The sequence below is a fragment of the Stenotrophomonas nitritireducens genome (genome assembly GCF_001700965.1).
GTDB lineage: Bacteria > Pseudomonadota > Gammaproteobacteria > Xanthomonadales > Xanthomonadaceae > Stenotrophomonas > Stenotrophomonas nitritireducens_A.
The window spans coordinates 1,554,203-1,611,325 of sequence record NZ_CP016756.1; the positions used below are offsets into that span (position 1 = coordinate 1,554,203).

Genomic DNA, 57,123 nt, shown 5'->3' on the forward strand with positions numbered 1-57,123 from the left:
CCCATGCCAATGGCGTATTCGCCATTGGCCAGGCGCTGCACGGCGTGGGTACGGGTGGGGCTGTCGATGATGAAGTCATCGCCCTGCACTGCGCCGTCGCGCACCAGCCAGGCGGCCACGCAGCGCGCGCCGTTGCCGCATTGCTGCGAGGTGGAGCCGTCGGAGTTCCATATACGGTAGGAAGCCACGGCGCCTTCGCTGCGCGGCGGCTCGATGGTCAGGATCTGGTCGCAGCCGACGCCACGATGGCGGTCGGCCAGTTGGGCGGCCTGGGCGGCATCCGGCGGGGCGCTGCCATCACGCAGGTCCAACACCACGAAATCATTGCCGGCGCCATGCATCTTGCTGAACTGCAGGCGCCCTGTTGCCGACTTACTCATTGACGCCATCACCACCGGTTGCATCGTCCAGGGCCTTGTCGGCCTTCTTGTCGGCAGCCGGATCGGCCTTGTCGGGCGCAGGCGCGGCAGCGGGCTGCTCCTCCGGGATGACTTCCTGTTCCTCGATCGGCACCGGCTTCTGCGGCATCACCAAGGGGCCTTTGTTGCCGCAGGCGCTGAGGGCCAGCAGCAGGAAGGCCGCCGGGATGAGAATCAGAAAACGGGACGTCTTGTTCATGCCCCGGAGTATAGCCACTGGACCATGAAGTCCGAACCGCAGGCGTGCGCTGTTCAGCGTTCGCCCGGCGGCAGGGGCCGCAGCCACAGCCACAGGCAGACGCAGGCCATGATGGTGATGGAGGTCCATTTCACCCAGGCCAGCGGCACGCACCACAGGGTGATCAGGGCGCAGGCCAGCATGGTCAGGCTGGCCATCCACTTGCCCTTGCGGCTTACCGCGCCGTGCGCCTGCCAGTCGCGGATGGCCGGGCCGAAGCGCGGGTGGTCCAGTAGCCAGCGGTGCAGCCGCTCGGAGCCATGCGAGGCCGCCCAGGCCGAAATCAGCACGAATACGGTGGTGGGCAGGCCGGGCACAAAAATGCCGACGATGCCCACTCCCAGGCTTACATAGGCCAGCAGCCACCACGCCCAGCGCAGGCGCGGCGGGCGTGGTTGGGGCGGTGGCGGTGTCTCAGGCATGCCCACAACCCTGCTGCATCAATCGGCCAGGCCCAGCTGCCACAGCACGAAGGCGAAGGACTCGGCCTGTTCCTTGTAACGCTGGAAGCGGCCGGACTTGCCGCCATGGCCGGCTTCCATATTGGTGCGGAACACGATGGGCGCGGTGCCGGTATTGACGTCACGCAGCTTGGCTACCCACTTGGCCGGTTCCCAGTACTGCACCTGCGAATCCCACAGACCGGTACCTACGAACAGCGACGGGTAAGCCTGGGCGGTGACGTTGTCGTACGGCGAGTACTTGAGCATGTAGTCGTAGTACGGCTTCTGCTCCGGGTTGCCCCACTCGTCGTACTCGTTGGTGGTCAGCGGGATGCTGGCATCGAGCATGGTGGTCACCACGTCGACGAACGGCACCTGCGCCACCATCACCCGGTAATCGCCCGGCGCCTGGTTGGCCACGGCGCCCATCAACAGGCCGCCAGCGCTGCCGCCGGAAGCGGCCACGCGATCCTTGGCGGCGTAGCCCTGCGCCACCAGAGCGCGGGTCACGTCGACGAAATCATTGAAGGTGTTCTGCTTGTGCAGCAGCTTGCCGTTGTCATACCAGCTGCGGCCCATTTCCTCGCCACCGCGGATATGCGCGATGGCGTAGACCACGCCGCGGTCCAGCAGGCTCACCACGCTCTGGTTGAAGCCCGGGTCCATCGACATGCCATAGCTGCCGTAGGCGTACTGGTACAGGGCGGCGGTGCCGTCCTTCTTGAAGCCCTTCTTGTAGACCAGCGACACCGGAATGCGGGCGCCATCGCGGGCGGTGACCCAGACGCGCTCGGTTTCGTATTTGCTGGGGTCATAGCCGATCACCGGCTGCTGCTTGAGCAGGCGGCGCTCGCCGGTCTTGACGTTGAGTTCGTAGGTGGTGGCCGGGGTGGTCAGCGAGGTATAGGTGTAGCGCAGCCACTCGGTCTCGGGTTCGGCATTGATCGACAGGCCCATCGAATAGGCCGGCTCATCGGCCTTGACGAACTCGCTGCGGCCGTCGGCAAACAGCAGGCGCACGCGCTCCAGCGCTTCGGCGCGCTCGGCGATGGCGGTATAGCCGTCGAACAGTTCGAAGCCTTCGATCAGCACCTGCGGATCGTGCTTGACCCAATCCGTCCACTGCTTGCGGCTGGTGGCGCCGTCCGGGGCGGTGACCAGCTTGAAGTTGGTGGCGCCATCGGCATTGGTGCGGATCACCCATTGGCCGTTGTAGTGGTCGGCGTCGTATTCCACATCGCGCTCGCGCTTTGCCAGCACGGTGAACTCACCCGGGTTGGCGGCCGAGGTGTAACGCAGCTCGGAAGACACAGTGCTGTCCACGCCGATGGTGATGAAACGGTCGTCGCGGGTACGGCCGATGCCCATGTAGAAGCTGTCGTCCTTCTCCTCGTAGACCAGCACGTCGGCGCTGACCGGGGTACCCAGCACATGCTTCTTGACGCGTACGGTGAGCAGGGTTTCCGGGTCGTTCTCGACGTAGAACAGGGTGCGGTTGTCATCGGCCCAGACCACGTTAGCCGACACGCCTTCGATCACGTCATCCAGCACCTTGCCGGTGCCCAGGTCCTTGAAGCGGATGGTGTACTGGCGGCGGCCAACGGCGTCTTCGGCCCAGGCCAGCAGCTGGTTGTCGCGGCTGATGTCCATGTCGTCGATGCCGAAGTAGCCCTTGCCTTCGGCCAGCACGTTCAGATCCAGCAGAACTTCTTCCGGCGCCTGCATGTCGCCCTTGCGGCGGGCGTGGATGGGGTAATCCTTGCCGGTTTCGTAGCGGGTGTAATACCAGTAGCCACGCTCGCGGTACGGCACGCTGGCGTCGTCCTGCTTGATGCGGCCGACGATCTCGGCGTAGAGCTTGTCCTGCAGCGGCTTCAACGGCGCCATCAGCGCGTCGGTATAGGCGTTCTCGGCGTTGAGGTAGGCCAGCATCGCCGGCTCCTTGCGCTCGTCGTCACGCAGCCAGTAGTAGTCGTCCTCGCGCTGTGCACCGAACGGTGCGGTCACCGTGTGCGGGCGCTTTTCAACATCCGGCGGGGTGGGCTGGGAAGCGGCGGCGGTATTGATCATCAGGCTTGCAACCAACAGGCAAAGAAAGGGTTTCATCAGGTTCGCTCCGGAACAGCGGTGGTGCATCCAGTGCAACAGCGCACAGTGTGCCACGCCCGGTGCTTGCGTCGTTGCCATCAACGCCGCCTATCATGCAGGCATGAACACGCCCCACGCCCCGCAAGCCCCCTATAGCCGCCGCAGTCAGGAGATCGCGCCCTTCCACGTCATGTCGCTGCTGGCCCGTGCCAACGCGCTGGAGCAGCAGGGCCACGACGTGATCCACCTGGAGATCGGCGAACCCGATTTCACCACCGCCGAGCCCATCATCCGTGCCGGCCAGGCTGCCTTGGCGGCCGGCCATACCCGCTATACCGCCGCACGCGGCCTGCCCGCCCTGCGCCAGGCCATCGCCGGTTTCTACGGCCAGCGCTACAACCTGGACATCGACCCGGAACGCATCCTGGTAACTCCCGGCGGCTCGGGCGCCCTGCTGCTGGCCTCCAGCCTGCTGGTGGACCCGGGCAAGCACTGGCTGCTGGCCGACCCCGGCTACCCCTGCAATCGGCATTTCCTGCGCTTGGTTGAGGGCGCGGCACAGCTGGTGCCGGTGGGGCCGGACAGTGGCTACCAGCTGACCCCGGAATCGATTGCGGCCAACTGGAATGCCGCCAGCGTCGGTGCCTTGGTGGCCTCGCCCGCCAACCCGACCGGCACCACGCTGGATGCTGGGCAGTTGGCGGGCTTGTCGGCGGCGCTGAAGGAGCGCGGCGGGCACCTGGTGGTGGATGAGATCTACCACGGCCTGACCTATGGCTTCGATGCACCCAGCGTGCTGGAAGTGGATGACGAAGCCTTCGTGCTGAACAGCTTCTCCAAGTACTTCGGCATGACCGGCTGGCGCCTGGGCTGGCTGGTGGCACCGCCGCGTGCAGTACCGGAGTTGGAAAAGCTTGCGCAGAACCTGTACATCAGCGCGCCCTCGATCGCGCAGCATGCGGCGTTGGCGTGTTTCGAGCCGGAGACGATTGCGATCTTCGAGCAGCGCCGCGAGCAGTTCCGGCAGCGCCGGGATTATCTGTTGCCGGCCTTGCGCGAGCTGGGCTTCCGCATTGATGTGGAGCCGCAGGGCGCGTTCTACCTGTACTGCGATGTGAGTGCGTTCACCGATGACGCGCAGGCATTTTGTGCGCATTTTCTGGAAACCGAGCATGTGGCGTTTACGCCCGGCTTGGATTTTGGCAACTACCGTGCCAACCAGCATGTGCGGATTGCGTATACGCAGGATGTTGGGCGTTTGCAGGAGGCGGTGAAGCGGATTGGGCGGGGGTTGGAGTGTTGGGGGCGCATTGCTGAAAGCTAAAAAGTTGGAAGCTGGGAGCTGGGAGCTGGGAGCTGAAAACTAAAACTTAAAAGCTAAAGCTAAAAGCTGAAAGCACCCCTCCCCAACCCTCCCCTTCGCCTTTGGCGAAAGGGAGGGAGCTGAAACAACGGCGCAAGCGGCAAGCCAAGCTCGGCAATCGCTTTGCTTGTCGCTCCCTCCCTTTCGCCAAAGGCGAAGGGGAGGGTTGGGGAGGGGTACTTTGGCTTTGGCTTTGGCTTTGATCTTCGCTTGGGTTGTCCCTTCTCCCGCTTGCGGGGGAAGGTGCCCGGAGGGCGGATGGGGGGAGGCTTTTGAGCTTTTGAGCTTCGGAAGCAATTGCCTCAGTTCACCATCAGTACTTCGCCGTGCCCTCACCCCAACCCCTCTCCCGCAGGCGGGAGAGGGGCTTAAGCAAAAAAGCAAAAACAAACGCCACCTTTCGGTGGCGTTTGTTTTGCATCACTTCAAAGCAAGATCACTTCAAAGCAAAAAGCATTTCAAAGAAAACACTTCAAAACGTAAGCAACCTCAAACCAAGCATCACTTCTTGCTCAGCTGCTCCCACAGGAAGCTGTACGCCAGCGCCGACATATGCGCGGCCTGCGCATTGTTTGCCGCACCACCGTGCCCGCCTTCGATGTTCTCGTAGTAGGTCACGTCCTTGCCTGCGTCGATCATCTTGGCCGCCATCTTGCGGGCGTGGCCCGGGTGGACGCGGTCATCGCGGGTGGAGGTGGTGAACAGCACCGGCGGGTAATTCTTGGCCGGGTCGAACAGGTGGTATGGCGAGAAGGTCTTGATGAATTCCCAATCGGCCGTGTCCGGGTTGCCGTACTCGGCCATCCACGAGGCACCGGCCAGCAGATGGCTGTAGCGCTTCATGTCCAGCAGCGGAACCTGCACCACCACCGCACCAAACAGCTCCGGGTACTGGGTCAGCATGTTGCCGGTCAGCAGACCGCCATTGCTGCCACCCTGCACGCCCAGGTGCTTGGCCGAGGTGATGTTGCGGCTGACCAGATCCTGCGCCACCGCGGCCATGTCCTCATACGCCTTGTGGCGGTTCTGCTTCAACGCCGCCTGGTGCCAGCGCGGGCCGTACTCGCCACCGCCACGGATATTGGCCACGACATACACGCCGCCCTTGTCCAGCCAGGCGCGGCCCATGCCGCCGGAATAATTCGGGGTCAGCGAGATCTCAAAGCCACCGTAGCCGTACAGCAGGGTCGGGTTGGAACCGTCCAGTTTCATGGCCTTGTCGTGCACCACGAAGTACGGCACGCGGGTGCCATCCTTGCTGGTGGCAAAGTGCTGCTCGATCACCTTGTCGCTGGCATCGAAGAACGCCGGCATGGTCTTGAGCACTTCCGGCTGCCTGCCGATTTCGGCCAAGGCCAGCGTGGTCGGGGTCAGGTAGTCGGTGACGGTCATCCACACCGCGTCGCTTTCGTCCGGGTCCACCGCGCCAACGCCAATCGTGCCGAACGCCGGTGCACCGGTGAAGTCGCTGGAAACCCAGCCATCCTTGCCGTGGGTCAGCACTTTCAGGCGATTCTTGACGTCGTCCAGCACGTTCAACACCACGTGCGACTTGGTCCAGGTGACGCCGGCCAGCGAGGTGGTCTCGGTCGGCGCGAACAGCACGTCGAACTCGCGCTTGCCGGCCATGAAGTCATCAAACCTGGTCGCCAGCAGCGAACCGGCGGCGTAGGTTTTGCCACCCACGGTCCACGGCTCACGCAGTTCCAGGGTCAACCATTCGCGGCGCACGCCCTTCTCGGCCGAATTGGGCGCGTCGACCTTGGTCAACTTGCCATCGGCGCCGATCACGAACAGCTCGTTGTTGTAGAAGGCAATGGTGCGGCTGACGAAGTTGCGCTCGAAGCCCGGCGTGTCGTCGTGCATCGCCGCGATGTACATGTCTTCCGGCTTGCCTTCATACACCGGGGTAGCGGCGGTGATCGGGGTGCCGCGCTGCCAGCGCTTGACCACGCGCGGGTAACCGGAAGTGGTCATCGAGCCCGGGCCGAAGTCGGTGAAGACGAACACGTTGTCCTGGTCGATCCAGCCCAGGCCGCCCTTGGCCTCGGCACGGAAGAAGCCGTCCTTGATCCAATCCTTCTTGGAGACGTCGAACTCGCGGGTGACATCGGCGTCAGCGCCGCCGCGCGACAGCGCGATCAGGCAGCGGTTGTATTCCGGGCGCAGGCAGTTGGCGCCATGCCATACCCAGTTCTCACCCTCGGCCTTGTTCAGCGCGTCCAGGTCCAGCACGGTTTCCCACAGCGGCTCGGCCTTGCGGTATTCCACCAGCGTGGTACGGCGCCACACGCCGCGCTCGTGCTGCTTGTCCTTCCAGAAGTTGTAGTAGTAGTCGCCAATCTTCTCCACGCCCGGGATCTTGGCGTCCGAATCCAGCACCTCGCGGATGCCGGCCTCCATCGCCTTGAACTGCGGGGTCACGGCCAGGCGGCCTTCGGACTTGGCGTTCTGCTCCTTCACCCAGCCCAGCTGTTTGTCGCCTGTGACGTCTTCCAGCCAGGCGTACTTGTCCTGGGAATCGTCAGCGGCCATGGCGGCCCCGGCCAGGCCGGAAGAAAGCAGACCCGCCACAAGGCAGGCGGAGGTGAGTCGAGACATGTTGGCTCCATGCGGTCATAAGCCGCGAACGCTAGCACAGGCCCTGCCCCGCCCCCACGTGTCGAAGGTCAGGCCGCCTGTGGCAGGCGACGCCGCGCCGGGCGGCGGCCACGGGTGGCCTGCGGGCCGCGCCGGCGCGGTTTGGCGTGGCGGTTCCGCCAAGCTGCCGGTAGGCGAAAGCGGTACAGCGCCCACCACGCGCTCAGCGGCATGCCCACCAGCCACAGCGGCAGCCAGCCTATCCATTGGCTGTGGCCGCGTGCCGCCGGCCACACCAGCACCAGCGCCAGCCCGGCCAGTGCGGCCTGCCTGACGCAGCGCAGCACCTGCGGATCGGGCGCTTCGTGCAAGTTAAGACGGGATGACGATGCGAGCGGCTTGGTCATGACGTTCTCCGGCAACATGGCTGTGTTGGAGTGCATCCTCGGTGGCCGCCATCTCACAGACTGCGACCTGCCATTGACGCGCCCATCGCTGCCCGTCGAACATGCTGCCCTGACCTTCACTGGTGCCCTGCCCGTAATGCGACCAATTCCCGTCTTCCTGTCCGCCGTGTTGTTGAGTGTTGCCCTGCCGCTGCTCCCGGCCCACGCGCAGGAGGCCGCCCCGTCGGCAACGACGGTGGAGGGAATTGCCGAAGGACCGATCGACCTGCAGCGCTTCATGGGCCGCTGGTACGTGATCGGCCGGGTGCCGAATTTCGTCGAGCGCGGCCACGTGGCCAGCGTCAACACCTATACTTTGCGCGACGACGACAAGGTTTCCATCCGCTACCAGTTCCGCGAAGGCTTTGCCGAGCCGGAAGAGGAAATCGAAATCCGCGCCAAGGTCGACGAAGACAGTGGCAACCGCCGCTGGCGTACCTGGTTCTATCGGATTGTGCCGACCCACACCCGCATCCTGGAAGTAGCCCCGGATTATTCCTGGGCGCTGATTGGCTACCCGGGCCGCGAGATGGCGTGGATCTTCGCCCGCGAGCCGGACATGGACAACGCCACCTACCGCCAGCTGGCCACCCGACTGCGCGACAAGTACGACGTCAACACCGACAAGCTCAAGCGCGTGCCGCAGCACCCACAGCAGGTGGACAAGCTCGGCTTTGAAGTGCCGAACAAGAAGTAAAAGGCTACTCAGGTAGTGCCGAGCCATGCTCGGCAGGGGCTTTACCAGCGACACGTCGGCTATGCAATCTGCAGGAGCGGCGTAAGCCGCGAAGCCGATGTTCCAGCAGCCGGCGAACAGCCAACCCCTCCCCAGCCCTCCCCTACGCCTGCGGCGCAAGGGAGGGAGCGTAGTGCCGAGCCATGCTCGGCAGGGGGCTTTCCCAGCGCCCCCTCAGTCTTTTGATATGTGGGAGCGGCATAAGCCGCGAAGCTGGCGAAAAACGACGCCTACACAGCCTAAAACCAGAGCCTCCCCCCATCCGCCCTGCGGGCACCTTCCCCCGCAAGCGGGAGAAGGGACAAGGTTTGCCGCAATCCCACGGTTTTCTGCAATCTCAAGGCTCGTTGCAATCTCAAGATTCGCTGCAGTCTCAGCGCACAGGTAACGCGACTGTCGAGCATCGCCCGGCACTAGGCCCCCCTTGCGCCGAAGGCGTAGGGGAGGGCTGGCTGTTCGCTGCCTGCTGGAACGCCGGCTTCGCGGCTGATGCCGCTCCTACAGATTCCATAACCGATGCGGTGCTGGGAGAGCCTCTGCCGAGCATGCCTCGGCACTACAGCTGCGGGCTATCTGCCAGGCTACAACTGCGGGCTATCCGCCCGGCTTGGCGGTCTCTATCACCACGCCCATCTGCTTGCCGGCCTCGGCCAGCCTGACCTTCTTGCCGTCGCTGCGGGCGATCAGATAGTCAGCCGATACCCAACCGCTCTTGCCGTCGGCGCGCACGTTGCACCACTGCAGGTCGGCCAGGCAGCGCTGCACTTCCACGGTGGTCCCCACAGGCAGCACCGCCAAGCGCTCGGCACGCTGGTCGGGGGCGCTGCGCAGGTTCAAGCCGTTGCTGACCTGGGCGGCGGGCTCATTGATGTGCGGTTGGAACCACAACACCGCGCCGATGATGGCCGCGCAGGCTGCGACGCGGGTGATTAGCCGGGGCATGTCGTCAAGGTCGGAGAATGCGTAGCGCAAGCTTGATCCTCATCGCCCCGGCTGACCAGCCCCGGCCGTGGCCGGTGTTCAGGCAGCCATGCCGTTGTGCCGCAACAAGGCGTCAATCTGCGGTTCACGCCCACGGAAGGCGCGGAAGTTCTCAGCCGCGCTGCGACTGCCGCCGCGCGACAACACCTCTTCACGGAAACGGGCGCCGGTCTCGGCCACCGCGTCCGGCGCTTCCTCGAAGGCGGCGTAGGCGTCGGCACTGAGCACTTCGGCCCACTTGTAGCTGTAGTAACCGGCTGCATAGCCGCCGGCAAAGATGTGGCTGAACTGGTTGGCAAAGCGGTTCCAGGCCGGCGGGATGTTCACCGCCACCTCGTCACGCACGCGCTCCAGCAGTTGCAGCACGCTATCCTGTTCAGGCTGGTACTGGCTGTGCAGCAGCATGTCGAACAGGCCGAACTCCAGCTGGCGCACGGTGAACATGCCGCTCTGGAAGTTCTTGGCCGCCAGCATCTTGTCGAACAGTTCACGCGGCAACGGCGCGCCGGTGTCCACATGTGCGGTCATCGCCTGCACCTGTTCCCACTCCCAGCAGAAGTTCTCCATGAACTGGCTTGGCAGCTCCACTGCATCCCATTCCACGCCGTTGATGCCGGCAACCGCGAGTTCGCCAATGCGGGTCAACAACTGGTGCAGCCCGTGCCCCATTTCATGGAAGACGGTGGTGACTTCGTCATGGCTGAAGGTGGCCGGCTTGCCATCAGCGCCACGGCCGAAATTGCAGACCAGGTAGACCAGCGGCGTCTGCACACCGGCAGCGGTGACACGGCGGTTGCGGCAATCGTCCATCCACGCACCGCCGCGCTTGCCTTCGCGCGCGTACAGGTCCATGTAGAACTGGCCCACCAGCGCACCATCGGCGCCCACGAGGCGATAGAAGCGCACGTCTTCGTGCCAGACCGGCGCGCTGTCCTGCTCGACCTTGAGGCCGTACAGGCGCTCGATCACGCCGAACAGGCCAGCCAGCACCTTGGGCTCAGTGAAGTACTGCTTCACTTCCTGCTCGGAATAGCTGTAACGCGCCTGCTTGAGCTTCTCGGCCACATAGGCCAGGTCCCAGGCCTGCAGCGCGTCCATGCCCAGTTCGTCATGGGCGAAGGCTTCCAGCTCGGCGCGGTCGCGCTGCGCATAGGGCTTGGCGCGTGCGGCCAGATCACGCAGGAAGCCCACCACCTGCGGCGCATCGCTGGCCATCTTGGTGGCGATGGAATACTCGGCGTAGTTGTCGAAGCCCAGCAATGCGGCCAATTCGGCGCGCACCGCGAGGATGCGATCGATATTGCCGGTGTTGTCCAGCGCAGGCTCGCCGAACTCCGAAGCGCGCACGGCATGGGCGCGATACAGCTGCTCGCGCAGCGCGCGGTTGTCGGCGTAGGTCTGCACCGGCAGGTAGCACGGCATCTGCAGGGTCAATTTGTAACCCTCGCGGCCATCCTTCTGCGCGGCGGCGCGGGCAGTGGCAATCACATCATCCGGCAGGCCCCGCAGCTCATCGGCTCCCTCCACGTACAGGGCAAAGGCATCCCCGGCATCGAGTACGTTCTGCGAGAACCGGGCCTGCAGCCCGGACAGTTCTTCCTGCAGTTCGGCAAACCGCGCCTTGCCGGCATCATCGAGTTCGGCACCACCCAGGCGGAAATCGCGCAATGCGTTTTCCAGCGCCTTGCGCTGTGCGTCGTCGTAGCTGGCGGCTTCCGTTGCGGCGGCCAAGGCCTTGTATTGCGCGTACAGCGCCGGGTTCTGCGCAACGGAACTGCCGAACCGGCTTATCCGGGCAAGGTTGGCGTTGTAGGCCTCGCGCAGTTCGGGGGTGTTGACCACAGCCTGCAGGTGCGACACCTGGCCCCAGGCCCGGTACAGCCGCTCGGTAGCGTCATCCAGCGGCACCACGAATGCCTCCCAGCTCACCGGCGCCACGGTTTCGGCGGCCTTCACCGCGGCTTCGGCCTCGGCCAGCAGCACATCGATGGCCGGGGTGACGTGTTCGGCGCGGATCGCGTCGAAACGCGGCAGGCCGGAGAAATCGAGCAGGGGATTGGGGGTATTCACGGCATTCCTTCAAACAGGTCCGGCTACGCCGGTATCAACCTTGATATGGCGACGCTTCCAGCCAGGCACAAGGCAGGTCCGGCATGCCCTGCCCGGCCACGGCGGTGGCCACCACCGCATCGGCGCTGGCTACCTCGATGCCCTGCCGGGTGTACCAGTCCGGGTTGTAATAGCTGTGCGCGTAGCGCTCGCCGGCGTCGCACAGGATGCTGACGATGGAGCCATCACGCCCGGTCTGGCGCATCTGCTGGGCGGCGTACAGCACGCCCATGAAATTGGTGCCGGTGGAGCCGCCAACGCGACGCCCCAAGGTGGCGCTGACATGACGCATCGCCGCCAGGCTCAGCGCATCACTCACCTTGACCATCGCATCCACGCAGGTGGGGATGAAGCTGCGCTCGACGCGCGGGCGACCGATGCCTTCCACGCGCGAGCCGCCTTCGCAGGTCATCGTTCGCCAATCGCGGCCTTCCAACGCGGCGCAGTAGCCGTCATAGAAGACCGACACTTCCGGATCGGCGCAGAGGATGCGGGTATCGTGCCGGCGATAGCTGACGTAGCGGCCCAAGGTTGCGGCGGTGCCGCCGGTACCGGGGCTGCAGACGATCCATTCCGGCACTGGATGCGGCTCTTCGGCCATCTGCTTGAAGATGGACTCGGCGATGTTGTTGTTGGCACGCCAGTCGGTGGCGCGCTCGGCGTAGGTGAACTGGTCCATGAAGTGGCCGCCGGTTTCGCGCGCCAACCGCTCGGATTCGCAGTTCAGGTCACAGGCGCGCTGCACAAGATGGCAGCGGCCGCCATGGAACTCGATGGCGGCGATTTTTTCCGGCGAGGTCGTAGCGGGAATCACCGCGATGAACGGCAGGCCCAGCAGCCGCGCGAAATAGGCCTCGGACACAGCGGTGGAACCGCTGGAGGCCTCGATCACCGGGCGGCCCTCGCGCAGCCAACCATTGGCCAGCGCATACAGAAACAGGGAACGCGCCAGACGGTGCTTGAGGCTGCCGGTCGGATGGCTGGATTCATCCTTCAGATACACGTCGATGCCGGGGAAACCGGGCAGATCGACGGGAATCAGATGGGTATCAGCCGAACGGTTGTAGTCGGCTTCAATCTTGTGGATGGCCGCCGCCACCCAAGCACGCTGGGACATGGATCGCCACTTCAATTGAGGGTGAAAGCTGGAGGGGATTCTACTTGCTTGGCTTGCCGGGGGATTGGCAATAGCTACTGCCAGAGCCAGAGCCAGCGCCTTACCCCTCCCCAGCCCTCCCCTGCGCCTGCGGCGCAAGGGAGGGGGCGATTGCGGCCTCCCCGATAAGTTGGCCGACGCCGGCGCTTCTGCCTCCTCCCTTGCGCCGCAGGCGCAGGGGAGGATTGAGGAGGGGTGCTTTGGCTTTGAAAACAGAAACAGAACCCGCTCCACCCACGCCCGCCTGCATACCCGCTTTCCCGGATCATTCAGCCCAGCCCCTGCTCAGGAATGTTATGGTTCAGCCTCGCTTCCAACCGCAAAGCCCGTGCCGCGCATCCTGTTGCCCCTGTTGCTGTGCCTGACCCTGATCGCTGGTGCGGTCGGTTCGGTGTGGTCTGCGACGGCGATGGCCATGCCGATGCAGGCGATGGCGATGACGATGGAAGCCGGCGACAGTGCACACGACTGCTGCCACCAGGAAGAACCCAACCTGCAATGCGAGGCCGGCGACGCCGACAAGGCGCCTTCGCCCTGCGGCAGCGGCGACCACTGCGACTGCAAACAGCATTGCAACATGCTGCCCAGCGTTGCGATGACGCGGCTTGCACCCATGCACCATGCCTTGGCACCGTTCCCGGAACTACCGTCCCGCGACGACGTGGCCCCCGGCCAGCTCAACCGCCCTCCCATCGCCTGACCCCGGCGCCTATGCGCCCTGCAGATACCTGTGCCACGGACTTTGCCTTGGCGCATCCTTGATCTGTTCAGGACATGCAGCACCGCATCATGATGCGGCTGCATGACCGGGAGTTACCCATGTCATCTGATTTTCTTTCCGATTCGCGCTCGGCGCTGTCGCGACGTCGTTTCGTGCAGGGCCTGGCCATTGGCGGCGTCGTCGCCGGTGCCGGCCTGGCCCGCATTCCCCAGGCGTTCGCCGCCGGCAGCGCCATGGCAGTGCCGCCGGTGGAGCTGCGCGGCACCGAGTTGAGCCTTGCCATCGGCCGTTCGGCGGTGAACCTGACCGGCCGTACCCGCCCCGCCATCACCGTCAACGGCTCCTTGCCGGCACCGATCCTGCGCCTGCGCGAGGGCGACACCGTCAACCTGCGCGTGGCCAATACGCTCACCGACGAAATGACCTCCATCCACTGGCACGGCATCCTGCTGCCGGCCAACATGGACGGCGTGCCGGGCCTGAGCTACAACGGCATCGCGCCGGGTGAGGCCTATCAATACCGGTTCCAGCTCAAGCAGTCCGGCACGTACTGGTACCACAGCCATTCGCTGTTCCAGGAACAGGCCGGCCTTTACGGCGCGCTGATCATCGATCCGCTGGCACCACCGCCGTATCACTTCGACCGCGAACACGTGGTGCTGCTCTCGGACTGGACCGACATGGATCCGAATGCGCTGTTCCGGCGCATGAAGAAGATGCCGATGCACGACAACACCTACCAGCGCACGGTAGGTGACTTCATGCGTGATGCCCGCAAGGACGGCCTGCGCGAGACGCTCAGCGACCGTGGCATGTGGGGCCGGATGCGGATGACGCCGTCCGACCTGTCCGACATCAATGCCCACACCTATACCTATCTGATGAACGGCACCGCGCCGGCCGGCAACTGGACCGGTCTGTTCCGCAACGGTGAGAAGGTGCTGCTGCGCTTCATCAATGGCTCGGCGATGACCTACTTCGATGTCCGCATTCCCGGCCTGAAGATGACCGTGGTGGCCGCCGACGGCCAGTACATCCATCCGGTCAGCATCGACGAGTTCCGCATCGCCCCGGCCGAAACCTTCGACGTGATCGTCGAGCCGACCGGCCAGGATGCCTTCACCCTGTTCGCCCAGGACATGGGCCGCACCGGCTATGCCTGCGGCACCCTGGCCACGCGCCAGGGCCTGCAGGCGCCGATTCCGCAGATCGATCCGCGCCCGCTGCTGACCATGAGCGATATGGGCCATGACATGGGCGGCCACGGCGGCCATGCGGCCGGTGCCGAAGGCGGTTGCGGTGCCAACATGGGCGCCAAGGGCATGGAAGGTGGCTGTGGCGCCGCGATGGGCCACGATGCACATGCAGGCCACGGCGCGGCGGCTGGCGACAAGTCGCCAAAGCACAAGCCCAGCGAAGCGGGCAATCCACTGATCGACATGCAGACCGCAGCCACCGAGCCCAAGCTGGACGACCCCGGCATCGGCCTGCGTGACAACGGCCGCAAGGTGCTCACCTACGGTGCGATGCATTCGCTGTTCGAAGACCCGGATGGACGCGAGCCCAGCCGCGAGGTCGAACTGCATCTCACCGGCCATATGGAAAAGTTCGCCTGGAATTTCGACGGCATTCCGTTTGCCGGCGCCGAACCGATTCGCCTGAACTACGGCGAGCGCATGCGCATCGTGCTGGTCAACGACACCATGATGCAGCACCCGATCCATCTGCACGGCGTGTGGAGTGACGTGGAAAACGCCAATGGGCAGTTCCAGCTGCGCAAGCACACCGTGGACATGCCACCGGGCACGCGCCGCAGCTTCCGCGTACGCGCCGATGCACTGGGCCGCTGGGCCTTCCACTGCCACCTGCTGTACCACATGGAAGCGGGCATGATGCGCGAAGTGAGGATCGACGCATGAAGACCTTCTCTCACTCACTGCTGTTCATCGCCCTGGTCGCCAGCGGCAACGCGTTCGCGCAGGATCCGCATGCGGGCCACAGCGTGGAAGCAGCCAAGCCGGCAGTTGATCCACATGCCGGGCACAACATGCCCAAGGCCAAACCGGCCGATCCGCATGCCGCACACCAGGGCCATGGCGAAAAGACCAAGGCTGCTGATCCACATGCGGGCCATGCCATGCCCAAGGCCGAAGATCATTCCAGCCACGGCGCAGCCCCAGACCCGCACGCGGGGCATGCAATGCCGGCCGATCCGCATGCCGGTCACAACATGCAGGGCAGCAGTGCCAGCACCACGCCGCGCGAACCGATCCCGACGCCGACCAAGCAGGACTTCGACGATGCCTTCCCGGTGTTGAAGCCGCATGCAATGGAGCACGCCCCCTCGTTCAACAGCCTGGTGGTGTTCGACCACCTGGAAGGCTGGGACAACGCGCATGGCAGCGGCCAGGCCTGGGGCATCGATTCCTGGTTCGGCAATGACATCAACCGCCTGTGGATCCGCAGCGAAGGCGAACGCAGCGACAACGCGCTTGGCGATTGGTCGGTGGACGCGCTGTACGGGCATTCGATCTCGCCCTGGTGGGATGTGGTGGCCGGTGTACGGCAGGACAACAACCGTGAATCGCCAGACCTGACCCGCGCCGGATTTGGTCTGCAGGGCATGTCGCCGTACAAGTTCGAGGTGTCGGCGATGGCCTACATCGGCGGCCCACGCAAGGCCGAGCTGGCCTTCGAGGTCGAGTACGACGTGCTGCTGACCAACCGCCTGATACTGCAGCCGGTGGTGGAAGCCAGCATCGTTGCCGATGACGACCCGCGCCGCGGCGTGGGCAAGGGCTTGAGCAGCGTGGAGGCAGGCCTGCGCCTGCGCTACGAGATCACCCGCAAATTCGCACCGTATGTGGGCTTCGTGCACGAGCGCGCGTTCGGCGATACCGCCGACATGCACCGTGCCGCCGGCGAAGACGTGGGCGAATCGCGCTGGGTTGCCGGCGTGCGCTTCTGGTTCTGATGTCCGGGACTGGCGCCGCATGCCGGCGCCAGTCCTGCTTCCCAATTCAAGGAACAGCTTCGATGAAAATCAAGTTTCAAGCCGTACTGATCGGCGCGATCACGCTTGCCCCGATTTCCATCGCGCATGCCCAACATGCCGGCCATGACCATCACGCGCCGGCCGCCAAGCCCGCCGCCACCGCGCCCCAGGCCGATGCGGCTGCAAGCTTCAAGCGTTTCGATGCCAACAAGGACGGCTTCATCAGCCGCGAGGAACTGCCTACCGGCCACCCGCTGCTGCCGCACTTCGGCATGAGCGATGGCAACCGTGACGGCAAGCTCGACGCCAAGGAATTCGAACGCGGCCTGTCGATGCTGTGAACCCCTTGCCGCACCGGAACTGCTCCGGTGCGGCGATCAGTCTAGGAATCAAACCCATGAAAATCCGTTCAAAGCCGATGTTCTCGCTGCTGGTGCTGGCTGCCGGCACGTTGTTGATCAGCGCCTGCAATGCCAGCCCGTCAACTGCGGCCACGGCTACTGCCGCGGCACCTGCTGCTGTAGCTGCAAAAGCTGTTGAAGCTGCTCCGGCCACCAAGGCCCTGCCGCTGGTGGTTGTACACAAGGACCCGAACTGCGGCTGCTGTGGCGGCTGGGCCGAGCATATCCAGGCGGCAGGCTTCCCAGTGCAGCTCAACGACACCGCCGACCTGGCCGCGGTCAAGCAGAAGCTGGGGATTGGCGACGGCATGATGGCCTGCCATACCTCGGAGATCGACGGCTATGTGGTGGAAGGCCATGTACCGGTGGAAGACATCAAGAAGCTGCTGGCCGAACGCCCGCAGGCGCGCGGGCTGGTATTGCCGGGCATGCCGGTCGGCACACCGGGCATGGAATCGCCGGACGGCTACCGCCAGGCCTTCACGGTTGCGTTGCTGGGCAATGATGGTTCGTTGAGCGAGTTCTCGAAGCACGAGTGACCCGCGTAAGCCGCAGCAATGATCGAAATAGAGCCCCTCTCCCGTTCACGGGAGAGGGGTTGGGGTGAGGGGAAGCTTCTAGCTAGGCCAAGTCAAAAGCCCCCCTCATCCGCCCTTCGGGCACCTTCTCCCGCAAGCGGGAGAAGGGAATGCTTGAAGCAAAGATCCAAGCGAGAGCCGAAGCAACAGCCAAAGCCAAAGCCGAAGCAAGAGCTAAAGCAACAGCCAAAGCAAGAACCATAGCTAGAGCCATAGCGAAAGCAAGAGAAACAGCCAAAGCCAACAACCACGGCAGCTGCCTGAGCAACTGCCGCGGCTCCGTTACAGCAAGCGTCCCTCAAATCTTGAAATCATCAAACGCAACCCGCTCATCGGCAACACCCAACTTGCGCAGCAGCTGCCGGGTCGCCGCCAACATCGCCGGCGGGCCACACAGGTAGAACTCGCATCCCGCCAGATCCGGATGCTGCTTCAACAGATCCTCATGCATCGCCTCATGCACGCGACGTGCATCACTGCCCTGCCCTGACCACACCGGATGCCAACTGAAGTTGGCATGCTCATGCGCCAGCTCCTGCATCTGCTCGACATAAGGACAGTCGCGTTCGCCACGGGCACCGTACCAATAGTGGATACGTTCTCCGCCACCTTCATCCAACCGCTGCTGGATCAGCGCACGCAGTGGTGCCATGCCTGCACCAGCCCCGATGAAGATCTTCTCGCGCTCGCTGCCACTGAGTGCGAAATCGCCGAACGGACCGCTGTAACGCACGCGATCACCTTCGCGCAGCGTGTAGGCATAGCTTGAACCCTTGCCTGGCGGATGTTTGCGGTTCTCCTGCCAGCCGGGGCTGAAACGCACCAGCAATACCAGGCCGCCGTCTGCATTCGACACCGGCGTGGCCAGCGAATAGGAACGGCGCACCGCCGCCTTGTTCTGCAAGGTCGCGGGCAGTGACAAGGCCTTCCAGTCCTCCTCGTGCTCGGCCGGATACCACACCGCATCACGCCGCAGATCGTACTCCGGCACATGCAGCTGCAGATAGCAGCCCGGCTGGAAGTTCGCATCGGCCGCCTGCTCTGGGCGCAGATGGATCTCGCGCAGGAACGGCGTCACTGCGACCACCTTCTCCACTATTGCCCACTGCTCGGTCCACAGGCTGGCACCGCCGGCCACTTCGATTTCGATGTCCTCATCCACCTGCAGATTGCAGGCCAAGCGGCATCCCACCTTGCGCTTGGCTTCAGGCACATGCGCGCGGTCGGCCGCCGTTGCCTTGCCCGCACCGGTGCGCACGCGCACCTCGCACAGGCCACAACTCTGGCCGCCACCGCAGTTGGAAGGCAGCTGGATGCCTTCACGGGCAAGTGCCACATAAACGCTGTCGCCGCTGGCAACTTCGACCGTGCGCAGGTGCGCCCCGCCCGGCGCATACACCATCAACTGCCGGCGCGAGCGCCAACGACGCGGGATGAACTCCTGCAGGTGAAAACTTGCGATCAACAACCACACACCGGTCAACGCCAGCCACAGGCCGCCAATGCCCATGCCCACCACCAGCGGATTGTTGAAGTTGACGCGGCTGCTGTAATCCATGATGTGCAGCATCCAGAAGATATCGAACAGCCGCCAGGTGGCATTGCGGTGTTCCATCACCTGCCCGCTGTGCGCGGACACATAGATGCTGGTGTCCTGTGCATCGCTGAAGTCCACGCGCCATACCGGGTCGGGATTCGCGCGCGTTTCCAGGGTCTTCTGCAGGTATTGCGGCGCTGCTGCGACACCCTCACCGGCATATGCGGCCTGTGCCACTTTTGCCGCTACCGCCGCATCGATGGCAATGCGCTTGCCGTCGCGTGCATCGATCACCTCGGTGCCTTCCGGCGATTGCAGGCGGTACACCGGCTGTTGCAGCAGCCAGCCGCTGTCCAGCGTTGCTGCCTCGCCCTTTGCCGCAGCCAGCGCCACGCTCGGGGATACCGCCGTAGACGGCCAGGCCGGGTTGACCACCGCCTCAGCGCGCTGGGCGCTGCCTTCGATCTTTTCCGGGTCGAGCAGGCTCATCATCAAGCCACTGCCCAGCCACACCAGAAACTGCAGGCCGACAATCAGGCCCACCCACTTGTGCAGGGTACGCATCCAGGGCGTCATGCGTTCCTCCGCTTGCCGAAGCTGTAGAACAGCAGCCAGATGCCGCTGAGGGCGAAGCCCAGTCCGATCACCGAAGCCACCCGCAACAAGGTGTTGTTGACGTCGCTGCGGTTCTCGTAATCCATGATGTGCAGCATCCATACGAAGTCAAACACACGCCACAGGTCGTGCCGGCGCGCCAGCAACTCGCCGCTGTCCGGCGACAGATACAGCGTGGTATCGCCGCGACCGCTGAAATGCACGGCCCACATCGGCACCGGGCGGGTCTTCACTTCCGACGGTGCGCGGGTGATCCATTCCACCCGTTCCACTTCGCCGTCACCTTGATAGAGGGACTGCGCCAGTGCGATGGCCTGCTCGCGGTCCATCGCTGGCAGCCGCTCGCCGCTGGCGGCATCCACCAGATATTTCTGCTTGCCCTGGCGGATTTCATAGACCTCGCGCTCCAGCACATGCTTGAGCCGGAACGAGTCCATCTGCGGGTAGCGCGTGGCCAGCACATCGGCGCCGACCCGCGCGGCCTGCGCCGGCAGCGGTGTGCCATGCACGTGGGCAAGGTGGTCGCCATGGATCACGTCCAGCGGCACCACGGTCATGTAGACGCCGCTGAGCATCCACAGCAGCGCCTGCACACCGATCACCAGGCCGATCCATTTGTGGGCACGGCGTGCCCAGAATGCGGGTTTCATCAACATCGTCCTCGTTCAATGACGCGCCCCGCCGCAGCTGCGACGGGGCGCATCCAGTCACCAGCGGTAGCCGATGCGTGCGTACCAGCGGCGACCCAGCAGGTCGTAGGTCATCGTATCGGTGTTGGCATCGGTATAGCTCTGGATGAACGGCGGCTTCTTGTCGAAGACATTGTCCAGGCCCAGCGATACGTCCAGCGCCTTGCTCACCGCGTACTTCAGCTGCAGGTTGTGGTAGAACACCGACGGTGCGTGATCACCGATATCACCGCGCGCGGCATTGATGTCATCGGCACGCCCGATGTACTGCGTGCTCCAGGTACCCGACCACTTGTCGCGCGATGCATTCATCGATACCAAGCCGCGCCACTTGGCATAGCTGCCACGGCCACCGGTGATCTTGCCCGCGTACTCGATCAGGTCCGCGCCGTCATACGGGCGCACGTCGTAGCGCTGCAGGTAGGACACATCCGCACTGACGCTGGCATCAAAGCCTGCCGCCTTGAATTCGTACAAGGCGCCGACGTCGTAACCGGTGACGTGTTCGTTGGCAGCATTGACCGGCTGCGAGGACAGGAAATCCACTTCGCCGGTGCGCGGGTTGCGGGTGAAGTTGCTGGCGTCGCAGAACGGATGTGCCAGCCCCGGCGTGTTGTAGCAGATGGCCAGCTTGGTGGAGCCGTCGATGCGCTGGATCGCGTGCTTGATGCGGATGTTGTAGTAGTCCAGCGTCAAGGTCAGGCCGGTCAGGAACTCCGGTGTCCACACCACGCCTGCGGTGAACGAGGTGGCGTCTTCCGGCTTCAGATCGGCATTGCCGCCGGAGGTGGTGAGGATGGTATTGCCCGGCTGCACATAGCCGGCCGGCACGCCGTAAGCCTGGCAGTTGTCACGCACCGTGGAGCCCGCCGGCAACGCCGACCAGTTGCTGCACGGATCGGTGGTGGTCAGGTTGCCTTCGGCCACGCCGCCAAACAGCTCGGGGATGTTCGGGATGCGGAACGCGGTGGCATAGGTGCTGCGCACTTTCAGCGCCGAATTGACCTGCCAGTCCAGGCCGACCTTGTAGTTGTAGTCGCGGCCGAACAGATCGTAGTCCGAAGCGCGGCCGGCGAGATTCAGGTACAGCGAATCGGCGATGACATTGTCCTGCAGCAGCGGGATTGCCAGCTCGGCAAAGACTTCCTTGGCGGTGTATTCACCGGCAATCGGGTCCTGCTGGTTGGTATTGCCGATGCCGAGCACGGTCAACGGATCGGGATTGCGCCAACCGCGTTCCTTGCGCACTTCCACGCCAGCGGCGAAGCCTACCCAACCGGCTGGCAGTTCGAAAATCTGCCCGCTCAGGTTGGCGGTGAAACTCTTCTGCTCGTTGCCGCCGGTATCGCGCGAGGTGTAGAGGATGTAATCAAGCACCTCGCGGCTCAGGTCGCCATAGCCCAGGTAGTCGCCGCAGGGAATCGCTGCGCCCGGCACCGGGCTGCAGATGCGCCGGTCCAGGGTCTGCTCGACACGATCAAGATTGGCCACATTGTCCGAGCCATCAACGCCGGTGTTGCGGCCCCAGTTCAAGGCCGCCGACCAATCCCAGCCGGTACCGAAATGCCCCTTCACACCCACCAGGCCACGGAAGGTATTCACCTCCTGCGAGAAATGGCGCGGGCCGGCTTCTTCCAGGCGCCGGCGCTGCAGCAGCAGATCCTGCCCGGTCGGATTGGTCGGGTGATCGGCAGCGATGTTGATCGGCCGGTACACGCCCAATCCACCCGGTGCGGCGAGCTGATCGGATTGGCGGTTGGTATACATCAGCTCGGTGAACACGCTGGTGTTCTCGCTGAGCTGGCTGTCACCGAACACGCTCATGCTGATCCGCTTGATGGGATTGACCGCGTTGAGCGTGGGATTGCCGTTGTAGTTGTGCTTGGCGGCCGAGTACGGCTCGTAGAAATCGCCGTTGCCGCCCAGCACCTGGTTGAAATTGACCCGGCGGCCATCGGCCAGCAGCGCGCGGCCACCCACCGTGGTGGAGCTGCCCGAGCACACCAGCTTGCCGTCCACTTCGGCCAGGCCGCAGGGTGCGCGCGAGCCCATGTTGACCGTGCCGCCTTCGGCATAGTTGATGCCGGCCATCAGCGAGCCACGCTCACTGGTAACGCCCCAGGCCAGGTCGACGGCGGTTTCGTCGCCATCGCCACGCGTGGTCTGGCCGTAGCGCACCGCAGCCTCGGCACCGTCAAAACCTTGTTTGGTGATGATGTTGACCACACCGGCCACCGCATCGGCGCCGTAGATGGCCGAAGCGCCATCCTTGAGCACTTCCACGCGCTCGATCAGCGATACCGGAATCATGTTCAGATCGACCGAGCTGTTGGCGCCGGTGCCGCCGTTGACGATGCGGCGGCCATTGAGCAGCACCAAGGTGCGGTTGATACCGAGTCCGCGCAGGTTGACCTGGGTGGTGCCGTAGCCGTTCTCGGCCCAGTAGGCATTGCTCTGGCTGCCGGCGAAACCGGCCGAGGCCGGCAGGCGCTGCAACAAGGTGTCAACCGAAGTGGCACCGGAGCGTTCAATGGCCTGTGCATCGATCACGCTGACCGGGCCAACACCGGACAACTGCGCGCGCTTGATATGGCTGCCGGTGACCTGCACGGCGTCCAGCGTGCGGGCGGCTTCATTCGGGGACTGCGCGTCCTGCGCATTGGCGGTGTGGACGGCGGTGGCACACAACAGTGCGCCAATGGCCGCAGCCAAGGCTTGGGGCTTCAAATACATGTTCTCTCTCGCTGGGATTTTGTCTCGGGGCGATAGCCGCGGTCGCGGGCGCGAGCACGGTTCACTGCAACGTCGTGGTGACGCGAGAACAACCGCTCAGACGATAGGAGGTCGGAAGACCCGGGACAGCCTGCCAAATGGCAGTTCAAGCGCCTGCAGCGGCGTATCGGCCGAGACCGGCGGGTGCGCACCGGCAAACAACAGCGCCGTCGCGGGGGGATAGATGGTGAACACGCACAGGCATTCGCAGCCCACGCTGTCGGCGCAGCTGCAGTCGTCGGCATGGCTGGCAGCCGACTTGCCGGCATGGTCTTGGTGGCCGCCAGCGGCCTTGGCGGCCAGCGGCAACGAGGTACGTGCTGATGAATCCGCCTGCACCGGATCACAACTGGCGGTGGCTGCACGGGCAATGCCAGCGGATGCCGGAGCCTCCCCCGCATGCAGCACCATGCGCGTGCTCGCCCATGCGCCGAGCACGCCTTCAACGGCGAGCACCAGCATCATCAGCAGCGGCAGCCATACGCGGTAGGACATGAAGATCCGAACAATTCCGTATTTGTATATACATACAATGAATAACGCGACCAGCCAAACCTTGTCAACCGCCGCAGCCAACGCAATGCCCCCGTGCTTGCCGGCATTGCGGCCCACACGCGCCGCAAGCCTTGCGCCAGCGACACTGTCGCCCCACAGCAGGCAATGCATGTGCGCTTCATCAAAACCGGGGGAACAACGACTATCCTGCGACGCAGCATAGCCAGCGCGCGCACAGCCGCCTAGCCATCGCAGGTATGCCGGTGATGTTTTTTTGTATCGACGCATGCAAGCTGCGGTAGCGATTTCACATGCAACTTTTTGCATCGGCAATGCACTGCGCCAGCGGCAAATCGCACCTCCCCCATTCATCGCAACAGGATCACCTCAATGAGTCTTCAAACCCTTGCGCAACAGCCCGGCGTCGCCGCACAGGTGCCGGCCGAAACCAACGGCTTCGTGTTCAACCACACCATGCTGCGGGTCAAGGACATCCGCGCCTCGCTGGATTTCTATACGCGGGTGCTGGGCTTCCAGCTGATCGACCAGCGTGATTTCGCCGAGGCGCAATTCAGCCTGTACTTCCTGGCCTACGTGCCGGCCGGCGTGCAGGTGCCGCAGGATGATGCCGAGCGCCGCCTGTGGATGGCCGGCATTCCCGGCGTGCTGGAACTCACCCACAACCACGGCACCGAGAACCAGGACGGCCCGGTCTACCACGACGGCAACAGCGACCCGCGCGGCTTCGGCCACATCTGCGTATCGGTGCCGGACATCGAGACCGCCTGCGCACGCTTCGAGGCATTGAACGTGCCGTTCCAGAAGCGCCTGACCGATGGCCGGATGAAAAACCTGGCCTTCATCAAGGACCCGGATGGCTACTGGGTGGAGATCATTTCCAATACCGTGCGGCCGTAAGTCAGCGCTGCCCCGATCAAGAAAAACGCCGGCATGTCCGGCGTTTTTTTTAGCGCTTCATTGTGGGAGCGGCGTAAGCCGCGAAGCTGACCTTATTGGCACAAACGTCGTCTGCAACGCTTGAGATGTACGTGCTTCGCGGCTTACGCCGCTCCCACAAACGTATGCCGCGTGGTCTGTTCCCCCTGCGTGCCGGACACCGGTAAAGATCCCGCCCCTGCGCGCGCCCGCTCCCACGGGTAACGCCGCGCCCTGCTTGCGTACAGGACGAGTCGTACTGGAGCGAGGCGCGAAGGCAAAGAAAAGCCCGGCTCAAGGCCGGGCTTCGAGCAACGTCGGGGAGAGAGGACCGGGCTGCTGGGGTTGATTATCCGCAGCGTCGGTTACGCTCCCGTGACAAGCAATCACTCCACGGTGACGCTCTTGGCCAGGTTGCGCGGCTTGTCCACATCGGTGCCGCGTGCCAGGGCAGTGTGATACGCCAGCATCTGCACCGGGATGGTGTGCACGATGGGGCTTAGCACGCCGGCATGGCGTGGGGTACGGATCACATGCACGCCTTCTGAGGCAGTGAAATTGCTGTCCTGGTCGGTGAACACGAACAGTTCGCCACCACGCGCACGCACTTCCTGCATGTTGGATTTCACCTTCTCCAGCAGGCTGTCGTTGGGGGCGATGACCACCACCGGCATCTCCGCATCCACCAGCGCCAGCGGGCCGTGCTTGAGCTCACCGGCCGGATAGGCCTCGGCGTGGATATAGGAGATTTCCTTGAGCTTGAGCGCGCCTTCCAGGGCAATCGGATAATGCAGGCCACGGCCCAGGAACAGCGCATTGGACTTGCCGGCGAAACGTTCGGCCCAGGCGATGATCTGCGGCTCCAGGTTCAACGCATGCTGCACGCTGCCCGGCAGATGCCGCAGCTGTTCCAGATAGCCACTTTCCTGCTCCGCATCGACCTTGCCATGCAGCTTGCCCAGCACCACGGTCAGCTGGAACAGCGCGGCCAGCTGGGTGGTGAAGGCCTTGGTCGATGCCACGCCGATCTCGGCGCCGGCACGGGTGTAGCAGACCAGTTCGCTGGCGCGCGGGATCGCGCTTTCCGGCACGTTGCAGATCGACAGCGTATGCAGGTGACCGAGCGACTTGGCGTATTTGAGCGCTTCCATCGTGTCCAAGGTTTCACCGGACTGGGAGATGGTGACGATCAGATGCTTGGGATTGGCGTAGGCGGCGCGGTAGCGGTACTCGCTGGCGATTTCCACGCTGCACGGCAGGCCGGCGATGGCTTCGATCCAATAGCGTGCAGTCAGGCCAGCGTAGTAGCTGGTGCCGCAGGCCAGGATCTGCACGCCCTCGATGTCCTTGAACACCGCTTCGGCGTTCTTGCCGAACAGCGTTGCCGGGAAACCACCAGCATCAATCGCGGCTTCGACGGTGTCGGCCAGCGCGCGCGGCTGTTCGTGGATTTCCTTCTGCATGAAGTGGCGATACGGGCCCAGCTCCAGCGAGGCCAACGACACATCCGACATGCGCTGCTCGCGCTGCGCCGGGGCGTTGTTGGCATCGAATACGCGCACGCCGTGGCGGGTCAGCTCGGCGGTGTCCCCTTCTTCCAGGAACATCACCCGGCGGGTGGCCTGCAGGACCGCCGACACGTCGGAGGCGACGAAGTTCTCGCCCTCGCCCAGCCCCACCAGCAGCGGGCAACCCATGCGTGCCACCACCATGCGCTCGGGCTCGTTTTCGCTGATCACCGCCAATGCGTAGGCGCCGGTCAATTCCTTGACCGTGCGCTGCAGGGCGCTGAGCAGGTCGTCCTGATCGGCCTTGAGGTGATGATGGATCAGGTGCGCTATCACCTCGGTATCGGTCTGCGATTCGAACACATAACCCAGCGCCAGCAGCTTCTCGCGCTGCTCCTCGTGGTTCTCGATGATGCCGTTGTGCACCAGCGCCACGCCCTGGCTGATATGCGGATGGGCATTGGACTCGGTGACACCGCCATGCGTCGCCCAGCGGGTATGGCCGATGCCCAGCACCGAATGGAACTGCTCGGCGATGGCCGCCCCTTCCATTTCGGCAACGCGGCCGGTGCGCCGCACGCGGCGGATGTGCTCGGCGTCGAGCACGGCAATGCCGGAGGAATCGTAGCCGCGGTATTCCAGCCGCTTGAGTCCTTCAATCAGTACCGGAACCACATCGCGACCAGCGATCGCTCCCACAATGCCGCACATAGCCTATCCATTGGTGATTACGAACGGACATTCTAAGTCAGCCGGATAGGACAACCAGCGGACACACCGGGACAAACGTGCCCGGACACTGTCCGCGCGAGCGTCCGCGGACACCCGGACACTCACAACACTGAATATTTTCCAAATAAATTCAATACCTTGGAGTTGGCACGCGATCTGCTTAATGAATAACAAACCCAGCAGCGAAGCCAACGATGATCCGCGACACCTCCGCCCAGGACCAGGTAAGTACCCAGCGCCCACAACCCGTATGGCGCCGCTACATGTGGCCTGCGCTGATCACCGTGGTGGTGGTGGCCGGCATCGGTTACGTCATCAGCAACTGGCTGGGCGCCAGCCGCTCGTTCGACGGTGCCCGCCTGCGCATCGCCGAGGTCAAGCGCGGTGACCTGGTCCGCGACATCGCCGCCGATGGCCGCGTCATCGCCGCCAACAGCCCAGTGCTGTATGCCATCTCCTCCGGCACGGTGACCCTCAAGGTCGTTGCCGGTGACGTGGTCAAGCAGGGCCAGGAACTGGCGGTGATCGACAGCCCGGAACTGCGCAGCAAGCTGGCCCAGGAGCAGGCCACTTTGGCAGGCCTGGAAGCCGAAGCCAGCCGTGCCGCGCTGGACGCCACGCTGGCCCGCGCCACCGGCGCCAAGCTGTCCGACCAGGCCGGCCTGCTGCGAATCGCCGCCCAGCGCGACCTGGACCGCTACCAGCGCGGCTACGACGGCGGCGCGGTACCACAGGTGGATCTGGCCAAGGCCCAGGACGAACTGAAAAAGGCCGACATCGAGCTGCAGCACGCCCACCAGGACGCCAGCCTGCAGAGCCAGGGCGCGGCCCTGGATGCCCGCAACAAGCGCCTGCTGGCCGACCGCCAGGAAGCGGTGGTTGCCGAGGTCAAGCGACAGGTCGATGCACTGACCCTGCGCGCACCGTTCGATGGCCAGGTCGGCCAGGTGCAGGCCACCCAGCACACCCAGGTTGCCACCAATGCGCCGATCCTCGGTGTGGTCGACCTGTCGCGCTTCGAAATTGAAATCAAGGTGCCGGAAAGCTTCGCCCGTGACCTGGCGATCGGCATGCCGGCCCAGCTGACCAGTGGCTCGGGCCAGCCGTTCCCGGGCGAAATCGCTGCGGTGTCGCCGGAAGTGGTGAGCGGCGAAGTGGTCGCCCGGCTGCGCTTCTCCGACAAGCAGCCGCCCGGCCTGCGCCAGAGCCAGCGCATGAGCGCACGCATCCTGCTCGATACCCGCAACAACGTGCTCAAGGTCGAGCGCGGCCCGTTCATCGAACAATCCGGCGGCCGCTACGCCTATGTGGTGAGCGGCGGCACCGCGGTGCGCCGCCCGATCCAGACCGGCGTCAGCAGCCTGGGTGAAGTTGAAATCGTCTCCGGCCTGCAGCCGGGCGAAAAGATCGTTGTCTCCGGTGCGGATCTGTTCGGCGACATCGAACGCGTATCGATCAATTGAGTGAAGGCGCGGGATGGGAGGCGGAATTCGTGAGTGAAAACAGATGCAGGTGTCCGGGTTGTCGTGAGCCCTGGCACCCATGCTGAAACGCTCCCGTTCCGCGCCCCATCGCCCTGCCTTGGCTGCCGATTCAACCGCCGTCGCAAGTCCCTGTTCCGCGCTCCAATTCCACATTCCCCGTCGCTGAAAGGAAAACCCATGCTCCAGATGCAATCCGTCTCCAAGGTCTTCCGTACCGAACAGGTTGAAACCCATGCGCTGCGTTCGCTGGACCTGCACGTGCGCGAAGGCGAGTTTGTCGCGGTCACCGGCCCCTCGGGCTCGGGCAAGACCACCTTCCTCAACATCGCCGGCCTGCTGGAAACCTTCACCAGCGGCCAGTATCTGCTCGATGGCCAGGACGTCAGTCACCTCGGCGATGACGCCCGCTCGCGTCTGCGCAACCAGAAGATCGGCTTCATCTTCCAGGGCTTCAACCTGATCCCCGACCTCAACCTGTTCGACAATGTCGATGTGCCGCTGCGCTACCGCGGCATGCCCTCGGCCGAGCGCAAGCAGCGCATCGAAAAGGCCCTGAGCGATGTCGGCCTGGGCTCGCGCATGAAGCACTACCCGGCCGAACTGTCCGGTGGCCAGCAGCAGCGCGCTGCCATCGCCCGCGCCCTGGCCGGCAGCCCGCGCCTGCTGCTGGCCGACGAACCAACCGGTAACCTCGACACGCAGATGGCACGTGGCGTGATGGAGCTGCTGGAAGAGATCAACAGCCAGGGCACCACCATCGTCATGGTCACCCATGATCCGGAACTGGCCGCCCGCGCCCAGCGCAACGTGCATATCGTCGATGGCCAGGCCACCGACCTGATCCGCGAACCGGTGCTGGCCCACGCCGCCCGCATCGCCGCCGTCGCCGACAACCAGGGCTGAGCCACCCATGTCGCTGTTCGCCTATCACCTTCGCCAAGGCCTGCGCAGCCTGCGCCGCACACCGGTGCTGACTGCGTTGATGGTGCTGTCCATTGCGATGGGCATTGGCGCGTCGATGACCACGCTGACGGTAAAGCACCTGCTCTCGGGCGATCCATTGCCCGGGCGCAGCGCGCAGATCTATTACCCGCAGGTGGATGCATCGCCGCGAGGCGAACGCGCCAGCCGTGAACCGCTGGACATGCTCGACTACACCTCGGCAACCGACCTGTGGCGCGATGGTCCAGCCGATCGCAAAGTTCTGGTGGTGGACAGCCCCGTCAAGTTATCCGCGCCGGCTAGCCAAGGGCCGGCGATGATGACCACGTTGCTGTCCACCACCGCCGATTTCTTCCCGATGTTCCAGGCGCCGATGGCCTACGGTGCCGGTTGGTCGGCCGAGGATGACCAGCGCCGCGCCCGCGTGGCGGTGATCTCCTGGGATCTGAACCAGCGTCTGTTCGACGGCAAGGACAGCACCGGGCAGATGCTGCGCGTCCGTGACAGCGAAGTGCGCATTGTCGGCGTACTCAAGCCATGGCGTCCCTCGCCACTGTTCTACACCGTGGCCGGTGGCCGCTTTGCACAGGGCGACACCGCCGACTATTACCGCCCGGTCGAAGACGTGATGGTGCCGTTCTTCACCGGCCTGCAGATCAATGCAGGCAACTTCCAGCAGTTCACCTGCACTACCCTGCCCGAGCAGCCGGGCCATCTGGAGAACACCGACTGTGTGTGGCTGCAGCTGTGGGTGCAGTTGGACAGCCCCGCCAAGGTGGCCGCCTACCAGCAGCACCTGCAGGCCTATGTACAGCAGCAACAGCAGCTCGGCCGCATCAGCCAGCCCGAGTTGGCGCGCCTGCGCAGCCTGATGGACTGGATGGACTACAACGGCGTGGTACCGCGCGATGTGAAGCTGCAGGCATGGGTGGCCATCGCCTTCCTGGTGATCTGCCTGTTCAACACCGTCGGCCTGTTGCTGGCCAAGTTCCTGCGTCGCACCGGCGAGATCGGCGTGCTGCGTGCACTGGGTGCTACCCGCGCAATGGTGTTCCAGCAATGCCTGATCGAGGCGGCGCTGATCGGTGTTGGCGGCGCCGTGCTGGGCCTGCTGTTCACCCTGGTCGGGCTGTGGAGCATCCGCCAGCAGCCGCTGGCCTACGCTGACATGGTGCAGCTGGACATGACGATGCTGCTTCTCACCTTCGCCACCGCCGTGGCGACCACCGTCATCGCTGGACTGCTGCCGGCGCTGCGCGCCGCGCGCATCGATCCGGCCCTGCAGATCAAGGCGCTGTAAGCCATGACCCTGGACATCAAACCCATCATCAGCACGCTGTCGCGGCATCGCATCGCCGCCAGCCTGATCGTGCTGGAAATCGCACTGGCATGCGCGGTGCTGTGCAATGCGCTGTTCCTGGCCGCCTCGCGGATGGAGCTGATCGGCATGAACAGCGGCGTCGACGAAGCCGCCATCGCCACGCTCACCTTGAACGACTGCGAATCCTGCAACGCGGTCGACCTCAACAGCCGCTGGTTGCAGCAGCTGCGTGGCCAGGCCGGTGTACAGGCGGTCGGCGTGCTCAACGCGGTTCCGTTCGGCCAGCGTGCCGCTGTTGCTGGCATCTCGCTGGATGCCGAGGGCAAGCACCACGGCGGCGTCCCACATTTCTACACGATGGATGCCGGTGCCATCGAAACCCTGCAGCTGAAGCCGCTGCAGGGCCGCATGTTCAACGATACCGACTACCAGCCCATCAAGAATTACCTGCCGGAACAGGCACAGGTATGGATCACCCGTGCCTTCGCCGAGCACCTGTGGCCAGGCCAGGATGCACTCGGCAAACAGTTCTGGATGGGCGAATACCGCTACACCGTGGCCGGTGTGCTGGCACATTTCTCGCGGCCGGACCCGGGCCGCAGCGAGAACGGCGTGGCCGGGATGGAATGGTCGGTGATCGTACCGGTCACCACCGATGCGCAGGCCGGTACCTATGTGCTGCGGGCCAACCCACGCGACCTGCCGCGCATTGTCAGCGATGCGGTTGCCGCCGCGCCCAAGGTCACCCCCGAAGCTATCCTCTCGGCCGACTACAGCATGCCGCTGCAGCAGCTGCGTGAAAGCTATTTCCGCCAGGACCGCAGCATGACCCGGCTGTTGCTGGGCATCTGCCTGGTGATGCTGCTGGTGACCGCACTGGGCATCATCGGCCTGGCCAGCTTCTGGGTGCAGCAACGCACCAAACAGATCGGCGTGCGCCGCGCCCTGGGCGCCACCCGCCGCCAGATCATCAGCTACTTCCAGACCGAGAACCTGCTGCTGACCACCGCAGGCATCGTACTGGGCATGGCGCTGGCGTATGCCGGCAACCAGGTACTGATGGCGTATTTCGAAATCCCCCGGCTGCCGCTGTATTACCTGCCGCTGGGTGCCGTACTGCTGTGGTTGCTCGGCCAGGCCGCCGTTCTGGGTCCTGCCCTGCGTGCTGCCTCCATTCCACCCATCGTCGCCACGCGCAGCGCCTGAGCTGCCAAGGATCGTCCATGTTCAGTTATTACTTCAAACTTGCGCTGCGCAGCTTCGGCCGCAACAAGATCCTGACCGCCCTGATGGTGCTGGCCATCGCTCTCGGCATCGGTGCGGCGATGACCACCTTGACGGTGTTCAAGGTGCTGTCCGGCGACCCGATTCCGCAAAAGAGCGACCGCCTGTTCTATGTGCAGCTGGACCCGGGTATGCGCGAAGGCTACAAGCCCGGCGAAGAGCCGGAGATGCAGCTGACCCGCTTCGACGCGGAAACCCTGCTGAGCCAGAAGAAAGCGCCGCGCCAGGCATTGATGACCGGCGGCGGTGGCATCGTGGATCCGCGCGTGGATGCACTCAAACCCTTCAGCATCAGCATGCGCTACACCTCGGCTGACTTCTTCCCTATGTTCGATACGCCGTTTGCGTTCGGCCAGGGCTGGAGCAGCGATGAAGACCAGGGCCGCAGCCGCGTAGCGGTGATCAGCACGACCCTCAATGACAAATTGTTCAAGGGGGCCAACAGCGTCGGCAAGGAAGTGCTGGTGGAAGGCCATGCACTGCGCATTGTCGGCGTGCTCAAGCCATGGAAACCGGCGCCGAAGTTCTACGACCTGTACTCCGGCAAGTTCGATTCCGAAGAAGACGTGTTCGTGCCGTTCAGCACCTCGCTGGAACTCAAGCTGGACCGCAACGGCAGCATGAACTGCTTCGGCCGTGAGATCGTCAACGACGCAATGGCCTTGAACGTGCCCTGCGCCTGGGTGCAGTACTGGGTTGAGTTGAATTCACCGGGCGATGCCAAAAGCTTCAAGGGCTACCTGGACAACTACTCCGAGAACCAACGCGCTGCCGGTCGTTTCGAGCGCCCGGCCAATACTCGCGTGCGCAATGTCATGGAGCTGATGGAATACCGCAATGCGGTGCCGGGCGACGTGCGTCTGCAGATGTGGCTGGCCTTCGGCTTCCTGCTGGTGTGCCTGGTCAACACCGTCGGCCTGCTGCTGGCCAAGTTCCTGCGCCGCAGCGGTGAGATCGGTGTGCGCCGTGCCTTGGGTGCCAGCCGTGCGGAAATCTTCAAGCAGTGCCTGATCGAGGCCGGCACGATTGGCCTGGCCGGCGGTCTGCTGGGCCTGGTGTTCGCCCTGTTCGGTTTGTGGGCAGTGCGCCAGCGCCCGGCCGAATACGCATCGCTCGCGCACCTGGACGGCTCGATGCTGTTGATCACCTTCGCCCTGGCGGTGTTCGCCAGCATGCTCGCCGGCATCCTGCCCGCCTGGCGTGCCATGCAGGTCGCCCCGGCATTGCAGCTCAAGAGCCAGTAACGCTATTACCCCCTCCCTTGCGCAAAGCGCAGGGGAGGGCCGGGGAGGGGTGCTTTGGAAGTTGCCCTCGCCTCTCCCAATCAACCCCATTCCCCAGCTCCACGCTTCCCCGGAGAAACCTCATGGAAATCCGCCCCATCCTCTCCACGCTGTCGCGGCACAAGACAGCTGCCGCACTGATCGTGCTGGAGATCGCGCTGAGCTGCGCCATCATCTGCAACGCGCTGTTCATCGTCTCCCAGCGCATCGACAACATGCAGCAAGCCAGCGGCATAGATGAAAGCCAGTTGATCGAAATCGGCCTCAGTGGCATTGGCAAGCAGGTCGATGGCGATGCGCGCACGGTTGAGGACATCGCCTCGCTACGCGGCATCCCCGGCGTTGAGAACGTCGCCATCATCAACCAGCTGCCGTTCCAGGGCGGCTCCTGGAACACCTCGTTGTCTGCCAGCCCCGAACCCGACGCGCAATCGGTCAACGGCGCCCAGTACACCATCGGTGAGAATACGCTCAAGACCTTGGGCTTGAAGTTGATTGCCGGCCGTGACTTCAATGCCGACGAATACATGAGCAATGACGTCCTTGAGAAGGAGCAGAACCTTGAAGCCATGAAGTTCTCGGTGATCCTCACCGAATCCATGGCCAAGAAACTGTTCCCGGATGGTGCCGCGGTTGGCAAAACCCTGTACATGGCCAACATCCCGATGACTGTCGTCGGTGTGGTGCAGACGCTGCTGCGGCCCAATAACCAGAACGGCAACCGCACCGATTCGCTGTTGTTCCCGATCCGCATGAACTATGCCAACGGCGGCCGCTTCGTCATCCGCGTGACCGATCCGGCACGCCGTGATGAAGTGCTGAAGCAGGCAGTGGCAGCACTGGAAAAGAACGACCCCAATCGCCTGATTTACAGCAAGCAGACCGTCGAAGAGAAGCGCGCCAAGTATTTCGCCGATGACCGCGACATGATCGGCCTGCTGCTGATCGTCAGCGGCCTGCTGTTGCTGGTGACCGCACTGGGCATCATCGGTCTGGCCAGCTTCTGGGTGCAGCAGCGCACCAAGCAGATCGGCATCCGTCGTGCACTGGGCGCTACCCGCGCGCAGATCCTGCGCTACTTCCAGACCGAGAACTTCCTGCTGGCCGGCATCGGCATCGTGGTCGGCATGTTGCTGGCCTACCTGCTCAACCAGTGGCTGATGGGCCGCTACGAGCTGCCAAAGCTGCCGCTGATGTACCTGCCGGTAGGCGCGGTACTGCTGTGGCTGCTCGGCCAGATCGCGGTGTTCGGCCCGGCCCGCAAGGCGGCGTTGATTCCACCGGCAGTGGCTACCCGCAGCACCTGACCGGCGCGCTCAAGGAGGAGGGAACATGTTTGGCTACTACCTGCAACTGGCGCTGCGCAGTTTCGCCCGCAACAAGGTATTGACCACCTTGATGGTGCTGACGATCGCCGTCGGCATCGGCGCGACGATGACCACACTGGGGTTGTATTTCGTGCTGTCCGGCGACCCCCTCCCCGGCAAGAGCGCACGCCTGTTCTATCCGCAGTTGGAGCCACGCAGTCTTGGCAAGGACGCCACCCTGGACAAGGATCCGCTGCTGCAGATGAGCCGCTATGACGCCGAAGAACTGCTGCGGCAGAAGCGCGGCGATCGGCAGGCGGTGATGAGCGCCGGCTCGGTGACGGTGATGCCTGCCGGCAATGCCGCGCAGCCATTCCGGGTCAGGGCACGCTACACCTCGGCCGACTTCTTTCCGATGTTCGACGTACCACTGGCCGCCGGCAACGCCTGGCCTGCGGCCGATGACGAAGCACGCGCCCTGGTTGCAGTCATCGACCGCAAGCTGGCCGGCCGGCTGTTTGGCAGCGCCGAGCCGATCGGCAAGGAGCTGCAGCTGCCACAAGGCACATTCCGCATCATCGGCTTGCTTGGCGACTTCGCGCCAACACCGCGTTTCTACGACCTGACCAGTCAACGCTACGGCGGTGACGAACAGGTGCTGCTGCCCTTCTCCACCTCCCGCGCGTTGAAGCTGGATACCCAGGGCAACGTGCAATGCTGGGGTGCCGGCAGTGGTGACGAAGGCAACTATGGGCTCACCGCCCCCTGTGCATGGCTGCAGTATTGGGTGGAGTTGGACTCGCCTGAAAAAGCACGCGACTACCTGAAGTACCTGGCCGATTATTCGGACAGCCAGCGTGCCAACGGCCGCTTCGAGCGCCCGACCAATGTGCGGCTGCACGATGTCATGGGCTGGCTGGACTTCAACCGCATCGTGCCCAACGACGTGCGCCTGCAGATGTGGCTGGCGTTCGGCTTCCTGCTGGTATGCATGATCAATACGGTCAGCCTGCTGTTGGCCAAGTTCCTGCGTCGCAGTGGCGAAATAGGCGTGCGCCGCTCCCTGGGTGCCTCGCGGCTGGACATATTCAAGCAATGCCTGACCGAAGCCGGGGTCATCGGTCTGGTCGGTGGCGGACTGGGGCTGGGCTTCGCTGCGTTCGGCCTGTGGCTGATCCGCCAGCAACCCGATGAATACGCCAAGCTGGCACACATGGACATCACCACGCTGTGGTTGACCTTCGTGCTGGCCGTGGCGGTCAGCGTGGTCGCCGGTCTGTTGCCCGCGTGGCGGGCCATGCAGGTTCCGCCAGCCCTGCAACTGAAGAGCCAATAGTCTGGCCGCTCACCTGATCGCGTCTTTGCATTCCCCCTTCGCTGCTCACGGTTTTGACCATGGATCTGCTGCCCATTTTCAACCAATTGATGCGACACAAGACCGCCAGCCTGTTGCTGGTGCTGGAGATCGCGCTGAGCTGCGCCATCATCTGCAATGCGGTGTTCATCATCAGCAACCGCGTCAATGAGCTGCGCATCCAAAGCGGGGTTGCCGACGACGAACTGGTCTACCTGGCCACCAGCAGCCTGCTGCCGGACGTCAACTCCGATGCGCTGCGCCAGCAGGATGTGCAGGCGCTGACTGCGCTGCCCGGGGTAAAGGCGGCCAGCAGCGTCAACCAGATTCCATACGGCGGCAATGTCTGGGGTTCGGACATCCGCCTGCAGGCTGGCCAGACCCGCCCCACCGCGCACGCCTCAATCTACATGGATGATGGCCACCTGTTGCAGACCTATGGCCTGCAGGTGGTGGAAGGACGCAGCTTCCTGCCCGATGAGTACATCGAGAACAGCGCCTTCAACCCCAACAAGATCGGCCCCACCGTGCCATCGATCCTGCTCGGCAAAACGCTGGCGCAGCGCTTGTTCCCCGGTGACAGCCCGATCGGCAAGCGCGTTTACATCTGGGGCGAGGAGCAGCCGCCGTCCACCGTTGTCGGCGTGGTCAAGGATCTGATGGCACCTGGTGAAGGCGGCACCTTTGCCAATCGCTACGACTCAGTGATCTTTCCCATCCGGGTCTCCAATGGCGCCTATGCGCTGCGCACCACACCCGAACAACGCCAGAGCGTGCTCAAGGCGGCCACCACCGCACTCAACCAGCAAGACCCCAACCGCATCATCGAGCAGCAGGACACGCTGGAACAGATGCGCAGCGACTTCCATCAACGTGACCGTGCAGTGATCTGGCTGCTGCTCAGCGTCTGCGCCGCACTACTGGCGGTAACTGCCTTCGGCATCATTGGCCAGGCCAGTTTCTGGGTGCAGCAGCGCACCCGTCAGATCGGCATACGCCGCGCCTTGGGTGCAACCCGCCGCCACATCCTGCGCTACTTCCAGCTGGAGAACTTCCTGCTGAGCAGCGCCGGCATCGTGCTCGGCCTGCTGCTCGCCTATGCCCTGAACATGCTGCTGATGAACCGCTATGAGCTGCCACGGCTACCGCTTTACTACCTTCCCGCGAGCGCGATCGTGCTGTGGCTGCTGGGCCAACTGGCCGTGCTTGGCCCCGCCCGTCGCGCGGCCAGCATTCCGCCGGCGGTCGCTACACGTAGCCTTTGATCCCGCTGTTCGGCACCCATCAGGACTCTACGCAAATGAAAACGCTGGCAACGCTGTTCGCGCTTACCCTCTCCATCAGCCCGCTTGCACGGGCCGCCGATCCTGCCAGCGGCAGCCTGCACGACACCATTGCCGCGCTCGACCACGGCATGTTCGACAGCTTCAACCATTGCAGCGATCCGGCCCAGTTTGAAAAGCACGCCAGCTACTTCGACCCGGCGGTCGAGTTCTACCACGACAGCGGTGGTGTCACCTGGACACGTGAGGCGATGCTGGCCAATACCAGCAAGAACGCCTGTGGCAACTACACCCGGCAGCTGCTGCCTGGCACGCTGGAGGTATTCCCGATCAAGGATTTTGGTGCGATCGCCCGTGGCCAGCACCGCTTCTGCGACCTCAAGGGTGAGCACTGCGACGGCCTGGCCGACTTCGTCGTCATCTGGCGCCTGCGCGATGGCCAATGGCAGGCCACCCGCGTGCTGAGCTACGCGCACCGTGCGGCCACCGAGCCGGCTGCATGAACTACACATTGGAAACCGGCCTGCGCCGGTCCCCCAAGACAATGACCCTGCCACCCCCTCTTGCGGAAAGCCTGCTGCTGACCACGGCCGGGCTGGTGATAGGACTGGTGCTGGCACTGGTGATCAATCAATGGCTGATGCAGCATTACGAACTGCCGCGGCTGCCGTGGGCCTACCTGCTGGTCGCCGGTGGCCTGATGCTGCTGCTCGGCCAGCTGGCGGTGGCCGCGCCTGCGCGGCGTGCTGCGCAGCTGCCGCCTGCCAGCGCGACCCGCAGCGTGTAAGGTGCTGACTGCAGCACACTGCCGCCGCCCCTTCATCTTCCTCTGCGACAACTCATGCCACAGATCCTGATCATCGACGACAACGCTGCCGTGGCCACTGCGCTGGACGTGTTGTTTTCCCTGCACGATATCGACACCCGCCACGCCAGTTCGCCGGAACAAGGGCTGGCGATGCTGGCCGAGCACGAGTTTGATCTGGTCCTGCAGGACATGAACTTCACCGCCGATACCACCTCCGGCGAAGAAGGCCAGGATCTGTTCCGGCGCATCCGTCAGGCCCACCCTGACCTGCCGGTGATCCTGCTCACCGCCTGGACGCACCTGGACAGCGCCGTGGAACTGGTCAAGGCCGGTGCCGCCGACTACCTGGCCAAGCCCTGGGATGACGGCCGCCTGCTGACCACCGTCAACAACCTGTTGGAACTGGCCGAAGCACGCCGCGAGCTGGCCCGCCGCCGCGCCCGCGAGCAGCGCCAGCAAAAAGCCCTGCATGATCGCTACGATCTGCGCGGGCTGGTGTTTGCCGACCCTTCCAGCGAACGCATCATCGCCCTGGCCTGCCAGGTCGCGCGCTCTGAGTTGCCGGTGCTGATCACCGGCCCGAACGGCGCTGGCAAGGAGAAGATCGCCGAGATCATCCAGGCCAACTCGGCGCACAGCAAAGGGCCGTTCGTCGCACTCAACTGCGGCGCCATTCCGTCCGAGTTGATCGAGGCCGAACTGTTCGGCACCGAGGCCGGCGCCTATACCGGCGCCAACAAGGCTCGCGAAGGCAAATTCGAGGCGGCCGACGGTGGCACCTTGTTCCTGGATGAAATCGGCAACCTGTCGCTGACTGGGCAGATGAAACTGCTGCGGGTGCTTGAAACCGGACGCTTTGAGCGGCTGGGTTCCAATCGCGAGCGGCAGGTGAAAGTGCGCGTGGTCAGCGCCACCAATGCCGACCTGCCGGCGATGATCCGCGCCGGCAGCTTCCGCGAAGATCTGTATTACCGGCTCAACACCGTCGAGCTGAGCCTGCCAGCGCTGGCCGAGCGCCGCGAGGACATCCTGCCATTGGCGCAGTACTTCCTCGCCGACGGCAAGCCGCTGTCCGCGCCCGCCCTGCAGGCCCTGCAACGCCACAACTGGCCAGGCAATGTGCGCGAACTGCGCAATGTGATCCAACGCGCCGCCCTGCTCGCACAGGGCCCGCGCATCGAAGTTGCCGACCTGAACCTGCCACGTGCACCGGCGCGTTCCACCGCGCCTGCCGATGAACCCGATCGCGCGCACATCGTCACTGCATTGGAACGGGCCGGCGGCGTCATCGCCCAGGCTGCTGCCGAGCTGGGACTGAGCCGGCAGGCGCTGTACCGGCGCATGGATCGCCACGGCATTCCGCGCGAGTGAGCACATCCCAGTGAAAACGCGCTCCTTCACCTTCACCCTGTTTCTGCAGCTGCTGCCGGTACTGGCGCTGGCGGCGGCATTGCCGTGGTTCCTGGCGTACTGGATGGACCGTGGCTGGGTGGTGGCGGGTGTGTCCACGGTCGTCCTGCTTGCGTTGATGTGGTGGGCATTGCGGCGCGCCACCGCACCGATCCGCTCGCTGCTGCGGGCGCTGGCCGGCACCACCAGCAGCTACCGCGATGGCGAGTTCAACTTTGGCGTGCACTGGCGCGGCAACGATGAATTCGCCCAGCTTGTGCAGGCCCATGCCGAACTGGGCGATGTACTGCGCGAACAACGGCAGTCGCTGGTGCAGCGCGAACTTCTGCTGGACACCATGGTGCAGAACACGCCGGTGGCGATGCTGCTGCTCACCGATGGTGGCGATGGCGTGCAACGCGTGACCTTCTCCAACACCGCCGCGCGCAAGCTGCTGCATGGCGGTTGGAAGCTGGAAGGCCAACGCATGCACGAGCTGCTGGAAAACATGCCGATCGAGCTGCGCAATGCCATCGCCCGCGGCGGTGACAGCCTGTTCGCGGTGCGCGACCCGGACGCGGCCGAGGACGATGATGATGACGAGCAGATCTATCACCTGTCGCGCCGCGCCTTCCATCTGAACGGGCGTCCGCACGAACTGCTGTTGCTGCGCCTGTTGACTGCCGAACTGCGCAGGCAGGAAGTGCAGACCTGGAAGAAGGTGATCCGGGTGATCAGCCATGAGCTGAACAACTCACTGGCACCGATTGCCTCGCTGGCGCATTCCGGTGCGGAGCTGGTGCGGCGCGGCCGCCATGAACGGCTCGAGGACATCTTCGGCACCGTCGAGGAACGCGCGCGCCACCTGGAGGGCTTCATCCGTGGCTATGCGCGCTTTGCCAAACTGCCGCAACCGCAGTTGCAGACCGTTGCCTGGAGCCAATTCCTGCAGGGCCTGCAGCAGCAGATCAGCTTCCGCATGGCACCGTTGGTGGATGAGCAATACAGCCGCCTGGATCAATCGCAGTTCTCGCAGGCAATGCTGAACCTGCTGAAGAACGCGCACGAAGCCGGTGCCGACAACGGCGCAGCGGATGATGCGGTAGAAGTACGTATCGCACGGTTGCCGAACTGGCTGCGCATCGAGGTACTGGATCGCGGCAGCGGCATGAACGAAGCCGTGCTGCAGAACGCATTGATGCCGTTCTATTCGACCAAGCGCAACGGCACCGGCCTGGGCCTGGCCTTGACGCGCGAGATCATCGAGGCACACGGCGGACGTATTTCATTGCAGAACCGCAAGGACGGTGGCCTGTGCGTGGCGATATTGCTGCCACACGACTAACAAATGCAGTTGTAGGAGCGGCATAAGCCGCGAAGCTGGCGCCATATCCGCGACCGCAATGCCGGGTGATCTGGAAATCTCCTGGCTTCGCGGCTGACGCCGCTCCTGCAGCGCGGCTGTGTCATCGGGAAGACCCTGCCGAGCATGGCTCGGCACTACGCCCCTGCGCCTAATCCAGCGTTCGCTGCATCGCCAAGCGCAGTTCCATCGGGAAACCCGCCGCTGCCTCGGCGGCCATTACCTCGCGCATGCCGGCACTCCACTCCTGCGCCGGCCATTCACGGAAGCCTTCGCTGGCATAGAAGGGCGCATTCCATGCAACGTCGCTCAAGGTGCTCAGCACCGCACGCCGGTGTGCACGTGCCCTGCCCTGCGCCAGCGCATGCCGCAGCAAGGCCCGGCCCAAACCTTTGCGCCCATGTTCCGGCGCAACGTCCATCTGCTGGATATGGAAATCAGCCCCAAGAACACCGGCCATCAGGTAACCCGCCAGCGCGTGCTCGTGGGCAATCACCCACAGCATTCCGCGCTGCCACGCCTGTTCAAACAACTGCGGGTCGGTCGGGCTGGCAGCAAATATCGGCGCAGCCGGATGCCCGTGCAAGCGCTCAGCGGCGCGCGCCTCGATCCGCGGTAACAGCGCGAGCTCCTCGCGCTTTGCCGGCCGTGGCTCAGGACTTTTTGACAGGACGCACCCAGCCTTCAATCGTCTGCTGGCGCGTGCGTGCCACCGTCAGTTTGCCTTCCGGCGCGTTGCGTGTGATCACCGAGCCGGCGCCGATCGTGGCGCCATCCTCGATGGTCAGCGGCGCTACCAGCGAACTATTGGAACCGATGAAAACCTTGTCGCCTATCGTGGTCTGGAACTTGTTCACGCCGTCGTAGTTGCAGGTGATGGTGCCCGCACCGATATTGGTGCCGCTGCCGATCACCGCGTCGCCCAGGTAGGTCAGGTGGTTGGCCTTGCTGCCCTTGCCCAGCGTGGCCTTCTTGGTCTCCACGAAGTTGCCCACGTGCACGCCGTCAGCCAGCACCGTGCCCGGACGCAGCCGTGCGAACGGCCCGATCTGTGCCGCGCCCTCGCTGATCACGCCTTCCAGATCGCAATGCGGCCGTACTTCTGTGCCGGCACCGAGCTTGACGTCCTTCAGCCGCACGAAGGCACCGATGCTGACGCCATCGCCCAGCTCGACCTCGCCTTCCAGGATCACATTGGCATCGATCTGCACATCGCGGCCCACCGTGACCGTGCCACGCTGGTCGAAACGCAATGGATCCAGCAGGCGTGCGCCCTGCTCGCACAGCGCCTTGGCCGCGCGCAGCTGCCAGGCACGTTCCAGCTGCGCCAGCTGCCACGGGTCGTTCGCCCCCTCGGCTTCCTGTGCATCGCCCGCCAGCACCAGTTCGGCCGGCGCGTATTCGCTGGCGGCAGAAGCAAACACATCGGTGAGGTAATACTCGCCCTGCGCATTGCGGTTCGACAGGCTGGAAAGCCAACGCCGCAAGGCCGTCGATTCGGCGGTGATGATGCCGGTGTTCACGGTGCGGATGCGCTTCTGCTCGTCGCTGGCATCTTTCTGCTCGACGATGGCCGCAACCTTGCCTTCGGCATCGCGGACAATGCGGCCGTAACCGCGCGGATCGTCCAGCTCGGCCACCAGCACCGCCAGGCGCGGGCCGTTTTCCAACAGCGCGCTCAAGGTGTCCGCGCGCATCAACGGCACATCGCCGTAGAGCACCAGCACCTGCGCAGTATCCGGAACCTGGGGCATGGCCTGCTGCACGGCATGGCCGGTACCCAGCTGCTGGCTCTGCTCAGCCCACAGCAGGTCCGGCTGGTCGGCGAAAGCGGCACGCACCGCCTCACCACCATGGCCATAGACCACGTGGATGCCGGCCGGCTGCAGTTGCCGCGCGGTGTCGATCACGTGGGCCAGCATCGGCCGCCCGGCAATTGGCTGCAACACCTTGGGCAACAGCGATTTCATGCGCTTGCCAGCGCCGGCAGCGAGGATGATGACGTGCAACGGCTGGGTCATGCCTACAACTTCCTTCGAGAGTGTCTGGATTCTAAGCGCAAGGAGTTAGCATTGCAGGCCATCACTCGAACCTGCGCGACCATGAGCCTGTTCCGCCAAGGCAGCCAGTACATCGCCATTGGCCTGTTGCAGCTGGCGCTGGACTGGGGGGTATTCGTTGCCGCCACCGCGCTGGGAGTGCCGGTGGCACCGGGCAACCTGTTGGGCCGGGTAAGCGGCGCGGTGCTCGGTTTCTGGCTCAATGGGCGTTATACGTTCGCCGCCCAAGGTGAACAGCGCCATGGTTGGAAGCGCTTTGCCCGGTTCGCGGTGCTGTGGCTGCTGATGACCGTGATCAGCACCTGGCTGATCGATTGGGTGGCCCATTCGCTGGGGCTTAAATACGCATGGCTGGGCAAGCCGCTGGTCGAAGCCGGCCTGGCCGGGATCAGTTTCCTGCTGCTGCGGCATGTGGTCTATCGCTGAGACGGACACTGTAGTGCCGAGCCATGCCCAGCATGGGTTTCACCGGGAAAGCCTCTGCCGAGCATGGCTCGGCACTACAAAAGGCACAAAAAAACGCCGGCTGTTGGCCGGCGTCTTCTTTGCGTTCTGCTGCAGACCTCAGTGCTTGAGGTTGCGGCGCAGACGCTCCAGGGCCTGCAGCTGTGCCGTGATTTCGGCCAGCTTCTGCTGTGCCTCGGCCAGCTCCATGGCTTCGCCACGGTGGGCCAGCACGCGCTCTGCTTCTTCCTTGGCCTTGCGCACCGATGCTTCATCGATGTCGGTGGCGCGGATGGCGGTGTCGGCCAGCACGGTCACGACCTGCGGCTGTACTTCCAGGATGCCGCCGGAGATGGCGAAATCCAGGTGTTCCCCTGCAGCGGTGGTGACCACGACCTTACCCGGCTTCAGACGGGTGATCAGCGGTGCGTGCTTGGGCGCGATGCCCAGCTCGCCCAGCTCACCGGTGGCCACGACCAGGGTCGCTTCGCCGCTGAAGATCTGCTGCTCGGCACTGACGATGTCGCAACGGATGGTGCTCATGGAACTCTCTTCGCCTGGTTGGGTGGGCCTGCGCCCACCGCAGGATGCCGCGTGGGCGGAGCGAACTCCGCCACGTGGGAATTAGGCCTTTTCGGCCATCTTCTTGGCCTTCTCGACCGCTTCTTCGATGCTGCCGACCATGTAGAACGCCTGCTCCGGCAGGTGGTCGTACTCACCATCGACGATGGCCTTGAAGCCACGGATGGTGTCCTTCAGCGGCACGTACTTGCCCGGCGAACCGGTGAACACTTCGGCCACGTGGAACGGCTGGCTGAAGAAGCGCTCGATCTTACGGGCGCGCGACACGGCTTCCTTGTCTTCCTGGGACAGTTCGTCCATACCCAGGATGGCAATGATGTCCTTCAGTTCCTTGTACTTCTGCAAGGTCTGCTGGACGCGCTGTGCGGTGTCGTAATGCTCGGTGCCGATGACCTGCGGGTCCATCTGGCGCGAGGTCGAATCCAGCGGATCCACGGCCGGGTAGATACCCAGCGAGGCGATCGAACGCGACAGGGTCACGGTCGAATCCAAGTGGGCGAACGTGGTGGCCGGCGACGGATCGGTCAAGTCATCGGCGGGCACGTAGACGGCCTGGATCGAGGTGATCGAGCCGGACTTGGTCGAGGTGATGCGCTCCTGCAGGACGCCCATTTCCTCGGCCAGGGTCGGCTGGTAACCCACGGCCGACGGCATACGGCCCAGCAGTGCCGACACTTCGGTACCGGCCAGGGTGTAGCGGTAGATGTTGTCGACGAACAGCAGCACGTCCTTGCCCTTGCCGCTGGCGTCCTTCTCATCACGGAAGTACTCCGCCATGGTCAGGCCGGTCAGTGCAACGCGCAGACGGTTGCCCGGCGGCTCGTTCATCTGGCCGTACACCATCGCCACCTTGTCGAGGACGTTGGAGTCCTTCATCTCGTGGTAGAAGTCGTTGCCCTCACGGGTACGCTCACCCACGCCGGCGAACACGGACAGACCGCTGTGCGCCTTGGCGATGTTGTTGATCAGTTCCATCATGTTGACGGTCTTGCCGACGCCGGCGCCGCCGAACAGGCCGACCTTGCCGCCCTTGGCGAACGGGCACATCAGGTCGATCACCTTGATGCCGGTTTCCAGCAGCTCGGTCGAGGAAGACTGGTCTTCGTACGACGGTGCAGCGCGGTGGATTTCCCAGCTGTCCGAAGCCTGCACCGGGCCGGCTTCGTCGATCGGGCGACCCAGCACGTCCATGATGCGGCCCAGGGTGCCAGCGCCGACCGGCACCGAGATGGCACGGTTGGTGTTGGTGGCAACCAGGCCACGCTTCAGGCCGTCGGTCGAGCCCAGCGCAATCGCGCGGACGATACCGTCACCCAGCTGCTGCTGGACTTCCAGCGTGATTTCGGTGTTGTCGACCTTCAGCGCGTCGTACACCTTCGGCACGTCGCTGCGCGGGAATTCGACGTCGACGACCGCGCCGATGATCTGAACGATCTTGCCCTGACTCATTGCTGCATCCTCTAAATGTGTGCTGTTGACTGCGCGCGTTAGACCGCTGCCGCGCCGCTGACGATTTCGGAGATTTCCTGGGTGATCGCTGCCTGGCGGGCCTTGTTGTAGACCAGCTGCAGGGTTCCGATCATCTTGTTCGCGTTGTCGCTTGCCGCCTTCATCGCCACCATGCGAGCTGCGTGCTCGGAGGCAACATTCTCCAGCACCGCCTGATACACCAACGATTCGATGTAGCGGGTGATCACGTGCTCCAGCACGGTTGCCGCGTCGGGCTCGTACAGGTAATCCCAGTCGTGCGAGGCCACCTGCTTTTCGCTGGCCGGCAACGGCAGCAGCTGGTCGAAGCTGGCCTTCTGCGTCATCGTGTTGATGAAGCGGTTGTAGACCAGGTACACGCGGTCAACCTTGCCTTCGGTGAAGGCGTCCAGCATGACCTTGATCACGCCGATCAGCGTTTCCAGCTTGGGCTGGTCGCCGATGTTGGCCACCGAGGCGGCCATGTTGACATTGACGCGGCGGAAGAACGCGCCGGCCTTCTGGCCAACGGTCACCACGTCGATCTCGGCGCCCTTGTCCTGCCAGCCGCGCATTTCCGCGACCGTCTTGCGGAACAGGTTGTTGTTCAGGCCGCCGGCCAGACCGCGATCGGAGGAGATCACGATGTAACCGACGCGCTTGACCTGTTCACGCTCGACCAGGAACGGATGCTGGAAATCGGTGCTGGCCTGGGCCAGGTGACCGATCACCTGCTTCATCGCCTGCGCGTACGGACGCGAGGTCTTCATCCGATCCTGCGCTTTGCGGATCTTGGAGGCCGAGACCATTTCGAGCGCGCGCGTCACCTTGCGGGTGTTCTGCACGCTCTTGATCTTGGTTTTGATTTCGCGTCCGCTTGCCATCTCTTATTCCCGTGGCGCGAGGTCGAACCCCGCGTTTGCCGTACAGCGGAGCCAGGCTCCGCTGCTTTCAGTCGTGCGGAGCAAGGCTCCACACTACAGGACTGGTATTACCAGGTACCGGTGCTCTTGAAATCGGCGATGCCCTTCTTGAAGGCAGCTTCGATCTCGTCGTTCCAGGCGCCGGTGCTGTTGATCTTGGAGGTCAACTCACCTGCGGTGTTGGCGAAGTGCGCGTGCAGGCCAGCTTCGAACGACAGCAGCTTGTTGACCGGCACGTCGTCAAGGAAGCCCTCGTTGACGGCGTAGATCGACAGTGCCTGGTCGGCGATGGACATCGGCGCGTACTGCTTCTGCTTCATCAGCTCGGTGACGCGCTGACCGCGCTCCAGCTGCTTGCGGGTCGCTTCGTCCAGGTCCGAGGCGAACTGCGCGAACGCAGCCAGCTCACGGTACTGCGCCAGCGAGATACGGATGCCGCCGGACAGCTTCTTGATGATCTTGGTCTGGGCTGCACCACCGACGCGCGACACCGAGATACCGGCGTTGACGGCCGGACGGATACCGGCGTTGAACAGGTCGGTTTCCAGGAAGATCTGGCCGTCGGTGATCGAGATCACGTTGGTCGGAACGAACGCGGACACGTCGCCGGCCTGGGTTTCGATGATCGGCAGCGCGGTCAGCGAGCCGGTCTTGCCGGTCACTTCGCCGTTGGTGAACTTCTCCACGTACTCTTCCGACACGCGAGCTGCGCGCTCGAGCAGGCGGGAGTGCAGGTAGAACACGTCACCCGGGTAGGCTTCACGGCCCGGCGGGCGCTTCAGGAGCAGCGAGATCTGGCGGTAGGCAACAGCCTGCTTGGACAGATCGTCGTACACGATCAGGGCATCCTGGCCGCGATCCATGAAGTACTCACCCATGGTGCAGCCGGAGTAGGCGCTGATGTACTGCATCGCAGCCGACTCGGAAGCGGTAGCGGCCACGACCACGGTGTGGGCCAGGGCGCCGTTTTCTTCCAGCTTGCGCACGATGTTGGCAACGGTCGAAGCCTTCTGGCCGATCGCGACGTACACGCACTTGATGCCGGTGCCCTTCTGGTTGATCACCGCATCGATCGCCATTGCCGTCTTACCGGTCTGGCGGTCACCGATGATCAGCTCGCGCTGGCCACGGCCGATCGGGATCATCGCATCGACCGACTTGTAACCGGTCTGCACCGGCTGGTCGACCGACTTGCGCCAGATCACGCCCGGCGCAACGCGCTCGACCGGCGCGGTCAGCGAGGTGCCCAGCGGGCCCTTGCCGTCGATCGGCTCACCCAGCGCGTTGACAACGCGGCCGAGCATTTCCGGACCCACCGGCACTTCCAGGATGCGGCCGGTGGTCTTGGCCACGTCGCCTTCGCGCAGGTTCTGGTAGTCGCCCAGGACCACGGCGCCGACCGAGTCGCGCTCCAGGTTCAGTGCCAGGGCGTAGGTGTTGTTCGGCAGTTCGATCATTTCGCCCTGCATCACGTCGGCCAGACCGAAGATGCGCACGATACCGTCGGACACGCCAGTCACGGTGCCTTCGTTGCGCGATTCCGCGGACAGGGCGACCTTCTCGATGCGGGTCTTGATCAGTTCGCTGATTTCAGAGGGGTTGAGCGTGGTAGCCATCGTCAAGTCCTAGTGCCGGCTTGTGGCCGGACGGTAATGTGAATTCAGTGTGCGAGCGCGGTCTGCAGGCGCGACAGCTTGCCCTTGAGCGAGCCATCGATAACTACGTCGCCGGCATCGATCACGGCGCCGCCGATCAGCGAAGCGTCCACCGCGGTCGATACCTCGACGTCGCGGCCGAAACGCTTGCGCAGCGCAGCCTTGATCTTTTCCAGCTCATCGCCCGACAGTTCGGCCGCCGAGGTCACGGTGGCCTTGACCACGTGTTCGGCTTCGGCGCGCAGCTGCTCGTACAGGCCGGAGATTTCCGGCAGCTGCTGCAGACGACGGGCATCGGCCAGTACGTTCAGGAAGCGACCGTAGGTCTCGCTGGTCGCTTCCGGGCTCAGCAGGGCAACGGCGTCGCCGCGGCTCAGCTGCGGATTCGACAGCAAGGCCGACACGCGCGGATCGGCGGCAACGCGGGCGGAGAACGCAAGCGCGTCCGACCACGGCGCGAACTTGCCTTCGTCACGCGCAATCGCAAATGCGGCGCGGGCGTACGGGCGGGCAAGCGTGAGGGCCTGGCTCATCGATCAGATCTCCGCAGCCAGCTCGTCGAGCAGCGCCTTGTGGGCGTTGGCATCGATTTCGCGCTTGAGCAGCTTTTCGGCGCCGGTCACGGCCAGAGCGGACACCTGCTTGCGCAGATCTTCACGGGCACGGTTGGCGGCAGCGTCGATTTCAGCCTGGGCCAGGTCTTTCTGGCGGTTGGCTTCGGCGATGGCTTCGTTCTTGGCAGCTTCAACGATCTGGTTCGCACGGGCGTGAGCCTGGTCGATGATCTCGTTGGCCTTGCCACGGGCTTCTTTCAGTGCCTCGTTGACCTTTACTTCCGCCTGGGCCAGATCTTTCTGGCTGCGGTCGGCAGCGGCCAAGCCCTCAGCGATCTTCTGCTGGCGCTCTTCAATGGCCTTCAACAACGGCGGCCAGATCTTGGTCGCGATGATCCAGATCAGCAAAGCAAAGGCCAGGGCCTGTGCAAAGAGGGTGAGATTGATATTCATGATTAGCTCGATCGCTGGTGTCGGGGGTGGTTACGCCGCCGTGGCGGCGCAACCGAACCTTCATCCGAAGTCGGGTGCCAACAGGCACCCGACCGTCTCACTGCAGCTGGATCAGCCTGCCAGCTTGGCGGCTTCGGCCAGCAGGGCAGCAGCCAGCGGGTTGGCGAAAGCCAGCAGCAGGCCAACGGCGACCGAGATGATGAACGCGGCGTCGATCAGGCCGGCGGTGATGAACATGCGGACCTGCAGGACCGGGATCAGTTCCGGCTGGCGAGCGGCCGACTCCAGGAACTTACCAGCCATGATGGCCAGACCGAGGCCGGCGCCCAGCGCGGCCAGGCCGATCATGATGCCGACGGCAAGGGCGGTGGAGCTCTGAACTTGGGCGAGGTTGGTCAGGACGGCGAAGTACATGGTTATCTCCAGGAACTTAAGTAGCTAAGGGTGATGAAACGGATGAAGGTTGAAACTGGGTGAAGCTTGTAACTTTAGTGACTGTCTTCCGACAGGCTCAAGTACACGATGGTCAACATCATGAAGATGAAGGCCTGCAGCGGGATCACCAGCAGGTGGAACAGCATCCAGCCAAAGCCGAATACGCCACCGGCAACGGCACCGAATACGCCGGCACCGCCCAGCACCCAGATCAGCAGGAAAACGATTTCGCCGCCGAACATGTTGCCGAACAGTCGCATCGCCAGAGAGATCGGCTTGCTCAGCCACTCGACGATGTTGAGGATCAGGTTGAACGGCATCATCCACTTGCCGAACGGGGCCGTCAGGAATTCCTTGATGAAACCGCCGATGCCCTTGGACTTCAGCGCGAAGAAGATCATCAGGATGAACACGCTGATCGACATGCCCAGGGTGGCATTGACGTCGGCGGTCGGCACCGGCTTCCAGTAATGGATGCCTGCCAGCTCAAGCGGCTTGGCGATGAAATCGGCCGGGATCATCTTGATGAGGTTCATCAACAGGATCCAGAAGAAGATGGTGATCGCGATGGGCGTGATCAGCTTGCTCTTGCCGTGGTAGGTGTCCTTGGCCTGGCGGTCAACGAACTCCAGGCAGATTTCAACGAACGCCTGCCACTTGCCCGGCACACCGGCGGTGGCCTTGCGGGTTGCCATCCAGAAGGCGAACACCATCAGCAGGCCCATCAGGACCGCGGTGACGATGGTATCGACGTGGATCATCCAGAAGCTGCCACCGCTGTCACCGACCGGCATGGTCAGATTCTGCAGGTGATGCTGGATGTACGTGGTAGGAGTTAGAGCCTCGCCCGCCATGTGTCCGGAACCTTTATGAGTGAATCAACGTCTGGCCAGAGCCAGAACCTGGAACATCAGCGCCACTGGAATTGCCGCCAGCAGAGCCAAAGGAGGAAGTCGCCACCAGAAAAAAGCCATTCCCAGCACGGCAACAATCAGCACAATCTTCAGCACGAACCCCAGGAACAGGCGGACCATGGCTGAACCAGCGGCCTGAACGCCGCCACCGAGCCCTACCCACGCGGCCAGCGCCGTCCCTGCCACCACCGCCAGGCCCGAAACAAGGGCGCCCAGCGCATGCTTTGGCCCCACGAAGAGGAAGGCCAGAGCCAGGACCACCACTGCGGCCAGCGGGTAGACCGCGGCGCGCAACATCAGTCGCCGACCCGCGTCAACGGAGTTCAGCACGTCAAAGTGTCCTGCATCAGGTAAAGGAAAGAGCCGAACCGCGCAAAGGCGTCTCGTCGAGCCGCGAAAGTATAACAGCGGGACAATTTGCGAGACAACCGGCATTTGTCCCCTTTTGACTATGCAAGTGGCCGCAATATCACGTTTTTTCCCCGCAAGGGGGGCCTGCAGGTGCCCGCACGGGACAATAAATATTGCGGCGCAGCACGGGAACTTCCCCCCGGCCTGCCGGTCAGAGCTGTGCAGCCTGCCACCCGCTACCTCGTCGGGCGCGTGCACAGGCTCGGGTGAGGTGGTGCCGCACGCCCTCGGCGGCACCACCTCACCGCAATTGATCTGCGCCCGCTTGATCTGCGCCTACACATTGCCTGCACGCTCCGCTCACCGTGCTCTACATCGAATCGGCGATGGTTGGCAGCTCAATGGCAACAGTTAGGCAACAGCATGCGCAACCCCCGTTTGATGCTCGCACTTGCTCCATGTGCACTCACACTTGCTCTGACCCACGCACTGCCCGCGCACGCGGCCGAAGACGACCCGCGTTTCACGCTGCGTCTTGGTGCGATGAACATCGACACCGACAACACCATCCGCGGCAGCACCACCGTTGCCGGCCAGGACATCAATCTCTCCGAGGATTTCGACCTGGGCGGCAAGGAATGGGAGCCGCGCGTCGATGGCCTGTTCCGCATCAGTGACCGCCAGCGCCTGATCTTCGACTACTTCAAGTACGACAAGGATCGCCGCGAAACCCTGGACGAAGGCATCAGCTGGGGCGACACCACGGTGCCGGCCGGCAGCTTCGTCAAAGGCGAGCTGAAGTACCAGGTGGCGACACTGGTATACGACTACTCGGTGGTCGACGGTGATCGCTTCGATCTCGGCCTGCAGCTCGGCGCCGAGTACGCAAAGATCAGCGCTGACGCCTACGCCGACGTGGGTGACGTCTACCAGGGCCGCTTCCTCAACGAGAAGGCCGACGGCATCGCACCGGTGGTGGGCGCGCGACTGACCTTCACGCCTTCCGAGCACTGGTTGATCAACTTCCAGGGCCAGTACCTCAACACCAGCTGGGGTAACTTCGACGACTACAAAGGCGACCTGAGCCGCGCCAATGCGATCGTGCAATACAACTTCAACAAGAACTTCGGCATCTTCGCCGGCTACGACTGGTTCAAGCTGGACGTGGACCAGAAGGGCAGCGACGGCGTGATCGGCCTGAAGCAGGAGTTCAAGGGCCCGCTTGCAGGCGTAAGCCTGTCGTTCTGAAGAGCGCCCTCGCCCCAACCCCTCTCCCGTGAACGGGAGAGGGGTTTTTAGTGCCCAGCCATGCTCCGCAGCGGACTTTACTTCGCCGCTGCCGGCGGCGCCGGAAACATCTGCGTCGCCACGCAGATGTAATCGGCCAGCGGCATCTGGCCGATGCTGGCGCGGCGCTGGTCAACCTGATCCGGCGCCTGCATGGGCTTTGCTTGCCAGCGGCCATCCACGGGCGCCAGCTGGCTTCCATACCGCTGCAATTCGCCACTGTTGACCAGCACACGATCGGTCAACAAGGCGAAATCATGCGCTGATATTTCGCCACGCTGCACCATGGGTTCGACGCTGGCCAATACCTGCCGCTGGAACGCGACATCACTGTCGGCATGCTGCACCAGCAGCCAGGCTGCGGAAACACCATCACTACCCACCTGTGCTGCACTCGGCAAGCCGCCATGCGCAGCTACGATCTGCTTGATACGCGGGAGATTGGCGGCATCCACTGCCTGCAGCTTTTCCACCATTGACCGCGTCCACTCACCTTTGCGAGCTTCCTGATCAACCTGCGCCATATCCAGCAGCTGCTGACGAAGCGCCGGCTCCGAAGCCACCGCGTCGGCCCGCGCCTTTGCCCGATCTTCCGCGCGCAAGCGATCTGCCTTGACGAACGGCGCTGCACCCGGACATTTCAACAAGGCCGCGTCAAGCGCGGGATCTTCATCTGCCGCAAACGCCGGGGCCACGCACAACAATGCACCCATCAACGCACTCATCCGCAACATTCGCTGCTCCTTCAGGCGACGGAAACAACGACGCCCTGGTGAAGGGGCGTCGCGTGCATTACTTCTTCTTCGGGATATACAGATCGGTGATGGTGCCGTCGTAGATCTCCGAGGCCATCGCCACCGACTCACTCAGGGTCGGATGCGCGTGGATGGTGTGGCCGATGTCTTCGGCCTCCGCACCCATCTCGATGGCAAGACCAATCTCGGCAAGCAACTCACCGGCATGCACGCCGACGATGGCACCGCCGATCACGCGATGGGTATCTTCGTCGAACACCAGCTTGGTGAAGCCTTCGGTGCGACCAATACCAATCGCGCGACCGCTGGCCGCCCACGGGAACTTGGCCACGCCCACCTTCAAGCCCTTGGCCTTGGCCTCGGTCTCGGTGACGCCGACCCAGGCGATTTCCGGGTTGGTATAGGCCACCGACGGAATCACCCGTGCCACCCATTCCTTCTTCTCGCCGAAGGCGACTTCAGCGGCCAGCTTGCCTTCGTGCGTGGCCTTGTGGGCCAGCATCGGGTTACCGACGATGTCGCCGATGGCAAAGATGTGCGGCACGTTGGTGCGCATCTGCCGGTCGACCGGAATGAAGCCGCGATCAGTGACTTCGACGCCAGCCTTGTCGGCATCGATCTTCTTGCCGTTGGCCGAGCGGCCCACGGCAACCAGCACGCGATCAAACTTGCCACTTTCCATCGCCGGCTTCTCGCCTTCGGTGGCGGCGTCGAAGGTCACGGTGATGCCCTTCTTGTCAGCGGACACGCCCGAGGCCTTGGTCTTCAGATGGACGTCGATGCCCTGCTTCTTAAGACGATCGGCCAGCGGCTTGACCAGGTCCTTGTCGGCACCCGGCATCAGCTGGTCCATGAACTCGACCACGGTCACCTTGGAACCCAGGGCGCTGTACACGGTGGCCATTTCCAGGCCGATGATGCCGCCACCAACGACCAGCAACGAACCCGGCACTTCGGCCAGTTCCAGTGCATCGGTGGAGTCCATCACGCGCTTGTCGTCCCACGGGAAGTTCGGCAGCTTCACCGCCTGCGAACCGGCGGCGATGATGCACTGCTCGAAGCGCAGCAACTGAGTCTTGCCGTCGTCACCGGCGATTTCCAGCTCGTTGGCCGAGATGAATTTGGCCAGGCCGTGCACGGTGCGGATCTTGCGCTGCTTGGCCATGCCGGCCAGGCCCTTGGTCAGCTGGCCGACGACCTTTTCCTTGTACTCGCGCAGCTTGTCCAGGCTGATCTTCGGTGCGCCGTACTCGATGCCCAGTTCATTGGCATGCGCGGCGTGGTCGATGATCTCAGCCGCATGCAGCAGCGCCTTGGACGGAATGCAACCGACGTTGAGGCAGACGCCGCCGAGGCTGGCATAACGCTCGATCAGCACCGTATCCATGCCCAGGTCGGCAGCACGGAAGGCAGCGGTATAACCGCCCGGGCCTGCGCCCAGCACCACGATGCGGCATTCGATGTCGGCCGTGCGGCCGCTGGACGGCAGTGCCTTGGCCGCAACCGCCGGATCCGGTGCGCGGTGCGACGGAGTCACCGGCGGCTTGCTGCCCGGTGCGGCCTTGGCCGCTGCCGGCGCGGCAGCAGCGGCGCCTTCCAGCACCACCACCACATCACCGACCGAGAGCTTGTCGTCGAGCTTGACCTTGATTTCCTTGACAACGCCATCGGCCGAGGACGGCACTTCCAGCGTGGCCTTGTCCGATTCCAGCGTGACCAGGCCCTGGTCCTTCTTCACCGTGTCACCCACGGCCACCAGGATCTCGATCACCGGCACGTTCTGGTAGTCACCGATATCCGGCACCTTGACCTCGATCGGACCGGTGGCGGCCGGCGCGGCGGCAACCGGCGCGCTGACCGCGGCCGGGGCTGCAGCAGCGACAGGCTGTGCAGCCGGCGCAGGCGCGACGGCCGGTGCGGGTGCCGCGGCCGGGGCAGCGCCCTCGCCTTCGGCTTCCAGGATCACCACCACGTCGCCCTCGGACAGCTTGTCGTCGAGCTTGACCTTGATTTCCTTGACCACGCCTGCGGCCGAGGACGGCACCTCCAGCGTGGCCTTGTCCGACTCCAGCGTGACCAGACCCTGGTCCTTCTTCACCGTGTCGCCCACGGCCACCAGAATCTCGATCACCGGCACGTCGTTGTAGTCGCCAATGTCCGGAACCTTGATTTCAATCGTCGCCATTGTTTTCTCCTGTGGGCTCAGCCGGCGTCGCCGACGAACCGGTCATGCATCTTGTCGAGCGCGCGTTCGATGTTGGCGTAACGCTTCTCGTACTTTTTGTCTTTGCTGTGCGCCAGTTCGGTCAGCAGCGTGGCCTGTTCCAGCAGGGCTTCAAGCTGCCCGCAACCGGGACGCAGGCCGCTGTAACGTTCACCATTGACGGTGAACGACAACACCTCGCCGTCGGTGACCGGCGCGCGTGTTGCCACTTCCGCTGACGCCAGGGCGGCGGCCCACACCTGCAGCAGTCTCTGTGCCAGTGCATCGGGCAGCGGCGCCTGGGCGAATGCCGGCTCCTGGTCCAACAACAGGCTTACGCCACCACGGCTGGCGCCGCTGTTCCAGTTGTAGATGCGCTTGTCGGCCATGCCGGCCAGCACCATCCACTGCCCGTTGGTGCCATCGCGGCGCAGCAGCACCTGCGATTCCACGCCACGGGCCGGCAGCACCAGCAGCGACAGGCCATCTTCGGCCTGGCCACCAAGCAGGCTGGTTGCGGCTTGGCCGTAGTTGCCCACCGCCGGTGGCCAACCCTCGCCAACCACCGGCCGGCACTGGCTGGCCGCCAGTGCCGGGGCCGCCAGCGCGGCCAGCAGCAGCGCCAACAGTGCGCGTCCTGGCGCCACTGGCATCACAGCAGCACGCGCCGCATGTCAGCCAGCACCTGCGACAGGTAGGTGGTGAAACGGGCCGCCAGCGCGCCATCGATCACGCGGTGGTCGTAGCTCAGCGACAGCGGCAGCATCAGCTTCGGCGCGAATTCCTTGCCGTTCCAGACCGGCTGGATCGACGACTTGGACACGCCGAGGATGGCTACTTCCGGTGCATTCACGATCGGCGTGAACGCGGTGCCGCCAATGCCGCCCAGCGAGCTGATCGAGAAGCAGCCGCCGCTCATTTCAGCCGGGCCGAGCTTGCCGTCACGCGCCTTCTTGGCCAGTTCGCCGGTTTCCTGGGCAATCTGCACCACGCCCTTCTTGTCGACGTCGCGGATCACCGGCACGACCAGGCCGTTCGGCGTATCGGCGGCGAAGCCGATGTTGAAGTACTTCTTCAGCGTGAGGTTCTCGCCGCTGGCATCCAGTGAGGCGTTGAACTCGGGGAACTTCTTCAGCGCCGCGGCGCTGGCCTTGATCAGGAAGGCGAGCATGGTCAGCTTGATGCCGGCCTTCTCGTTTTCCTTGTTCAGGGCAACGCGCAGGCCTTCCAGGTCGGTGATGTCAGCCTGCTCGAACTGGGTGACATGCGGGATCATCGCCCAGTTGCGGGCCAGGTTGGCGCCGGAGATCTTCTTGATGCGCGACAGCTGCACCACTTCGGTCTCGCCGAACTTGCTGAAGTCCACCTTCGGCCACGGCAGCAGGTTCAGGCCACCGCCGGCAGCCGCCGGGGCGCCCGCACCGGCAGCAACGCCACCGGACAGCGCGCCCTTGACGAATTTCTGCACATCGGTCTTGGTGATGCGGCCGCCCTTCTCCGAACCCTTGACCTGCTGCAGGTCCACGCCCAGCTCGCGGGCGAACACGCGCACGGCCGGGCTGGCATACGGCACGTTGGCCGGCAGCACGCCTTCGGCATTGAACTGCACCGGCGGAGAGGACGGCTTGGCGACGCTGATGGCATCTTCCTGGGCGATCTCGCGCTGCGCCAGCTTGTCAGCAACCGGGGCCACGGCAACCGGCTCGACCTTGGTGCCGGTCTCGGCGGCGGCCTCGACCTTGGCCGGCGCAGCCGGCGCGGCAGCAGCAGGAGCGGCGGCAGGCTTGGCTGCGGCCTCGCTCACCTCGATCAGCGCCACGACCTTGCCTTCGGACAGGCCATCGCCAACCTTGACCTTCAGCTCCTTGATCACACCGGCGTAGGCCGACGGCACTTCCATCGTCGCCTTGTCCGATTCCAGCGTGACCAGACCCTGGTCCTTGGCGACGGTATCGCCAACGGCGACCAGCACTTCGATCACCGGAATGTCGCTGTAGTCACCGATATCGGGGACAAGTGCTTCCTTGATTTCGGCCATGAACTACTCCAGCAACATTGTGGGAATCCCCTATTGTGGCGTCAGCGGGCCGCAGCGCCAACCGCTACAACTGAATTCGCAGCCGTATGTCCCCGGACAAGGGTACGCAACACACGCCGTGGCGGCCTTCCGGGCACGTCCACAGACGCGGTTTGTGGCTTGCCGGCTGTCTTGCCTGTCTAGCCGGCCAAGCCGTTTGTTGCAGGCGATACCGCTGCTTCCGGCGCGGCCAGCCAATGCTGCAGCGGCTGCCAGCGCTCGATCAGGCGTGGCAACGACCATGCTGCATTGGCCGGGCTGGTCGAGGGCAGCGCCAGCACCGGCAGCGCAGCCGCCAAAGGCGGCAAAGCCGGAACAACCCATTGCTGGAACGCTCTGTACGCTGCAGCGCCATTGCAGGCCACCGCCCGCAGCTGCGGCAGATCGGCAAACAGCGCCGGCAACGGATTGGGCACTTCGCTGCCGCGCACGATGGACGCGTCCAGGCTGCCTGCACGCTCGCACTGCCCGATCACATCCCACAGCCCCACGCCTGCCCGTTGCACATATTGCAAGCGCTGTGCATACGGCAGCTGCGCATCGAAACCGCACAAGGTGGCCATCACCGGCCAGAAGCGATTGCGCGGATGCGCGTAATAACGCGCCT

At 64.1% G+C, this 57,123-nt stretch carries 52 protein-coding genes (2 of these 52 only partly in view); 22 read left to right on the forward strand and 30 right to left on the reverse strand.

Annotation, left to right across the window (positions count from 1 at the left end):
• The 4 genes in view from dapF to BCV67_RS06565 are tightly spaced (at most 53 nt apart) and all read right to left on the reverse strand, a layout consistent with a single transcriptional unit that may run on beyond the window.
• Positions 1 to 380: the 5' portion of a diaminopimelate epimerase gene (gene dapF, locus BCV67_RS06550; protein WP_062166979.1), read on the reverse strand. Its footprint begins 472 nt before the window's first position; the window shows 380 of its 852 coding nt (coding positions 1–380); the start codon lies at positions 378 to 380; the stop codon falls past the left edge of the window.
• On the reverse strand, positions 373 to 618 hold the full coding sequence (lptM, locus tag BCV67_RS06555) for an LPS translocon maturation chaperone LptM (RefSeq protein ID WP_062166980.1): 246 nt from the start codon (positions 616 to 618) through the stop codon (positions 373 to 375). Before lptM ends, dapF begins: the two co-directional genes overlap by 8 nt.
• 53 nt (positions 619 to 671) lie before the next feature.
• On the reverse strand, positions 672 to 1,079 hold the full coding sequence (locus tag BCV67_RS06560) for a YbaN family protein (protein ID WP_062166981.1): 408 nt from the start codon (positions 1,077 to 1,079) through the stop codon (positions 672 to 674).
• Positions 1,080 to 1,097: 18 nt separating this feature from the next.
• On the reverse strand, positions 1,098 to 3,206 hold the full coding sequence (locus BCV67_RS06565; protein WP_062166982.1) for a S9 family peptidase: 2,109 nt from the start codon (positions 3,204 to 3,206) through the stop codon (positions 1,098 to 1,100).
• 103 nt (positions 3,207 to 3,309) lie between these two features.
• On the opposite strand from BCV67_RS06565, the gene BCV67_RS06570 reads away from it, so the two are divergent.
• Positions 3,310 to 4,512: a pyridoxal phosphate-dependent aminotransferase gene (locus BCV67_RS06570; protein ID WP_062166983.1), complete on the forward strand. Its 1,203-nt coding sequence runs from the start codon at positions 3,310 to 3,312 to the stop codon at positions 4,510 to 4,512.
• Positions 4,513 to 5,052: 540 nt separating this feature from the next.
• Here BCV67_RS06570 and BCV67_RS06575 read toward each other — a convergent pair.
• Together BCV67_RS06575 and BCV67_RS06580 are read right to left on the reverse strand one after the other, a co-directional pair.
• Entirely contained in the window at positions 5,053 to 7,152 is a 2,100-nt protein-coding gene (locus BCV67_RS06575; protein WP_062166984.1) for a prolyl oligopeptidase family serine peptidase, read from the reverse strand.
• Positions 7,153 to 7,220: 68 nt separating this feature from the next.
• Positions 7,221 to 7,538 carry a hypothetical protein gene (locus BCV67_RS06580; protein WP_062166985.1) on the reverse strand — a complete coding sequence of 106 codons (318 nt, stop codon included), beginning with the start codon at positions 7,536 to 7,538 and terminating at the stop codon, positions 7,221 to 7,223.
• Positions 7,539 to 7,674: 136 nt separating this feature from the next.
• Here BCV67_RS06580 and BCV67_RS06585 point away from each other — a divergent pair, with 136 nt between their 5' ends.
• On the forward strand, positions 7,675 to 8,274 hold the full coding sequence (locus BCV67_RS06585) for a lipocalin family protein (protein WP_062171475.1): 600 nt from the start codon (positions 7,675 to 7,677) through the stop codon (positions 8,272 to 8,274).
• Between the two features lie 633 nt (positions 8,275 to 8,907).
• Here the strand turns inward: BCV67_RS06585 and BCV67_RS06590 are convergent.
• From BCV67_RS06590 to BCV67_RS06600, 3 genes are all read right to left on the reverse strand, one after another.
• Positions 8,908 to 9,255: an SH3 domain-containing protein gene (locus BCV67_RS06590; protein ID WP_062166986.1), complete on the reverse strand. Its 348-nt coding sequence runs from the start codon at positions 9,253 to 9,255 to the stop codon at positions 8,908 to 8,910.
• A gap of 78 nt (positions 9,256 to 9,333) precedes the next feature.
• Positions 9,334 to 11,364: a M3 family metallopeptidase gene (locus BCV67_RS06595; RefSeq protein ID WP_062166987.1), complete on the reverse strand. Its 2,031-nt coding sequence runs from the start codon at positions 11,362 to 11,364 to the stop codon at positions 9,334 to 9,336.
• Between the two features lie 34 nt (positions 11,365 to 11,398).
• Positions 11,399 to 12,520, reverse strand: a complete 1,122-nt coding sequence (locus BCV67_RS06600) for a PLP-dependent cysteine synthase family protein (protein ID WP_062166988.1) — start codon at positions 12,518 to 12,520, stop codon at positions 11,399 to 11,401.
• Between the two features lie 367 nt (positions 12,521 to 12,887).
• Here BCV67_RS06600 and BCV67_RS20320 point away from each other — a divergent pair, with 367 nt between their 5' ends.
• The 5 genes from BCV67_RS20320 to BCV67_RS06625 all read left to right on the forward strand — a co-directional run bounded on the left by BCV67_RS20320 (position 12,888) and on the right by BCV67_RS06625 (position 17,215).
• Positions 12,888 to 13,259 carry a CopL family metal-binding regulatory protein gene (locus BCV67_RS20320; RefSeq protein WP_062166989.1) on the forward strand — a complete coding sequence of 124 codons (372 nt, stop codon included), beginning with the start codon at positions 12,888 to 12,890 and terminating at the stop codon, positions 13,257 to 13,259.
• A gap of 119 nt (positions 13,260 to 13,378) precedes the next feature.
• Positions 13,379 to 15,199: a copper resistance system multicopper oxidase gene (locus BCV67_RS06610; protein ID WP_062171477.1), complete on the forward strand. Its 1,821-nt coding sequence runs from the start codon at positions 13,379 to 13,381 to the stop codon at positions 15,197 to 15,199.
• Positions 15,196 to 16,254, forward strand: coding sequence for a copper resistance protein B (locus BCV67_RS06615; RefSeq protein ID WP_062166990.1), 1,059 nt, complete (start codon positions 15,196 to 15,198; stop codon positions 16,252 to 16,254). Before BCV67_RS06610 ends, BCV67_RS06615 begins: the two co-directional genes overlap by 4 nt.
• Positions 16,255 to 16,316: 62 nt before the next feature.
• Positions 16,317 to 16,616 (forward strand): hypothetical protein, encoded by a 300-nt coding sequence (locus BCV67_RS06620; protein ID WP_062166991.1) that lies wholly within the window; start codon positions 16,317 to 16,319, stop codon positions 16,614 to 16,616.
• A gap of 56 nt (positions 16,617 to 16,672) precedes the next feature.
• Positions 16,673 to 17,215, forward strand: a complete 543-nt coding sequence (locus BCV67_RS06625; protein ID WP_231732461.1) for a DUF411 domain-containing protein — start codon at positions 16,673 to 16,675, stop codon at positions 17,213 to 17,215.
• Between the two features lie 337 nt (positions 17,216 to 17,552).
• Here the strand turns inward: BCV67_RS06625 and BCV67_RS06630 are convergent, their stop codons facing one another.
• The 4 genes from BCV67_RS06630 to BCV67_RS06645 form a co-directional block, all read right to left on the reverse strand.
• Entirely contained in the window at positions 17,553 to 19,367 is a 1,815-nt protein-coding gene (locus tag BCV67_RS06630) for a 2Fe-2S iron-sulfur cluster-binding protein (protein WP_062166992.1), read from the reverse strand.
• Positions 19,364 to 20,056, reverse strand: coding sequence for a PepSY domain-containing protein (locus BCV67_RS06635; protein WP_062171481.1), 693 nt, complete (start codon positions 20,054 to 20,056; stop codon positions 19,364 to 19,366). The genes BCV67_RS06630 and BCV67_RS06635 overlap by 4 nt, the downstream gene beginning before the upstream one ends.
• A 57-nt stretch (positions 20,057 to 20,113) precedes the next feature.
• Positions 20,114 to 22,828, reverse strand: coding sequence for a TonB-dependent receptor (locus BCV67_RS06640; RefSeq protein WP_062166993.1), 2,715 nt, complete (start codon positions 22,826 to 22,828; stop codon positions 20,114 to 20,116).
• A 96-nt stretch (positions 22,829 to 22,924) separates the two neighbouring features.
• Positions 22,925 to 23,689, reverse strand: coding sequence for a CopL family metal-binding regulatory protein (locus BCV67_RS06645; RefSeq protein WP_172837726.1), 765 nt, complete (start codon positions 23,687 to 23,689; stop codon positions 22,925 to 22,927).
• Between the two features lie 63 nt (positions 23,690 to 23,752).
• Here BCV67_RS06645 and gloA point away from each other — a divergent pair, with 63 nt between their 5' ends.
• Positions 23,753 to 24,280, forward strand: coding sequence for a lactoylglutathione lyase (gene gloA / locus BCV67_RS06650; protein WP_062166995.1), 528 nt, complete (start codon positions 23,753 to 23,755; stop codon positions 24,278 to 24,280).
• A gap of 404 nt (positions 24,281 to 24,684) precedes the next feature.
• On the opposite strand, the gene glmS is transcribed toward gloA, so the two are convergent.
• Positions 24,685 to 26,517, reverse strand: coding sequence for a glutamine--fructose-6-phosphate transaminase (isomerizing) (gene glmS, locus BCV67_RS06655; RefSeq protein WP_065868062.1), 1,833 nt, complete (start codon positions 26,515 to 26,517; stop codon positions 24,685 to 24,687).
• A 215-nt stretch (positions 26,518 to 26,732) separates the two neighbouring features.
• Here glmS and BCV67_RS06660 point away from each other — a divergent pair, with 215 nt between their 5' ends.
• The 12 genes from BCV67_RS06660 to BCV67_RS06715 all read left to right on the forward strand — a co-directional run bounded on the left by BCV67_RS06660 (position 26,733) and on the right by BCV67_RS06715 (position 40,338).
• A complete protein-coding gene (locus BCV67_RS06660; RefSeq protein ID WP_062166996.1) occupies positions 26,733 to 28,001 on the forward strand; it encodes an efflux RND transporter periplasmic adaptor subunit in 1,269 nt (422 codons plus the stop codon).
• Between the two features lie 198 nt (positions 28,002 to 28,199).
• Entirely contained in the window at positions 28,200 to 28,925 is a 726-nt protein-coding gene (locus BCV67_RS06665; RefSeq protein ID WP_057626881.1) for an ABC transporter ATP-binding protein, read from the forward strand.
• A gap of 13 nt (positions 28,926 to 28,938) precedes the next feature.
• Positions 28,939 to 30,264 (forward strand): ABC transporter permease, encoded by a 1,326-nt coding sequence (locus BCV67_RS06670; protein WP_156455955.1) that lies wholly within the window; start codon positions 28,939 to 28,941, stop codon positions 30,262 to 30,264.
• A 3-nt stretch (positions 30,265 to 30,267) separates the two neighbouring features.
• Complete coding sequence (locus BCV67_RS06675; RefSeq protein WP_335338961.1) at positions 30,268 to 31,491, forward strand: ABC transporter permease; 1,224 nt, start codon at positions 30,268 to 30,270, stop codon at positions 31,489 to 31,491.
• Positions 31,492 to 31,508: 17 nt separating this feature from the next.
• Complete coding sequence (locus BCV67_RS06680; RefSeq protein WP_062166998.1) at positions 31,509 to 32,813, forward strand: ABC transporter permease; 1,305 nt, start codon at positions 31,509 to 31,511, stop codon at positions 32,811 to 32,813.
• Positions 32,814 to 32,935: 122 nt separating this feature from the next.
• A complete protein-coding gene (locus tag BCV67_RS06685; protein ID WP_062166999.1) occupies positions 32,936 to 34,159 on the forward strand; it encodes an ABC transporter permease in 1,224 nt (407 codons plus the stop codon).
• A 25-nt stretch (positions 34,160 to 34,184) separates the two neighbouring features.
• The gene (locus tag BCV67_RS06690; protein ID WP_062167000.1) at positions 34,185 to 35,495 is read left to right on the forward strand and encodes an ABC transporter permease; all 1,311 of its coding nucleotides are present in this window, start codon (positions 34,185 to 34,187) and stop codon (positions 35,493 to 35,495) included.
• Between the two features lie 59 nt (positions 35,496 to 35,554).
• Positions 35,555 to 36,778, forward strand: coding sequence for an ABC transporter permease (locus tag BCV67_RS06695; protein WP_062167001.1), 1,224 nt, complete (start codon positions 35,555 to 35,557; stop codon positions 36,776 to 36,778).
• 35 nt (positions 36,779 to 36,813) lie between these two features.
• Complete coding sequence (locus tag BCV67_RS06700; RefSeq protein ID WP_062171485.1) at positions 36,814 to 37,299, forward strand: nuclear transport factor 2 family protein; 486 nt, start codon at positions 36,814 to 36,816, stop codon at positions 37,297 to 37,299.
• Positions 37,296 to 37,583 carry an FtsX-like permease family protein gene (locus tag BCV67_RS06705; RefSeq protein WP_172837727.1) on the forward strand — a complete coding sequence of 96 codons (288 nt, stop codon included), beginning with the start codon at positions 37,296 to 37,298 and terminating at the stop codon, positions 37,581 to 37,583. Before BCV67_RS06700 ends, BCV67_RS06705 begins: the two co-directional genes overlap by 4 nt.
• Before the next feature lie 54 nt (positions 37,584 to 37,637).
• Positions 37,638 to 38,975, forward strand: a complete 1,338-nt coding sequence (locus BCV67_RS06710; protein WP_057626872.1) for a sigma-54-dependent transcriptional regulator — start codon at positions 37,638 to 37,640, stop codon at positions 38,973 to 38,975.
• Between the two features lie 10 nt (positions 38,976 to 38,985).
• On the forward strand, positions 38,986 to 40,338 hold the full coding sequence (locus tag BCV67_RS06715; protein WP_062167003.1) for a sensor histidine kinase: 1,353 nt from the start codon (positions 38,986 to 38,988) through the stop codon (positions 40,336 to 40,338).
• Between the two features lie 169 nt (positions 40,339 to 40,507).
• Here BCV67_RS06715 and BCV67_RS06720 read toward each other — a convergent pair whose 3' ends face one another.
• Positions 40,508 to 40,942, reverse strand: coding sequence for a GNAT family N-acetyltransferase (locus BCV67_RS06720; RefSeq protein WP_335338962.1), 435 nt, complete (start codon positions 40,940 to 40,942; stop codon positions 40,508 to 40,510).
• 67 nt (positions 40,943 to 41,009) lie between these two features.
• The gene (glmU, locus tag BCV67_RS06725) at positions 41,010 to 42,377 is read right to left on the reverse strand and encodes a bifunctional UDP-N-acetylglucosamine diphosphorylase/glucosamine-1-phosphate N-acetyltransferase GlmU (RefSeq protein WP_062167005.1); all 1,368 of its coding nucleotides are present in this window, start codon (positions 42,375 to 42,377) and stop codon (positions 41,010 to 41,012) included.
• A gap of 81 nt (positions 42,378 to 42,458) precedes the next feature.
• Between glmU and BCV67_RS06730 the strand changes: the two genes are divergently transcribed.
• The gene (locus BCV67_RS06730; protein ID WP_062167006.1) at positions 42,459 to 42,842 is read left to right on the forward strand and encodes a GtrA family protein; all 384 of its coding nucleotides are present in this window, start codon (positions 42,459 to 42,461) and stop codon (positions 42,840 to 42,842) included.
• 138 nt (positions 42,843 to 42,980) lie between these two features.
• Here the strand turns inward: BCV67_RS06730 and BCV67_RS06735 are convergent, their stop codons facing one another.
• The 9 genes from BCV67_RS06735 to BCV67_RS06775 all read right to left on the reverse strand — a co-directional run bounded on the left by BCV67_RS06735 (position 42,981) and on the right by BCV67_RS06775 (position 50,173).
• Positions 42,981 to 43,403 carry a F0F1 ATP synthase subunit epsilon gene (locus BCV67_RS06735; protein WP_062167007.1) on the reverse strand — a complete coding sequence of 141 codons (423 nt, stop codon included), beginning with the start codon at positions 43,401 to 43,403 and terminating at the stop codon, positions 42,981 to 42,983.
• Between the two features lie 81 nt (positions 43,404 to 43,484).
• The gene (gene atpD / locus BCV67_RS06740) at positions 43,485 to 44,891 is read right to left on the reverse strand and encodes a F0F1 ATP synthase subunit beta (protein WP_065868063.1); all 1,407 of its coding nucleotides are present in this window, start codon (positions 44,889 to 44,891) and stop codon (positions 43,485 to 43,487) included.
• 38 nt (positions 44,892 to 44,929) lie between these two features.
• Positions 44,930 to 45,793 (reverse strand): F0F1 ATP synthase subunit gamma, encoded by an 864-nt coding sequence (gene atpG, locus BCV67_RS06745; protein WP_062167008.1) that lies wholly within the window; start codon positions 45,791 to 45,793, stop codon positions 44,930 to 44,932.
• A 107-nt stretch (positions 45,794 to 45,900) separates the two neighbouring features.
• Positions 45,901 to 47,448 (reverse strand): F0F1 ATP synthase subunit alpha, encoded by a 1,548-nt coding sequence (atpA, locus tag BCV67_RS06750; RefSeq protein ID WP_057626865.1) that lies wholly within the window; start codon positions 47,446 to 47,448, stop codon positions 45,901 to 45,903.
• 44 nt (positions 47,449 to 47,492) lie between these two features.
• Positions 47,493 to 48,020, reverse strand: coding sequence for a F0F1 ATP synthase subunit delta (locus BCV67_RS06755; RefSeq protein WP_062167009.1), 528 nt, complete (start codon positions 48,018 to 48,020; stop codon positions 47,493 to 47,495).
• Positions 48,021 to 48,023: 3 nt separating this feature from the next.
• Positions 48,024 to 48,494 (reverse strand): F0F1 ATP synthase subunit B, encoded by a 471-nt coding sequence (locus BCV67_RS06760; RefSeq protein WP_057626863.1) that lies wholly within the window; start codon positions 48,492 to 48,494, stop codon positions 48,024 to 48,026.
• Between the two features lie 111 nt (positions 48,495 to 48,605).
• Entirely contained in the window at positions 48,606 to 48,908 is a 303-nt protein-coding gene (atpE, locus tag BCV67_RS06765; protein WP_054661978.1) for a F0F1 ATP synthase subunit C, read from the reverse strand.
• 74 nt (positions 48,909 to 48,982) lie between these two features.
• Complete coding sequence (gene atpB / locus BCV67_RS06770; RefSeq protein ID WP_062167010.1) at positions 48,983 to 49,783, reverse strand: F0F1 ATP synthase subunit A; 801 nt, start codon at positions 49,781 to 49,783, stop codon at positions 48,983 to 48,985.
• 24 nt (positions 49,784 to 49,807) lie between these two features.
• Positions 49,808 to 50,173 carry a hypothetical protein gene (locus tag BCV67_RS06775; protein WP_172837728.1) on the reverse strand — a complete coding sequence of 122 codons (366 nt, stop codon included), beginning with the start codon at positions 50,171 to 50,173 and terminating at the stop codon, positions 49,808 to 49,810.
• Between the two features lie 444 nt (positions 50,174 to 50,617).
• Here BCV67_RS06775 and BCV67_RS06780 point away from each other — a divergent pair, with 444 nt between their 5' ends.
• Positions 50,618 to 51,442 carry a hypothetical protein gene (locus BCV67_RS06780; protein WP_062167011.1) on the forward strand — a complete coding sequence of 275 codons (825 nt, stop codon included), beginning with the start codon at positions 50,618 to 50,620 and terminating at the stop codon, positions 51,440 to 51,442.
• A gap of 77 nt (positions 51,443 to 51,519) precedes the next feature.
• On the opposite strand, the gene BCV67_RS06785 is transcribed toward BCV67_RS06780, so the two are convergent.
• From BCV67_RS06785 to BCV67_RS06805, 5 genes are all read right to left on the reverse strand, one after another.
• A complete protein-coding gene (locus BCV67_RS06785; protein ID WP_156455777.1) occupies positions 51,520 to 52,215 on the reverse strand; it encodes a DUF6624 domain-containing protein in 696 nt (231 codons plus the stop codon).
• 58 nt (positions 52,216 to 52,273) lie between these two features.
• Entirely contained in the window at positions 52,274 to 54,421 is a 2,148-nt protein-coding gene (gene lpdA / locus BCV67_RS06790; protein ID WP_082746517.1) for a dihydrolipoyl dehydrogenase, read from the reverse strand.
• A 17-nt stretch (positions 54,422 to 54,438) separates the two neighbouring features.
• Positions 54,439 to 55,086 (reverse strand): hypothetical protein, encoded by a 648-nt coding sequence (locus tag BCV67_RS06795; protein ID WP_231732462.1) that lies wholly within the window; start codon positions 55,084 to 55,086, stop codon positions 54,439 to 54,441.
• 5 nt (positions 55,087 to 55,091) lie between these two features.
• Complete coding sequence (locus BCV67_RS06800; RefSeq protein WP_062167013.1) at positions 55,092 to 56,477, reverse strand: dihydrolipoyllysine-residue acetyltransferase; 1,386 nt, start codon at positions 56,475 to 56,477, stop codon at positions 55,092 to 55,094.
• Between the two features lie 179 nt (positions 56,478 to 56,656).
• A protein-coding gene (locus BCV67_RS06805; RefSeq protein WP_156455778.1) for a DNA-deoxyinosine glycosylase crosses the window boundary here: on the reverse strand, positions 56,657 to 57,123 show its 3' portion. The gene runs 97 nt beyond the window's last position; 467 of the gene's 564 nt are visible here — the last part of the coding sequence; the start codon falls outside the window, past its right edge — the gene reads right to left on this strand; its stop codon occupies positions 56,657 to 56,659.

Bases quoted from the DNA above. Each gene is read 5' to 3' on its own strand.
- lptM (WP_062166980.1), bottom strand. From the start codon at position 618: ATGAACAAGACGTCCCGTTTTCTGATTCTCATCCCGGCGGCCTTCCTG.
- BCV67_RS06560 (WP_062166981.1), bottom strand. From the start codon at position 1,079: ATGCCTGAGACACCGCCACCGCCCCAACCACGCCCGCCGCGCCTGCGC.
- BCV67_RS06565 (WP_062166982.1), bottom strand. From the start codon at position 3,206: ATGAAACCCTTTCTTTGCCTGTTGGTTGCAAGCCTGATGATCAATACC.
- BCV67_RS06570 (WP_062166983.1), top strand. From the start codon at position 3,310: ATGAACACGCCCCACGCCCCGCAAGCCCCCTATAGCCGCCGCAGTCAG.
- BCV67_RS06575 (WP_062166984.1), bottom strand. From the start codon at position 7,152: ATGTCTCGACTCACCTCCGCCTGCCTTGTGGCGGGTCTGCTTTCTTCC.
- BCV67_RS06580 (WP_062166985.1), bottom strand. From the start codon at position 7,538: ATGACCAAGCCGCTCGCATCGTCATCCCGTCTTAACTTGCACGAAGCG.
- BCV67_RS06585 (WP_062171475.1), top strand. From the start codon at position 7,675: ATGCGACCAATTCCCGTCTTCCTGTCCGCCGTGTTGTTGAGTGTTGCC.
- BCV67_RS06590 (WP_062166986.1), bottom strand. From the start codon at position 9,255: ATGCCCCGGCTAATCACCCGCGTCGCAGCCTGCGCGGCCATCATCGGC.
- BCV67_RS06600 (WP_062166988.1), bottom strand. From the start codon at position 12,520: ATGTCCCAGCGTGCTTGGGTGGCGGCGGCCATCCACAAGATTGAAGCC.
- BCV67_RS06610 (WP_062171477.1), top strand. From the start codon at position 13,379: ATGTCATCTGATTTTCTTTCCGATTCGCGCTCGGCGCTGTCGCGACGT.
- BCV67_RS06615 (WP_062166990.1), top strand. From the start codon at position 15,196: ATGAAGACCTTCTCTCACTCACTGCTGTTCATCGCCCTGGTCGCCAGC.
- BCV67_RS06620 (WP_062166991.1), top strand. From the start codon at position 16,317: ATGAAAATCAAGTTTCAAGCCGTACTGATCGGCGCGATCACGCTTGCC.
- BCV67_RS06625 (WP_231732461.1), top strand. From the start codon at position 16,673: ATGAAAATCCGTTCAAAGCCGATGTTCTCGCTGCTGGTGCTGGCTGCC.
- BCV67_RS06630 (WP_062166992.1), bottom strand. From the start codon at position 19,367: ATGACGCCCTGGATGCGTACCCTGCACAAGTGGGTGGGCCTGATTGTC.
- BCV67_RS06635 (WP_062171481.1), bottom strand. From the start codon at position 20,056: ATGAAACCCGCATTCTGGGCACGCCGTGCCCACAAATGGATCGGCCTG.
- BCV67_RS06640 (WP_062166993.1), bottom strand. From the start codon at position 22,828: ATGTATTTGAAGCCCCAAGCCTTGGCTGCGGCCATTGGCGCACTGTTG.
- BCV67_RS06645 (WP_172837726.1), bottom strand. From the start codon at position 23,689: ATGCAAAAAGTTGCATGTGAAATCGCTACCGCAGCTTGCATGCGTCGA.
- gloA (WP_062166995.1), top strand. From the start codon at position 23,753: ATGAGTCTTCAAACCCTTGCGCAACAGCCCGGCGTCGCCGCACAGGTG.
- glmS (WP_065868062.1), bottom strand. From the start codon at position 26,517: ATGTGCGGCATTGTGGGAGCGATCGCTGGTCGCGATGTGGTTCCGGTA.
- BCV67_RS06660 (WP_062166996.1), top strand. From the start codon at position 26,733: ATGATCCGCGACACCTCCGCCCAGGACCAGGTAAGTACCCAGCGCCCA.
- BCV67_RS06665 (WP_057626881.1), top strand. From the start codon at position 28,200: ATGCTCCAGATGCAATCCGTCTCCAAGGTCTTCCGTACCGAACAGGTT.
- BCV67_RS06675 (WP_335338961.1), top strand. From the start codon at position 30,268: ATGACCCTGGACATCAAACCCATCATCAGCACGCTGTCGCGGCATCGC.
- BCV67_RS06680 (WP_062166998.1), top strand. From the start codon at position 31,509: ATGTTCAGTTATTACTTCAAACTTGCGCTGCGCAGCTTCGGCCGCAAC.
- BCV67_RS06685 (WP_062166999.1), top strand. From the start codon at position 32,936: ATGGAAATCCGCCCCATCCTCTCCACGCTGTCGCGGCACAAGACAGCT.
- BCV67_RS06690 (WP_062167000.1), top strand. From the start codon at position 34,185: ATGTTTGGCTACTACCTGCAACTGGCGCTGCGCAGTTTCGCCCGCAAC.
- BCV67_RS06695 (WP_062167001.1), top strand. From the start codon at position 35,555: ATGGATCTGCTGCCCATTTTCAACCAATTGATGCGACACAAGACCGCC.
- BCV67_RS06700 (WP_062171485.1), top strand. From the start codon at position 36,814: ATGAAAACGCTGGCAACGCTGTTCGCGCTTACCCTCTCCATCAGCCCG.
- BCV67_RS06705 (WP_172837727.1), top strand. From the start codon at position 37,296: ATGAACTACACATTGGAAACCGGCCTGCGCCGGTCCCCCAAGACAATG.
- BCV67_RS06710 (WP_057626872.1), top strand. From the start codon at position 37,638: ATGCCACAGATCCTGATCATCGACGACAACGCTGCCGTGGCCACTGCG.
- glmU (WP_062167005.1), bottom strand. From the start codon at position 42,377: ATGACCCAGCCGTTGCACGTCATCATCCTCGCTGCCGGCGCTGGCAAG.
- BCV67_RS06730 (WP_062167006.1), top strand. From the start codon at position 42,459: ATGAGCCTGTTCCGCCAAGGCAGCCAGTACATCGCCATTGGCCTGTTG.
- BCV67_RS06735 (WP_062167007.1), bottom strand. From the start codon at position 43,403: ATGAGCACCATCCGTTGCGACATCGTCAGTGCCGAGCAGCAGATCTTC.
- atpD (WP_065868063.1), bottom strand. From the start codon at position 44,891: ATGAGTCAGGGCAAGATCGTTCAGATCATCGGCGCGGTCGTCGACGTC.
- atpG (WP_062167008.1), bottom strand. From the start codon at position 45,793: ATGGCAAGCGGACGCGAAATCAAAACCAAGATCAAGAGCGTGCAGAAC.
- atpA (WP_057626865.1), bottom strand. From the start codon at position 47,448: ATGGCTACCACGCTCAACCCCTCTGAAATCAGCGAACTGATCAAGACC.
- BCV67_RS06755 (WP_062167009.1), bottom strand. From the start codon at position 48,020: ATGAGCCAGGCCCTCACGCTTGCCCGCCCGTACGCCCGCGCCGCATTT.
- BCV67_RS06760 (WP_057626863.1), bottom strand. From the start codon at position 48,494: ATGAATATCAATCTCACCCTCTTTGCACAGGCCCTGGCCTTTGCTTTG.
- atpE (WP_054661978.1), bottom strand. From the start codon at position 48,908: ATGTACTTCGCCGTCCTGACCAACCTCGCCCAAGTTCAGAGCTCCACC.
- atpB (WP_062167010.1), bottom strand. From the start codon at position 49,783: ATGGCGGGCGAGGCTCTAACTCCTACCACGTACATCCAGCATCACCTG.
- BCV67_RS06780 (WP_062167011.1), top strand. From the start codon at position 50,618: ATGCGCAACCCCCGTTTGATGCTCGCACTTGCTCCATGTGCACTCACA.
- BCV67_RS06785 (WP_156455777.1), bottom strand. From the start codon at position 52,215: ATGTTGCGGATGAGTGCGTTGATGGGTGCATTGTTGTGCGTGGCCCCG.
- lpdA (WP_082746517.1), bottom strand. From the start codon at position 54,421: ATGGCGACGATTGAAATCAAGGTTCCGGACATTGGCGACTACAACGAC.
- BCV67_RS06800 (WP_062167013.1), bottom strand. From the start codon at position 56,477: ATGGCCGAAATCAAGGAAGCACTTGTCCCCGATATCGGTGACTACAGC.